Consider the following 47,627-nt stretch of genomic DNA (forward strand, 5'->3'; position numbering starts at 1 on the left):
CGTAGTGTTTCGGTGGTCATAGCGTGAGGGAAACGCCCGGTTACATTCCGAACCCGGAAGCTAAGCCTTACAGCGCCGATGGTACTGCAGGGGGGACCCTGTGGGAGAGTAGGACACCGCCGAACAAAAATTGAGGGAAACCCCCGTGTCTTTGGACACGGGGGTTTTCTGCGTTTGGGGCCCGACCCGGTCGGGCCCCTTTTCTTTTTAGAGTCGTCCCGCCGCCTTCAGCGCGAGATACGCGTCCGCCAGTGCCGGAGCCAGGTCGTCCGGTGTCGCGTCGACGACCGTCACTCCATGGCGGCGGAGCTGTTCCGCGGTGCGGTGCCGTTCGGTCTGGGCCTGAGCCGCGGCGGCGGCCTCGTAGACCGCATCGGCGTTGCCGCGAGCGGTCGCCATGCCGGCGATATGGGGATCGGACACCGAGGCCACCAGGACCGTGTGGCGCTGGGTGAGCTGCGCGAGCACCGGAAGGAGTCCCTCTTCGACCGGTGCGGCGTCGAGGGTGGTGAGGAGGACGATCAGGGATCGGCGCGGTGCCGTACGGAGCGCCATGGCGGTGAGGCCGCGCGCGTCCGTCTCGACGAGTTCGGGTTCCAGCGTGGCCATCGCGTTGACCAGGGACGGGAGGACATCACGTGCCGTGCTCCCCTGGACCAGGGCGCGCAGCCGGCGGTCGTAGGCGAGGAGGTCGACCCGGTCGCCCGCGCGGGACGCGAGCGCCGCGAGAAGCAGAGCCGCGTCCATGGAGGCGTCCAGGCGTGGGGCGTCACCGACCCGACCCGCCGAGGTACGGCCGGTGTCCAGGACCAGCAGGATGTGGCGGTCGCGTTCCGGGCGCCAGGTGCGTACGGCCACCGCGGTGTGGCGAGCTGTGGCCCGCCAGTCGATGGAGCGGGTGTCGTCGCCGGGGATGTATTCGCGCAGGCTGTCGAACTCTGTGCCCTCGCCACGGGTCAGGACGCTGGTGCGGCCGTCCAGCTCGCGCAGCCGGGCGAGCTTCGACGGGAGGTGCTTGCGGCTGGTGAAGGGCGGCAGGACCCGTACCGTCCAGGGAACCCGGTGGGCTCCTTGGCGGGAGAACAGGCCGAGGGGGCCGTAGGAGCGGATCGTCACGCGGTCGGTCCGGCGGTCACCGCGGCGGGTGGGCCGCAGCCGGGTCGTGACGCGGCGGCGCTCGCCCGGTGGCACGGTGAAGCGGTGGCGGGAGGCCTCGATCTCCGTGCCGGGCTGCCAACTGCTCGGCGGCCAGGCGTCCCGCAGGCGGGCCCGGAGCGGGCGGCGGGAGGGGTTGGTGACCGTCAGCGTCACGTCGGCGGTCTCGCCCAGGCGCGCGGACGTGTCGCCGGAACGGGTCAGGACCAGGCGCCGTACGGGCGCCGCGAGGGCGAAGTCGCAGGCGCAGGCCACGGCCAGCGGGCCGTTGACCGCGAGGATGCCCGTCCAGCCGGGATCCCAGATGCCGACGGGGACGGAGCCGAGGGCCGCCAGCAGGGCGGCGCGTCCGGTGAGCGGCATCAGCGGGGGACCGGGACGTGGGCGAGGATCGCGTTGATGACGGAGTCGGCCGTCACGCCCTCCATCTCGGCCTCGGGGCGCAGCTGCACGCGGTGCCGGAGGGTCGGCAGGGCCAGGGCCTTCACGTCGTCGGGGATGACGTAGTCGCGGCCAGTCAGCCAGGCCCAGGCGCGGGCGGTGGCGAGCAGGGCGGTGGCGCCGCGCGGGGACACGCCCAGGGCGAGGGACGGCGACTCGCGGGTGGCGCGGCAGATGTCCACGACGTAGGCGGTGATCTCGGGGGAGACGGTCGTCTTGGTGACCGCGGCGCGGGCGGCCTCGAGGTCGGCCGGACCCGCGACGGGGCGCACGCCGGCGGCGCGCAGGTCGCGCGGGTCGAAGCCAGCGGCGTGCCGGGTGAGGACGTCGATCTCGTCCTGCCGGGCGGGCAGCGGGACCGTCAGCTTGAGCAGGAAGCGGTCGAGCTGTGCTTCGGGGAGGGGGTAGGTGCCCTCGTACTCGACCGGGTTCTGGGTCGCGGCGACCAGGAACGGCTCGGGCAGTGGCCGGGGGGTGCCGTCGACGGTGACCTGGCGTTCCTCCATGGCCTCCAGCAGGGAGGACTGGGTCTTCGGCGGGGTGCGGTTGATCTCGTCGGCGAGCAGGAGGTTGGTGAAGACCGGGCCGGGCTGGAAGGAGAACTCGGTGGTGCGGGTGTCGTAGACGAGGGAGCCGGTGATGTCGCTCGGCATGAGGTCGGGGGTGAACTGGACGCGCTTGGTCTCCAGTTCGAGTGCGGACGCGAGGGCGCGGACCAGCAGTGTCTTGGCGACGCCGGGGACGCCTTCGAGCAGGACGTGTCCGCGGCACAGCAGGGCGACGACGAGGCCGGTCACGGCGGGGTCCTGGCCGACCACGGCTTTGGCGATCTCGGCACGCAGGGCCTCCAGGGAGGCGCGGGCGCTGCCCGGATCCCCGGCGTTCCCGGCGTTGTCAGTGGTCGGGTCCATCATGGACGGCGTACCTCTCTTTCGAGGGCGTCGAGTCGGTCGGTGAGTGCGATGAGTGCTGCGTCGTCGGCGGGCGGAGGCCCGAAGAGGAGGAAGTGCAGGACCTGTCCGTCGCCGTGGAGGTGGGCGGACAGGGCGGGGAGCAGGGCTTCGGGTGCGTGCGCCTGGGCGACGGGGACGCCTACGAGGGGAGCGAGGCGGGTGCGGGTGGTGGAGCGAAGAGCGGTGGCGGCGCGGTCCCGGGCGTCGGCCTTGCGGTAGAGGCGGGCGCGGCCTTCGACGGTCTCGGAGGCGCGGATCGCGACGGGGAGTCTTTCGGGCACGAGGGGGCCGAGCCGGCGTGCCCGCCAGAAGGCGGCGAGGAGCGCGGCGACGAACAGTTGCAGCGTGCCCCAGAGCCAGCCCGAGGGCAGCAGGTGGAGGAAGTCCTTCTGGTCGCCCGTGCCGGTGGCCGAGGCGTCGGAGAGCGAGGGGAGGTACCAGACCAGATGGGGACGGGAGCCGAGGAGCTGAAGGGCGAGCGAGGCGTTGCCCTGCTCGTCGAGGCGGTCGTTGTAGAGGATGTCGGGCGCACCGAGGACGACGGTGTCGCCGTTCCCGGAGATATCGGGGACGCGTACCAGCGTGGCCAGGCGTTGGCTGGGGTAGCACGAGTCGGCGTCGAGGTGGGTGGTGGTGTAGCGGATGCCGCCCGTGTCCGCCGCGCCCGCGCGTACGGCGGCGGGCAGGCTGCACTCGGGGGAGAGCGTCGACCCGAAGCTGGTGGCGGGGTCCGCGGTCACGCCGGGCGCGAGTCGTTCTACGGACGAGCTGCCGGCGGCGACGAGGAGGGTGCGCCCGCCGGACCGGGCGGTCGCGGAGTGCAGCGCGCTCTGCCGGCCGGGGGTGAGCAGGTCGGGTACGGCGACCAGGAGGGTGGTGTCCGGGCCGGCCGCGGCGCGGGCCTCGTCCAGGGTGGTGACCACGCGTGTGGACACGCCGCGGTCGGCGAGCAGTTCGGCGACCGCGCGGCTGCCGTAGGGGTCGGCGGAGCGGGGGTCGAGGGCGCCGTGCCGGGCGTCGGAGCGGATGACGGCGATCGCGACGGCTCCGGCGAGGAGCAGCAGGCACGCGAGCACGATGCCCCGCGCGCGGGTCCACACCTGGCGGGCGGTGAGCGAGGCCGAGGTGGACGGGAGGGTGGCCCCGGTGGTCATTCGGCGGCCCCCTGGCGGCTGGTGTGGGCCGTGCTGAGGCTGCCGGCGGCGAGGGCCGGTTTGCTGCGTTCCAGGTCGCGGTCGAGTTCGGCGAGCCGGTCGTACGCCTGCCGGCCGGCCTGGCGGCCGCCGTATGTCACGTCGTCGAACTCCCGGGCGGCGGCGCGCAGCCGGTCGGTGTGGGCGGGCAGGACACGGCCCGCTTCGGAGGCCGCCTCGTCGGCGGTGCGGCCGGGGCGGACGTCGAGCAGGGCGCGCTCTTCGAGGGAGCGGACGACGGCCCGCATCCGCTCCTGGACGGCCTGGTTCCAGTGGCCCTGGGCCGCGTGCGCTTCGGCGGCGGCGCGGTGTTCGGCGGCGCTGCGGGGGCGGTCGTCGAAGAGGACGGGGACGGCGACCGGACTGCGCCGCGGGGCGCCCAGGCGCCACCACAGGGCGGCCAGTACGGCGAGGACGGCCAGGACCACGACGACCAGGCCGAGCGTCCCCCCGGGGGTCGCCGAGGCCGCGGTGTCGAGGACTCTGCCGAGCCAGTCCCAGAAGGCGTTCATGGCCCGTTGGAGCAGGCTGGGGTCGTTCTCGTGGTACATCCGCTTGGCCAGCTCGCGCCGGGCGGCCTCCCGCGCGGGGTCGCGCGGGACGGTCACTGGCGGCTCGTCGCCCGAGCGCGCCAGCGACAGTACGGCCGTGTCGCCCGCTCGCAGCAGGCCCCGGACGGCCGAGCCGGCGGCGCGCGGCAGGACCGGCGCCGTGCTGAGCACTCCCCCCGCCGGGCTCACCGCGTCAGCTCCCCGGGGTGGCGCCGGGCACGGTCGCGCCGTAGCCCTGGACACCGGCGGCGCGGGCCAGTTCGAGGTCGAGGGCCTCACGGCGGATGCGCTGGTCGATGTAGAGGAGCACGCTGACGCCCGCGTTGATCGGGAAGGTGATCGTGGATCCGATCACCGAGCCGATGCCGCTGATGACGAGGAACGTCCAGCCGACGTCACCGGTGCCTTCGAGGAAGCCGGAGAAGCCGTCACCGCTGAGCGCGGCGGCGATCAGGGCGAAGGGGATGACGACGATCGACGCGACGATGTTCGCGATGATCGCGGCGAGCAGCTGGATGCCGAAGACCCGCCACCAGGAGCCGCGGACCAGCTTGGCGGAGCGGCCCATCGACTTCAGGATGCCCTGCCGTTCCAGCATCAGCGCGGGCGAGGCCAGCGAGTAGCGGACCATGAGCCACACCACGACGACGGTCGCCCCGAGCAGGCCGAGGACGAGGAGCGCGGCGGTGGCGCCGCCGTCTGCGCCGGCGACGGCCACGAGTATGCCGGGCAGCGCCCCGCAGAGCAGGATGCCGGCGGCGATGAGCGGCAGCAGGAAGACCAGGCCGAACAGCCTGGGGACCTGCGGGCGGGCGTCGCGCCAGGCCTCGCCGGTGGTGACGGCCCGGCCGAGCACGGCCCGGCTGGTCACGGTGGTCAGCAGGGCGGTGGCGAGGATGGTGCCGATGGAGGAGATCAGCAGGACGGCGACGGAGCCGAGCATCGCCTCGCCCATGGCGCGGGAGACCTCGCCGAGGGTGGCGCTCGGGTCGTTGAGGGCCTCGGTGCTCGCCGTGTCGTTGAGGACGAGGCCCTGGACGAGGATGACGACGATCTCGGTGACGACCGCGACGGTCAGGGAGATGCCCAGGACCGTGCGCCAGTAGGTGCGCATGGTGGAGACGGCGCCGTCGAGGATCTCGCCCACACCGAGCGGGCGGAGCGGGATCACGCCGGGCTTGGCCGCGGGCGGGGGGCCGCCCCAGCCGGCGCCCCAGGCTCCGTAGCCGCCGGGTCCCCCGTACCCGCCGCCCCCGTGGCCGCCGTACCCTCCCTGGCCTCCGTAGCCGCCGGGGCCGTTATGGCCTCCCTGGCCGCCCCAGCCCGGGCCTGGCGGTGGGGGCGGCGGAGCCTGGCCCGGGGCCGGGGTGCCCGTGGGCGCGGACCACTGGCCGGGTGGCGGCTGCTCCTTCGACCACTTCGCACCGGGATCCTGCGGGTCCGCGCCCGGCTGATCGACGGGCTGTGCGGGCCCCGGCCGACCGGCGGGGTCGGCAGGGCCGGACGCGCCGGGTTCCTGCCCGTCGGACGGGGCGGATCCGGGCGAGGCCCAGCCCGGAGTGTCGTTCATCGAAGCTCCTTCTCGGTGCCCGTCCGCGGGTGCGGCGGCAGGTTGGCAGCCATCGTGCCATGGGGTGGTGACCACGGGACCGGCCGCGGTAGGGGCTGTACGCCTTCAATTGTCCGTGGGGTACGGGGCAGACTGACCGCATGGCTGATCAGGACGCGCACACCGTCGAGGGCAGGCACGCGACCGAGCTACCGGCGATCCGCTGGGAGGAGCCGCCCGAAGGACCCGTACTGGTTCTTCTCGACCAGACCAGACTGCCGGCCGAGGAGGTCGAGCTGGTGTGCACGGACGCACCGGCCCTGGTCGAGGCGATCCGGTCGCTCGCCGTGCGCGGGGCGCCGCTGCTCGGGATCGCGGGGGCGTACGGCGTCGCGCTCGCCGCCGCTCGGGGCTTCGACGTGGACGAGGCCGCGGTCGCGCTCCAGGGCGCCCGGCCCACTGCGGTGAACCTGTCCGTCGGGGTGCGCAGGGCGCAGGCCGCTCACCGGGCCGTGCTCACCGAGGGCGGGGACCCGCAGCAGGCGGCTGCCGCCGCACTGGCCGCCGCGCTGGCGCTGCACCGGGAGGACGCCGAGGCCAGCGCACGGATGGCCGGACACGGGCTGGCGCTGCTGGACGAGCTGCTGCCCGGCGGCGGGCATCGGATCCTCACGCACTGCAACACCGGGTCACTGGTGTCGGGCGGGGAGGGCACCGCGTTCGCCGTGGCACTCGCCGCGCACCGGAAGGGGCAGTTGCGCCGGCTGTGGGTCGACGAGACGCGTCCGCTGTTGCAGGGGGCGCGGCTGACGGCGTACGAGGCGGCGCGCAGCGGCATGGCGTACACCTTGCTCACCGACAACGCGGCCGGATCGCTGTTCGCGGCGGGGGAGGTGGACGCGGTGCTGATCGGGGCGGACCGCATCGCGGCCGACGGGTCGGTGGCGAACAAGGTGGGCAGCTATCCGCTCGCCGTGCTCGCGCGGTACCACCATGTGCCGTTCATCGTGGTGGCGCCGGTGACGACGGTGGACCCGGACACTCCGGACGGGGCGTCCATCGAGGTCGAGCAACGGCCCGGCTTCGAGGTGACCGAGATCACAGCGGCGCGGGTGTCGATCGGGGGAGCGGGCGGCGGCGTGCCGGTGGCGCCGCTGGGGACGCAGGTGTACAACCCGGCGTTCGATGTGACGCCGCCGGAGCTGGTGACGGCGATCGTCACCGAGGCGGGCGTCGTCTCGCCGGTGACGGCCGCCGCGCTCGCCGACCTGCTCTCCGGCCAGGTTGCGCAGCCGCTGGAGGCGTGAGATCGGGGGCGGGCGCGCGCCCTGCGGCCGTCGGCGTGAGTGGCCTGGGCAGACAGTGACGGTTCAGTACGACTATCGTCACTGGCCGGTGACCTTGTTCACCTGCGCCGCCTTCGCCGTTATGAGAATGGGATGATGTCGTTTATGAAGGGACGAGTCCTTGTCGTCGACGACGACACCGCACTGGCCGAGATGCTCGGCATCGTGCTGCGTGGTGAAGGTTTTGAGCCGTCTTTCGTAGCCGACGGCGACAAGGCGCTCGCCGCTTTCCGTGAGACCAAGCCCGACCTGGTGCTGCTCGACCTGATGCTGCCCGGCCGGGACGGCATCGAGGTGTGCCGGCTGATCCGGGCGGAGTCCGGTGTGCCGATCGTGATGCTCACCGCGAAGAGCGACACCGTCGACGTGGTCGTGGGCCTGGAGTCGGGCGCCGACGACTACATCGTCAAGCCGTTCAAGCCGAAGGAACTGGTGGCCCGGATCCGGGCCCGGCTGCGCAGGTCGGAGGAGCCGGCGCCGGAGCAGCTCACCATCGGTGACCTCGTCATCGATGTGGCCGGGCACTCCGTGAAGCGGGACGGGCAGTCGATCGCGCTGACGCCGCTGGAGTTCGATCTGCTGGTCGCGCTGGCCCGCAAGCCGTGGCAGGTGTTCACCCGCGAGGTCCTGCTGGAGCAGGTCTGGGGTTACCGGCACGCGGCGGACACGCGGCTGGTGAACGTGCACGTACAGCGGCTGCGGTCCAAGGTCGAGAAGGATCCGGAGCGGCCGGAGATCGTGGTGACCGTCCGTGGTGTCGGTTACAAGGCCGGACCGAGCTGACGTGTCCGGGGACAGTGCCGCTCCGGCTCCCGGCCGGCCCGGGGACTGTCCGGGGCGGTCTGTCGGCCGGAAGACGGCAGGGTCGCGCTGGGGACGCCTCCTCGAGGGCGGGCTGTTGCAGGGCGGAGTGCAGGGCAGCCCGGTGCTGCGGCTGTTCATGCGCTGGGTGCGTCGGCCGCTGCTGCCGGTCATGCGGCTGTGGCGGCGCAACATCCAGCTCAAGGTCGTCGTCACGACGCTGCTGATGTCGCTGGGCGTCGTCCTGCTGCTCGGCTTCGTCGTCATCGGGCAGGTGCGCAACGGCCTCCTGGACGCCAAGGTGAAGGCGTCGCAGAGCCAGGCCACCGGTGGGTTCGCGGTGGCCAAGCAGAAGGCCGACGAGGCCGCCAGCAGCACCGGTGACGACGCCGCGGCGGACGGGCGGCAGTCGCAGAACGTCATCCAGTGGATGAGCGACCTCGTCGAGTCGCTCTCCAGCGGCGGACAGGGCGCCTTCGACGTGGTGACGCTCCCGGCGGGCGACGAGAGCGGCGGCGGACGCAGCCCGCGTGGCTCCGGGTACGTCGACCCGTCCGCCAGCGTGCCCGTGGACCTGCGCACGCGGGTCCACACGAGTACGACCGCGGCCCAGAGCTACACCCGCATCGTCTACAGCAACGGCAAGGACTCCCAGCCCGCGCTCGTCATCGGCAAGCAGGTCAACGACCCGAACGGGGACCCGTACGAGCTGTACTACCTCTTCCCGCTCACGCAGGAGGAGAAGTCGCTGAGCCTGGTCAAGGGCACGCTCGCGACCGCCGGGCTCTTCGTCGTCGTACTTCTCGGGGCCATCGCGTGGCTGGTGGTGCGGCAGGTCGTGACGCCTGTGCGGATGGCGGCCGGGATCGCCGAGCGGCTGTCGGCCGGGCGTCTTCAGGAGCGGATGAAGGTCACCGGCGAGGACGACATCGCGCGCCTCGGTGAAGCCTTCAACAAGATGGCGCAGAACCTGCAACTGAAGATCCAGCAACTGGAGGACCTGTCGCGGATGCAGCGGCGGTTCGTCTCCGACGTGTCGCACGAGCTGCGTACCCCGCTGACGACCGTACGCATGGCCGCCGACGTGATCCATGAGGCGCGGGAGGACTTCGACCCGGTGACCGCCCGGTCGGCGGAGCTGCTCGCCGACCAGCTGGACCGCTTCGAGTCGCTGCTCGCCGATCTGCTGGAGATCAGCCGCTTCGACGCGGGCGCGGCGGCGCTGGAGGCCGAGGCGATAGACCTGCGCGAGGTCGTGCGGCGGGTCGTCAGCGGGGCCGAGCCGCTCGCCGAGCGCAAGGGCAGCCGGATACGCGTCGTCGGCGACCAGCAGCCCGTCGTGGCGGAGGCGGACGCCCGGCGCGTGGAGCGGGTGCTGCGCAATCTCGTCGTCAACGCCGTGGAGCACGGCGAGGGCAAGGACGTCGTCGTCAAGCTGGCCACGGCCGGTGGTGCGGTCGCGGTCGCGGTGCGCGACTACGGTGTCGGGCTCAAGCCCGGTGAGGCGACCCGGGTCTTCAGCCGCTTCTGGCGGGCCGACCCGGCACGCGCGCGTACCACCGGCGGTACGGGACTGGGCCTGTCCATCGCCCTGGAGGACGCGCGGCTGCACGGAGGCTGGCTGCAGGCGTGGGGCGAGCCGGGCGGCGGTTCGCAGTTCCGGCTGACGCTGCCGCGGACCGCGGACGAGCCACTGCGGGGCTCGCCCATACCGCTGGAGCCGAAGGACTCGCGGCGCAACGCGGGACAGGGCGGGGCCGGTCCGTCGCACGGCGGCGAGGACAAGCGGGTCACGGTGCCGGCGCAGACCACGGGCGGCCAGGTGCCGCCGCTGCCGCCGCGCGCCCCGATCCCGCAGCGGCTGGCCGCCGCGGCACCGTCCGCGGATCCGACCGCGCTGCCCGGCAGCGGCGCGCGTGTCGTGTCCCGGCCCGGCGGGACCCTCCGGCACAAGGACGAGGCGCCGACTGCGGACGCGGAGCCGGAGACGGCCGCGGGGGACCCGGACACCTCATCAGGGGAGGCAATTCGTGGGCGCTGACCGCGTGGGGGGCGTCCGGCGTCGGCCGGGGCGCGCGGCGGCGTACGCCGTCTGCGGTGCCGTACTGCTGGCGGGATGCGCCTCGATGCCCGACAGCGGTGATCTGCGGGACGTCGAGTCGACGCCCCGGCAGGACACGCAGGTGCGCGTGTTCGCCATGCCGCCCCAGGAGAACGCCGCGCCGGGGGAGATCGTGCAGGGCTTCCTGGAGGCGCTGACCAGTGACGACCCGGGCTATGACACGGCCCGCAAGTATCTGACCTCGGCAGCCGCGCGGAAGTGGCGGCCCGAGCAGTCGACGACGGTGCTCGCCGACGCGCCGAGCACCGTCGCCGACCACGGCGCCGGCGGGCGGGAGGACCCCGGCAGCCTCACCTACACGCTGGCCGGGAGCAGGGTCGCCACCGTCGACGCGCAGCAGGCGTACGCGCCCTCCGAGGGGGCGTACACCAAGCGGCTGCACCTGACGCGGGACGCCAAGAGCGGGCAGTGGCGCATCGACGCGCTGCCGCAGGGCGTCGTGATGGGCAAGTCCGACTTCCAGCGGAATTACACCTCGGTCAACAAGTACTACTTCGCCTCGCACACCTCGGTCGGGGAGGACGGGCAGCCGGTGGCCGTCGCCGATCCGGTCTATCTGCGCAAGCGGGTGGATCCGATGACGCAGGTGGTCCGCTCGGTGCTGAACGGGCCCACGTCGTGGCTCGGACCCGTGGTCCGGTCGAGTTTCCCGAAGGGGACGGCGCTGCGGAAGGGCGTCGGCGCGCTGACGCCCGACGACCAGAACCGGCTGACGGTGCCGTTGAACGACAAGGCCGCCGGGGCCGGGGCGGCCCAGTGCGCGGAAATGGCGACCCAGCTGCTGTTCACGCTGCAGAACCTGACGCCCACCGTGGACACGGTCGAGTTGCAGGGGCCGGACGACCGGACGCTGTGCGACCTCACCGAGGACCGGGCCGAGACCGTCGCCTGGCACGGTGCGGTGAAGGGCCCCGACTATCTGTACTTCCTCGACGACAAACACCGGCTGGTCCGGATAGCGGGCACCAGCACGAGCACCACCGCCGTGCCGGTGCCGGGCCCTCTGGGCGACGGCAGCAAGGAGTTCGCGTCCGTCGCGGTCGCGCGCGACGAGCGCTCCGCGGCCGGGGTGAGCAGCGACGGGAAGTCGTTGTACGTCGCCTCGCTGATGTCGGACGGCTCGCTCGACGCCCCCCTGGTGACCAGCAAGGGCGCCGCCAAGGCCGACCGGCTGGCCACGCCGAGCTGGGACGCCCGCGGTGACCTGTGGGTGGTAGACCGTGATCCCGGTGATCCGCGGCTGCTTCTGCTGGAGCAGGGCACGGGGAAGGTGCAGACGGTGCGGACCCCGGGGCTGTCCGGTCATATCAAGGACGTCCGGGTGGCCGCCGACGGGGTGCGGATGGCGCTCGTCGTGGAGGAGGGCGGCCGGCAGTCACTGCTCGTCGGGCGGATCGAACGGGACGACAGGTCCGGGCAGGGGCCGGCGGTCCTGCAACTGCGTTCCGCGGCACCGGGGTTGGAAGAGGTTGCCGCCATGTCGTGGGCCGGGGACGGCCGGCTCGTGGTGGTCGGGCGCGAGCAGGGGGGCGTGCAGCAGATGCGGTACGTCCAGGTCGACGGCTCCGCGCCGGAGGGCGGGGCGCCCGCGGCCCTGACCGGGGTGAAGGCGATCACCGCGTCCGAGGACGACCGGGTGCCGCTGGTGGCGTACTCGGAGGACGACGGGATCGTGCGGCTGCCGTCCGGGGCGCAGTGGCAGAAGGTGGTCAAGGACGGGTCGGCGCCGATCTATCCGGGTTGAGATCTGTCGGGGCCGAGGTCTTTCCGGGCCTGGTCGGCTCGCTTTCGCTCGCCGCCCGGGCAGCTCTGGGCCTTCCCCGGATCGGCAGGGTGACCCCGTGTCCCCGGATCCGCAGGGCCGCCCCGCACCCGCCTGGGCGGCTCCGCCCTCGTGCGGGTGACGGCCGTCACGGCCTGCGCAGAGTTGTCCACAGGGAGTTGTCCACAGGGGTGGCCCGGCGGCCGGGGCGTTGGCACAGTGGTGCCCATGCGGGGGTGGTGGCAGGACCTCACCGACCTGGTGCTGCCGGCCGAGTGCTCAGGTTGCGGCAGGCCACGCACGGTGCTCTGCCCAAAGTGCCGTGCCGCCCTGACCGGGGCGGTGCCGAGCCGGGTGCGGCCGGTGCCGGAACCGCCCGGGCTGCCGATGGTGCACGCGGCGGCTCCGTACGCGGACCAGGTGCGGGCGACCCTCCTCGCCCACAAGGAACGCGGTGCGCTGACACTGGCGCGCCCCCTGGGCGCCGCTCTCGCCCGAGCGGTGCGCGCGGGGGCCGGGCGGCGGGAGGTGCCCTTGCTGCTCGTTCCGGTGCCGTCCGCGCGCGGTGCCGTGCGGGCGCGGGGTCACGATCCGGTGCGGCGGATCGCCCTCGCGGCGGCGGGTGAGCTGCGGCGGAGCGGACGGCGTGCGCGGGTGGTCGGCGTGCTGCGGCAGCGGCGGGCCGTGGCCGACCAGTCGGGGCTCAACTCCCGTCAGCGGCTCGGCAATGTCGCGGGCGCGCTGGAGGTGACGGCGGTCGGTGTTCCGCTGCTCGCCGGGGGTCACCTCGTTCTGGTCGACGATCTGATGACGACCGGCGCCTCCCTGGCGGAGGCGGCGCGGGCCGTCCGGGAGGCGGTGGGACATATCGGTGGGAGCAGGACTGTGTACGAGCGTGCAACTCGGGAAGGAAGGGAGGAACGGATCGGCGGATCACGGGAAGAGGGACGCAACGCGACATACGGAGTGCCGGGAAAGGCGTGTGCGAACGGCGCCGGGCGATTGGTTCGTGCGGCGGTGATCGCAGCCCCGCCGGATTCCTTCGAAATAAACTGGAACTGACCGCGAACTTGCGTCGTTGCAGGTAGTGAGAGGGGCTAATCACCTGAACGGAGGTACGCCGCAGTAGAGGGTGACGACATCCGTCCGGGCGAGATATGTTCGGTTGTGAGGGAAAGCCGCAGGCCATACCTCCGATATCCGAATGCCGTGCTGCGGTTGACTGTAATGATCCGCGCCGGCGCGGTGGAGATCTTGCCCATGGGGGAGGAGGTGGACGTCACCGAGTCCGGGGTTCCGGGGTTCACCGGGGCCTGGTGCAAAAGGGAGATGCTCCGCCGCTGGAGCGGAGCGATCCGGGAACGGAGTTCTGCGTGGACATCGTCGTCAAGGGCCGCAAGACCGAGGTGCCCGAGCGGTTCCGCAAGCACGTGGCCGAGAAGCTGAAGCTGGAGAAGATCCAGAAGCTCGACGGCAAGGTGATCAGCCTCGACGTCGAGGTGTCCAAGGAGCCCAACCCGCGACAGGCCGACCGTTGCGACCGAGTGGAGATCACGCTCCGCTCCCGCGGTCCGGTGATCCGGGCGGAGGCTGCGGCCAGCGACCCGTATGCGGCACTCGACCTGGCGGCGGAGAAGCTGGACGCCCGGCTGCGCAAGCAGCACGACAAGCGGTTCTCCCGTCGCGGCGCACGCCGGATTTCGGCCGCCGAGGTCCCCGACCACGTCCCGGGAGCGGCGACGCTCAACGGGAACGGCCACCCCGTCCAGGAGGAAGAGTCGGACGGCGTGCCCACGAAGAGGATCGGCTCTCTGGAAGTGAAGGGCGAAGGCCCCCTTGTCGTCCGCGAGAAGACTCACGTCGCTTCCCCGATGACCCTCGACCAGGCCCTCTACGAGATGGAACTGGTCGGCCACGACTTCTATCTGTTCGTCGACTCCGAGACCAAGGAACCGAGTGTCGTCTACCGGCGGCACGCCTACGACTACGGCGTCATCCACCTCAGCACGGACCCGATGGTGGCGCGGGCGGCATCTCCCGCGGCGGGGGGCACGCTGGGCGGCTGACGCACCCGGCCCACGGTTGAGAGGGTGCCCCTGGAGCGCGTGTGCGCCCCCAGGGGCACCGGTGTGCGACCACTTCGCGCCCCGCTCGTCACCGCGGTGTCGTCCAGGCATGAAATCATGACCGCAACGGCCCAACCGGTGGGCCGTTGCCTTGGGTTGGCGATGGCACATGACCACAGGCCGCAGCCTTCAGGGGGAGGAACGATGGCGGACAGCTTCGGACCGATGCGGGACGGGGATGCCGACGGCGTCGTCGGCATGGGCCCGGACGCGGGCTCTTCACGCGACGAGCCGATCAGAGTCCTGGTCGTCGACGACCACGCTCTCTTCCGCCGGGGTCTGGAGATCGTGCTCGCCGCCGAGGAGGACATCCAGGTCGTGGGGGAGGCGGGGGACGGCGCCGAGGCCGTCGACAAGGCCGCCGACCTGTTGCCCGACATCGTGCTGATGGATGTGCGGATGCCCAAGCGCGGCGGGATCGAGGCGTGCACCTCCATCAAGGAGGTGGCACCCAGCGCCAAGATCATCATGCTGACGATCAGCGACGAGGAGGCCGACCTCTACGACGCGATCAAGGCGGGCGCGACCGGATATCTGCTCAAGGAGATCTCCACGGACGAGGTGGCCACGGCCATCCGCGCCGTGGCGGACGGGCAGTCACAGATCAGCCCCTCCATGGCGTCGAAGCTCCTCACCGAGTTCAAGTCGATGATCCAGCGCACCGACGAGCGCCGGCTGGTGCCGGCGCCGCGGCTCACCGACCGCGAACTCGAAGTGCTCAAGCTCGTGGCCACGGGGATGAACAACCGTGATATCGCCAAGGAGTTGTTCATCTCCGAGAACACCGTGAAGAACCATGTGCGCAACATCCTGGAGAAGCTCCAGCTGCACTCCAGGATGGAGGCCGTGGTCTACGCGATGCGGGAGAAGATCCTGGAGATCCGCTGAGGCTCAGCCGAGCAGGCGGGCGAGTTCGCCGACGAGCGGCTCGCGCAGCTCGGGTGCGTCCACTCGTTCCACCCGTACGTCCGTGCAGTCCACCCAGCTCGCCGCCTCGACCAGGGCCTGGGCCACGCCCGGGACCGCCTTCGCGCCGTCCAGGGTGATCTGCCTGGCGACCAGGGTGCGGCCCTCGCGGGCCGGGTCGACCCGGCCGACGAGCCGGCCGCCGGCCAGCACCGGCATGGCGAAGTAGCCGTACACCCGCTTCGGTTTCGGGACGTAGGCCTCCAGCCGGTGGGTGAAGCCGAAGATCCGCTCCGTGCGGGCGCGCTCCCAGATCAGGGAGTCGAACGGGGACAGCAGCGTGGTGCGGTGACGGCCGCGCGGGGGCGTCTCCAGCGCCGCCGGGTCGGCCCAGGCCGGCTTGCCCCAGCCCGCCACCGTGACCGGGACCAGGCCCGAGTCCGCGATCACCGCGTCGACCTGTTCGCCCTTGAGCCGGTGGTAGTCGGCGATGTCCGCGCGCGTGCCGACGCCCAGGGACTGGCCCGCGAGGCGGACCAGGCGGCGCAGGCACTCGGCGTCGTCCAGTTCGTCGTGCAGCAGGGTGTCCGGGATCGCCCGCTCGGCCAGGTCGTACACCCGCTTCCAGCCGCGGCGCGCCACGCACACGACCTCCCCGTACATCAGCGCGCGTTCGACGGCGACCTTGGAGCCGGACCAGTCCCACCACTCGCTGGTGCGCTTCGCGCCGCCCAACTCCGTGGCCGTGAGCGGGCCTTCGGCACGGATCTGCTTGATGACCTGGTCGTAGGTCCCGTCGGGCAGTTCGTGGTTCCAGTGCGGGCGGTTGCGGTAGGCGCGGCGGCGGAAGGCGAAGTGCGGCCACTCCTCCACGGGGAGGATGCAGGCGGCGTGGGACCAGTACTCAAAGGCGTGCGTGTCGGTCCAGTAGGCGTTCTCCACGGCTTTGCGGCCCACCGCGCCGAGACGGGCGTACGGGATCAGCTCGTGCGAGCGGGCGAGGACCGAGATGGTGTCGAGCTGTACCGCGCCGAGGTGGCGGAGAACACCGCGGACCCCGGCCCGGCGGTCGGGAGTGCCGAGGAAGCCCTGGGCCCGCAGGGCGATCCGGCGGGCTTCGTCGGCCGAGAGGTCGGTGGTGGGGCGCGGAAGGGTCGTCATGGGGTCGCAGCGTATGGGGTGGGTCTGACAGTGGGCCCGGGACGTGGGAGAACGGCGTCGGCGGCGCCCAGGAGAGGCGGCCAGCAGGCCCGGGCGTGCGGGTGTCCGCTAGCGGGGCCGTTGTGGAGCGGGCAGGTACGGTGCCGCCGACGGCAGGCCCAGGTCGGAAGGGAGCAGTGAGCCCACCCAGCAGTCCCGGCGCACTCCCTTGTTGTTCGTCGCCGAGCGCAGCGTGCCCTCGATGGTGAAACCCGCCCGCTCGGCGACCGCGCGCGAGGCGTGGTTGCCGACCTCCGCACGCCACTCCAGGCGGTCGATGGCCAGGCGGGTGAAGGCCCAGCGGGCGACGGCGAGGGTGGCCTCGGTGACGTAGCCGTGGCCGCGGTGCTCCTTCGCGGCCCAGAATCCCGTCTCGGCGACGCCCAGGGCGCGCATCGTGAGCGCGAGCATGCCCGCCAGCTCGCCGCCGGGGAGGAAGAGGCCGAAGGTGAACATCGAGTCGTTCGCCCAGCCGTCGGGCACCGTCCGTTCGGTGAAGCAGCGGGCGTGCTCGGGCAGGTAGGGCGAGGGGAACTGGGAGATCCAGCGCTGCAGGTCGGGGTCCTGTGCTGCGGCGAGCACCGCGTCGGTGTCGGGCGGGCCGGGGGAGCGCAGGACGAGCCGGCCGGTGGTGAGGGTGACGGGGTCCATCGGCAGATTCTGCTCGGGCGCCCGGTCGGGCGCCATCCCCGTGGCCGTAGCGGTCGAGCCGTTCGCCGGGGGTGTCGCGGATGCCGTGCGTGAGCGGGTGATCACATTTCGCGCAGATCCTTGGCCGGATGCGGCACTATCCGTACATCCCGGCCGTTGTTCTCAGTGAAAAGAGCGTTTGAAAAACCGCGGCGAAACAGCGGCGGACGACCGTAGCCACGCCGGGCCTCCCGGCGTGGCCGGGTCCTCGCATACGATGGCCGTTGCTCAGTACGTCAAACGGAAACCGACCGTCCCAGGCCCGACCGGCAAGGAGACCAGCCCCCGTGTCCGTCCTCTCGAAGATCATGCGTGCAGGCGAAGGCAAGATCCTGCGCAAGCTGCACCGCATCGCGGACCAGGTCAACTCCATCGAAGAGGACTTCGTCGACCTCTCCGACGCCGAGCTGCGGGCCCTCACCGATGAATACAAGCAGCGGTACGCCGACGGGGAGCCCCTGGACGACCTGCTCCCCGAGGCGTTCGCCACGGTGCGCGAGGCCGCCAAGCGCGTCCTCGGCCAGCGGCACTACGACGTGCAGCTGATGGGCGGCGCCGCCCTGCATCTCGGTTACGTGGCCGAGATGAAGACCGGTGAGGGCAAGACGCTCGTCGGCACGCTGCCCGCGTACCTCAACGCCCTCTCCGGAGAAGGCGTCCACCTCATCACGGTCAACGACTACCTGGCCGAGCGCGACTCCGAGATGATGGGTCGCGTCCACAAGTTCCTGGGTCTGAACGTCGGCTGCATCCTGGCCAACATGACGCCGGCCCAGCGCCGCGAGCAGTACGCCTGCGACATCACGTACGGCACGAACAACGAGTTCGGCTTCGACTACCTGCGTGACAACATGGCGTGGGCCAAGGACGAGCTGGTCCAGCGCGGTCACAACTTCGCCATCGTCGACGAGGTCGACTCCATCCTCATCGACGAGGCCCGTACGCCGCTGATCATCTCCGGCCCCGCCGACCAGGCCACCAAGTGGTACGGCGACTTCGCCAAGCTGGTCACGCGCCTCAAGCGCGGCGAGGCGGGCAACCCCCTCAAGGGCGCCGAGGAGACGGGCGACTACGACGTCGACGAGAAGAAGCGCACGGTCGCCATCCACGAGTCCGGCGTCTCCAAGGTCGAGGACTGGCTGGGCATCGACAACCTCTACGAGTCGGTGAACACCCCGCTCGTCGGCTACCTGAACAACGCCATCAAGGCGAAGGAACTGTTCAAGAAGGACAAGGACTACGTCGTCATCGACGGCGAGGTCATGATCGTCGACGAGCACACCGGCCGTATCCTCGCCGGCCGCCGCTACAACGAGGGCATGCACCAGGCGATCGAGGCGAAGGAAGGGGTGGACATCAAGGACGAGAACCAGACGCTCGCCACGATCACCCTGCAGAACTTCTTCCGCCTCTACAAGAAGCTCTCCGGCATGACCGGTACGGCGATGACCGAGGCCGCCGAGTTCCACCAGATCTACAAGCTCGGCGTGGTCCCGATCCCGACCAACAAGCCGATGGTCCGCAAGGACCAGTCGGACCTGATCTACCGCACCGAGGTGGCCAAGTTCGAGGCGGTCGTGGACGACATCGCCGAGAAGCACGAGAAGGGCCAGCCGATCCTCGTCGGCACGACCTCCGTCGAGAAGTCGGAGTACCTCTCGCAGCAGCTCAGCAAGCGCGGCATCCAGCACGAGGTGCTCAACGCGAAGCAGCACGACCGTGAGGCCACCATCGTCGCCCAGGCCGGCCGCAAGGGCGCCGTCACCGTGGCCACGAACATGGCCGGTCGTGGTACGGACATCAAGCTCGGCGGCAACCCCGAGGACCTGGCCGAGGCGGAGCTGCGGCAGCGCGGTCTCGACCCCGAGGAGCACATCGAGGAGTGGGCCGCCGCGCTGCCCGCCGCGCTGAGCAAGGCCCAGCAGGCGGTCAAGGCCGAGAAGGAAGAGGTCGAGGAGAACGGCGGCCTCTATGTGCTGGGCACCGAGCGGCACGAGTCGCGCCGCATCGACAACCAGCTGCGCGGCCGTAGCGGACGTCAGGGCGACCCCGGCGAGTCCCGCTTCTACCTCTCCCTCGGTGACGATCTGATGCGCCTGTTCAAGGCCCAGATGGTCGAGCGCGTGATGTCGATGGCGAACGTGCCCGACGACGTGCCGATCGAGAACAAGATGGTCACGCGCGCGATCGCGTCCGCCCAGTCGCAGGTCGAGCAGCAGAACTTCGAGACCCGTAAGAACGTCCTGAAGTACGACGAGGTCCTCAACCGCCAGCGTGAGGTCATCTACGGCGAGCGGCGCCGCGTCCTGGAGGGCGAGGACCTGCGCGAGCAGGTGCAGCACTTCACGGACGACACGATCGACGCCTACGTCAGCGCGGAGACCGCCGAGGGCTTCCCCGAGGACTGGGACCTGGACCGGCTGTGGGGCGCCTTCAAGCAGCTCTACCCGGTGAAGGTCACCATCGACGAGCTGGAGGAGGCGGCCGGCGACCGGGCCGGGCTGACCGCCGAGTTCATCGCCGAGTCCATCAAGGACGACGTCCAGGAGCAGTACGAGGCGCGTGAGGCGCAGCTCGGCTCCGAGATCATGCGGGAGCTGGAGCGCCGGGTCGTGCTGTCGGTCCTCGACCGCAAGTGGCGCGAGCACCTCTACGAGATGGACTATCTCCAGGAGGGCATCGGCCTGCGCGCGATGGCGCAGAAGGACCCGCTGGTCGAGTACCAGCGCGAGGGCTTCGACATGTTCACCGCGATGATGGAGGGCATCAAGGAGGAGTCCGTCGGCTACCTGTTCAACCTGGAGGTCCAGGTCGAGCAGCAGGTCGAGGAGGTCCCGGTCGAGGAAGCCCAGCCGGTGGCCGAGGGCGTCCAGGACGCGGTACCGGCCCAGGCGGGCTCCCGCCCGGAGATCCGCGCCAAGGGGCTCGACGCGCCGCAGCGCCGGGGCCTGCACTTCTCCGCGGCGACCGTGGACGGCGAGGGCGGCATCGTCGAGGGCAACTTCACCTATGACGAGGACGAGCCGGTGCGCTCCGAGTCCGACGGTCTGACGCGCGCCGAGCGCCGTCGGCAGGCCAAGGGCGGCCGGCGCCGTAAGAAGTGACGGAGCCCGAGACGCCGTAGCGTCCCGCAGGGGCCGGTCCATCCTCGGATGGGTCGGCCCCTGCGGCGTTCTCTGCGGGAGGCGGCCGGTCGCCGGGCTCGCGGGGCCGCCACAGCCGTGGCCGCCGACGTGGCCGGGCCGCGACGGGCCGACGACATGGCGCGGCCCGTCCGGAGGAGTGCCTAGTCGTCGGTGCGCGGTGCGCGGGGGCCGCCCAGTTCCACCGCCGTGCAGCGCCAGCGCAGGTCCGGGCCCTGTTCCAGGCGGAACGCCATGGCGCGCAGCTGGTCGCCGGCGCCGATGCGCGCGAACGCCTCGATGGCGCCCCGGCGGGGGACGTAGTAGCCGATGTCCCGGACGACCGGGCGGACACCGCGGGCGCGCAGGGGGCCGCGCTCGGCGAGCCGGGCCAGCTCGTCGTAGGCGCGGCCTGCGGTGTGCCGGAGCATCCAGTGGACGGGGCGCTGACCGCTCAGCACGGCGAGCAGCCGGTCGGCGAAGAGATCCGTGGGACGTGGGGGCAGAGGCACGCCGGGTGCCGTACGGCCCGTGGGGGCGGTGTCGGCCGGGACCGGGGCCGGGGCGGGTGTCGCCGTGCGGGTCGCGGGGGTACGGGGCGCAGGCGTGCGGGGTGGGGTGGTGCCGGGGCGGCGGGGGTCGCGGCGGCCCGGCGGGCGGGTGCCCGGGCGGCGCTGGGCGGTCCTGGTCATGACCTTGTTCATGGGGGTCCCCGTTCGGCGGGCCCGATGGATACCGGGCGGTAACTTGCTGGTGGGGATCTTGTACGGGGCCGTGGGGGGACCGGGCAAGGAAGGGCGGGCCCCGCGTCGGGGGTGAGTGAAGTTCACCTATCCGAGTGAGCGATAGGGGCGAAATCCCCGCAAAGTCGGGACGGTGCCGGGTGAGTCGGTGGGTGCCGGGTGGACGTGTCCGCGGGGTCGGCCGGGGACTCGAAAGGGGACGCCCCCACGTATCCTGAAGGCCCTCCGGGAGACGCGGAACCGCCCTTCCCGGGTCCCAGCGGAGCCTTTGACCACGAAGAGAGCGGCCAGCCATGCGCGTCTACGTCCCCCTGACCCTCCCCGGTCTCGCCGAGGCGCACAGAACGGGCGAGCTGGGGACCGGACCGTTCGTCGCGTACGCCGTCACGCCCGCGCTGCGCGAGTGGTACCTCTCCGACGACATCGAGGAGCTGGAGTACGCGGCGCTGAACCGGGCCGCGCTGGCCTCGCTGCGGCAGCTGGCGGCGGACCCGGGCGCGCCGCGGCGCCGGGTCGTGGTCGCGGTCGACGTGCCCGACGGAGCGGCGATGCCCGATCCGGACCGCGGGCTCGATCCGGCCGCGCTGGGCGAGGTGCGGGTGACCGGGCCGGTGCCGCTGGCCAAGGCGGCGGCGGTGCACGCCGACGCGGACGACGCGGAGGAGGACGTCGCCGCGGCGGTCACGGCGGTCCCGGCGGCGGACGAGGGCGACGACGACGCGCAGTTCGTCGTGGACGGGGCCGAGGACCACGAGCTGCTCTGGTACGCGACGCAGGAGATCCCCGCGCTGGTGGGACTCGTCTAGCGGCCGTATCCGGCTCTGACCTCGCTGTTCTCCCGGTTGTCAGTGGGAGCGGGTACGTTCTTCGGCATGGGGATGCACGCAGGGGCACACATTGTCTGGGACTGGAACGGGACGCTGTTCCACGACAACGAGGCGATCATCGGGGCGACGAACGCCGCCGCTGCCGAGCTGGGGCTCGAACCGATCACGCTGGAGCAGTACCGGGCGATGTACTGCGTGCCGGTGCCGAGGTTCTACGAGCGGCTGATGGGGCGGCTGCCCACCGAGGCGGAGTGGGAGGTCATGGATGTGATCTTCCACCAGTACTACAGCGAGCACCGGGCCCGGTGCTCGCTCACCGAAGGGGCGGCCGGACTGCTGGCGGACTGGCGGTCGGCGGGCCGCAGCCAGTCGCTGCTGAGCATGTACGGACACAACGAACTGGTGCCGCTGGTACGCGGGTTCGGGATCGAGACGCACTTCATACGCGTCGAGGGGCGGACCGGTCCGTCCGGGGGCAGCAAGGCCGAGCACATGGTCCGGCACCTGGAGGCGCTGACCGGTGTGGACCCGGAGCGCACGGTGGTGATCGGGGACGCCGCCGACGACGCGGTGGCGGCGCGGCACGTGGGGGCGCGGGCCGTGCTGTACACCGGGGGCTCGCACAGCCGCGCCAGCCTGGAGGCCGTGGGCGTGCCCGTGGTGGACACGCTGGACCAGGCCGTGGCGGAGGCGGAGCGGCTGGCGGCCTGAGCCCTGCCCGCCCGCGGCCCGGGTCCCGGGTCCCGCGGCCGGATCTCAGGTCACCGGGGCCTTCGCACGCAGCACGGTCAGGAACTCGCGCATCCAGCGGGAGTGGTCCGGCCAGGCGCGGGCGGAGACCAGCGTGCCGTCCACGACCGTCTCGGCGTCCTGGAAGGTGGCCCCGGCCGCCTGCATGTCGAGTTCCAGTGCGGGGTAGGCGGTGACGCGCCGGCCGCGGAGGCTGTCGATCGCGGCGGTGAGCAGGGGGCCGTGGCAGATCTGGGCGACGGGCTTGTCGGCGTCGAAGAACGACTTGAGGATCTTGCGGAGTTCGGGGTCGTTGCGGAGGTACTCGGGCGCCCGGCCGCCGGGGATGACGAGGGCCGCGTACCGGCCGGGGTCGACCTCGGCGAAGGCCAGGTCGGCGGGCCAGGTGTAGCCGGGCTTCTCGGTGTAGGTGTCGAAGCCGGGTTCGAAGTCGTGGACGACGAACTGGAGCTTCTTGCGGCTGGGGGCGGCGATGTCGACGTCGTAGCCTTCCTCGCGGAGGCGCTGGTAGGGGTACATGACCTCCAGTGACTCCGCTGCGTCGCCGGTCACGATGAGGATCTTCGGGGGCATGGCGGACGGCTCCTCTCGGGCGTGCGCCGGTCCCGTGGGCGGTGCGCTCTCCGTGGGCGGCGGCGCGCTGTTCCTGGGCAACGTGCCTCCAGCCTGCCGCGCAGGCAAGGGGTTCCGCCAGTTCCGTGGGCGGCGTCGGCACCGCGGGGCGCTCGGGCTTGCGCCCGGACAGGGTGGCCGGAACTCGTCCCCCACGTCGATGCGGTGTCCCGCCGCGGGGCGCGTCGGCGGACTCTGACATGGCGCGGGTGCGGTCGGCTGTCGCCGGGTGGAGTGGGCCGCGGTTCCGCCGCGTTCCGCTGGGGCCGCCGGTGGCGTGGCCGGGTTGTGGGCGTGGGGCCCGCCTCAGCGGGCGGGATGCTTGGTCTGCCCGGACGTGGTGGCTGGAACTGGTTCCCCATGCCGGTGGGGTCCGCCTTTGCGGGGGTGTGTGCTGGGTGTGGGTGGCGTGTTCGGGGCTGTGCAGAACGTCAAAGTTCGACCCTCGGTTTTGTACACATACGGCTCATGACGAGCCCGGGGTGAGGAGCGATAGCCTTGTGGAGTGATCAGCGCGATAGCTCGCGGGGGCACAGTTGTCGCCCCTGCCCTGCGCCCGGAGAACACGGACCACATCCGTGACCGGGTGGCGGTCGCTGATCCTCACGGGCGGGAGCGGGGCGCAAGGACCCCCGAGGCCCCACGCACACCCCGGGTCACGGCGCGACAGAGAGCAGCGTCACACTCGTCGGACGCGTGGATATTGGCCGAATACCCCCCCTTCTTCGCACCTTGCGGCATAGCGTCGGAGAGAACCGGACACCCCGGGCCGTGGCGTTACGCCGAAGGGGAAGAGACCGTACTTCCTTCTACGTCACGCAACGGCGCGCGACAGGAGCCAGAGGACAATGCAGACCAAGCTGGACGAAGCCAAGGCCGAGCTGCTCGAACGGGCCGCCCGGGTAGCTGAGAACAGTCCGGTCGGGGGGCACCTACCGACTGGGACGACGGACGAGGGCACGGTGGACCACGAGTCCGTGCTCGCTTTCCTCCAGCGCTACTACCTGCACACCGCCCCGGAGGACCTCGGCGACCGGGACCCGGTCGATGTCTTCGGAGCCGCGGTCTCCCACTACCGGCTCGCCGAGACCCGCCCCCAGGGCACGGCCAACGTCCGGGTCCACACCCCGACCGTCGAGGAGAACGGGTGGACGTGCAGCCACACCGTCGTGGAGGTCGTCACCGACGACATGCCCTTCCTCGTCGACTCCGTCACCAATGAGCTGACCCGCCAGGGGCGCGGCATCCACGTCGTCATCCACCCGCAGTTCGTCGTCCGGCGTGACCTCACGGGCAAGCTCATCGAGATGCTGGCCGCCCCGCCCGCCGGCGAGCTTCCGCACGACGCGCACATCGAGTCCTGGATCCACGTCGAGATCGACCGGGAGACCGACCGGGCCGACCTGAAGCAGATCACCGCCGATCTGCTGCGCGTCCTGTCCGACGCCCGTGAGGCCGTCGAGGACTGGGAGAAGATGCGGGACGCGGCGCTGCGCATCGCCGAGGGCCTGGCCGAGGAGCCGGTACCCGCCGATCTGCCCGGGCCCGAGGTGCAGGAGGCCCGCGAGCTGCTGCGCTGGCTGGCCGCCGATCACTTCACCTTCCTCGGCTATCGCGAGTATCAGCTGCACGGGGACGACTCCCTGGCCGCCGTGCCCGGCACCGGCCTCGGCATCCTGCGCTCCGACCCGCACCACTCCGACGCGGAGACCCACCCGGTCAGCCCGTCCTTCGAGCGGCTCCCGGCCGACGCCCGGGCCAAGGCCCGCGAGCACAAGCTGCTGGTGCTGACCAAGGCCAACAGCCGGGCCACCGTGCACCGGCCGTCCTACCTCGACTACGTCGGCGTCAAGAAGTTCGACAAGGACGGCAACGTCGTCGGGGAGCGCCGCTTCCTGGGCCTGTTCTCCTCGGCCGCCTACACCGAGTCCGTGCGCCGTGTGCCCGTCATCCGGCGCAAGGTGGAGGAGGTGCTCGAGGGCGCCGGGTTCTCGCCCAACAGCCACGACGGCCGTGACCTGCTGCAGATCCTGGAGACCTACCCGCGCGACGAGCTGTTCCAGACGCCCGTCGACGAGCTGCGCTCCATCGCCACCTCCGTCCTGTATCTGCAGGAACGCCGGCGGCTGCGCCTCTACCTCCGCCAGGACGAGTACGGGCGCTACTACTCCGCGCTCGTCTACCTCCCCCGCGACCGCTACACCACCGGCGTCCGGCTGCGGATCATCGACATCCTCAAGGAGGAGCTGGGCGGCACCAGCGTCGACTTCACCGCCTGGAACACCGAATCGATTCTCTCCAGGCTGCACTTCGTCGTCCGGGTCCCGCCGGGCACCGAGCTGCCCGAGCTGTCGGACGCGGACCGGGAACGGATCGAGGCCCGGCTCGTCGCGGCCGCGCGCTCCTGGGCCGACGGGTTCGCCGAGGCGCTGAACGCCGAATGCGGCGAGGAACGCGCCGCCGAGCTGCTGCGCCGCTACAACAACGCCTTCCCCGAGGGCTACAAGGCCGACCACACCCCGCGCGCGGCGGTCGCCGACCTCGTCCACCTGGAGCGGCTCAGCGACGAGGCGGGCAACGACTTCTCGCTCAGCCTCTACGAGCCGGTGGGCGCAGCCCCCGACGAGCGCCGGTTCAAGATCTACCGCAAGGGCGCCGCGATCTCGCTGTCCGCGGTGCTGCCGGTCCTCAACCGGCTCGGCGTCGAGGTCATCGACGAGCGGCCGTACGAGCTGCGCTGCACGGACCGGAGCACCTCCTGGATCTACGACTTCGGCCTGCGCATCCCCAAGTCCCTGGGCGGCGTCAACGGCGACTACCTGGGCGACGACGGCCGCGAGCGCTTCCAGGACGCGTTCGCCGCGACCTGGACCGGCAAGGCGGAGAACGACGGCTTCAACGCCCTCGTCCTGGGCGCCGGGCTGACCTGGCGGCAGGCGACGGTGCTGCGCGCGTACGCCAAGTACCTGCGGCAGGCCGGTTCCACCTTCAGCCAGGACTACATGGAGGGCACCCTCCGCACGAACGTCCACACCACCCGGCTGCTCGTCTCGCTCTTCGAGGCCAGGATGGCGCCGGAGCGCCAGCGCGCCGGGCACGAACTCGTCGACGCCCTGCTCGAAGAGGTCGAGGCCGCCCTCGACCAGGTGGCGAGCCTCGACGAGGACCGCATCCTGCGCTCGTTCCTCACCGTCATCAAGGCCACGCTGCGCACGAACTTCTTCCAGGACGAGGCCCTGGACCGGCCGCACGACTACGTGTCCATGAAGTTCGACCCGCAGGCCATCCCGGACCTGCCGGCGCCGCGCCCGGCGTACGAGATCTGGGTGTACTCGCCGCGGGTCGAGGGCGTGCACCTGCGCTTCGGCAAGGTCGCGCGCGGCGGTCTGCGCTGGTCCGACCGGCGTGAGGACTTCCGCACCGAGATCCTCGGCCTGGTCAAGGCGCAGATGGTGAAGAACACCGTCATCGTGCCGGTGGGCGCCAAGGGCGGCTTCGTCGCCAAGCAACTGCCCGACCCGAGCGTGGACCGGGACGCGTGGCTGGCCGAGGGCGTCGCCAGCTACAAGACGTTCATCTCGGCGCTGCTCGACATCACCGACAACATGGTCGCGGGCGAGGTCGTGCCCCCGGCGGACGTGGTGCGGCACGACGAGGACGACACCTATCTGGTGGTCGCGGCCGACAAGGGCACGGCGACGTTCTCCGACATCGCCAACGAGGTCGCCCAGTCGTACAACTTCTGGCTCGGTGACGCCTTCGCCTCCGGCGGCAGCGCGGGCTACGACCACAAGGGCATGGGCATCACCGCCCGCGGCGCCTGGGAGTCGGTGAAACGGCACTTCCGCGAGCTCGGTGTGAACACGCAGGCGGAGGACTTCACGGTCGTCGGCATCGGCGACATGTCAGGCGACGTGTTCGGCAACGGCATGCTGCTGAGCGAGCACATCCGGCTGGTCGCCGCCTTCGACCACCGGCACATCTTCATCGACCCGGAGCCGGACGCGGCCGTCTCCTACGCCGAGCGCCGCCGGCTGTTCGAGCTGCCCCGCTCCAGCTGGGCCGACTACAACACCGAGCTGCTGTCGGCGGGCGGCGGGATCTTCCCCCGTACCGCCAAGTCGATCCCGGTCAACGCGCACATCCGCGAGGCCCTCGGCATCGAGCCCGGCGTCACCAAGCTGACCCCGGCCGACCTGATGAAGGCGGTCCTGAAGGCGCCGGTCGACCTGCTGTGGAACGGCGGCATCGGCACGTACGTCAAGTCGAGCGGCGAGTCCAACGGCGACGTCGGCGACAAGGCCAACGACGCCATCCGGGTGGACGGCCAGGACCTGCGGGTCAAGGTCGTCGGCGAGGGCGGCAACCTGGGCCTGACCCAGCTGGGCCGCATCGAGATCGCCCTGCACGGCGGCAAGATCAACACCGATGCGATCGACAACAGCGCCGGCGTGGACACCTCGGACCACGAGGTGAACATCAAGATCCTGCTCAACGGCCTGGTCACGGACGGCGACATGACCGTCAAGCAGCGCAACAAGCTGCTCGCCGAGATGACCGACGAGGTCGGCGCCCTGGTGCTGCGCAACAACTACGCGCAGAACACGGCGATCGCCAACGCGCTGGCCCAGTCCAAGGACATGCTCCACGCCCAGCAGCGGTTCATCCGCCATCTGGTGCGCGCGGGCCACCTCGACCGGGCACTGGAGTTCCTGCCGGCCGACCGGCAGATCCGCGAGCGGCTGGCCCAGGGGCAGGGCCTGACCGGTCCGGAGACGGCCGTCCTGCTGGCGTACACGAAGATCACCGTCGCCGAGGAACTGCTGGACACCTCGCTGCCGGACGACCCGTATCTGCGCAGCCTGCTGGACGCCTACTTCCCGAAGGCGCTGCGCGAGCGGTTCGCGGAGCGGATCGGCAGCCATCCGCTGCGCCGTGAGATCACCACGACCGTGCTGGTCAACGACACGGTCAACACGGGCGGTACGACCTATCTGCACCGGCTGCGGGAGGAGACCGGCGCCTCGCTCGAGGAGATCGTCCGGGCGCAGACCGCGGCCCGCGCGATCTTCCGTTCGGCGCCCGTGTGGGACGCGGTGGAGGACCTGGACAACAGGGTCGAGGCGGCCGTGCAGACCCGGATCCGGCTGCACTCGCGCCGTCTCGTCGAGCGCGGCACGCGCTGGCTGCTGAACAACCGGCCGCAGCCGCTCCAGCTCGAAGAGACCGTCGCCTTCTTCGCCGAGCGGGTCGAGCAGGTGTGGCAGCAGCTGCCGAAGCTGCTGCGCGGCGCGGACCTGGAGTGGTACCAGCACATCTACGACGAGCTGACCGGTGCCGGTGTCCCGGACGAGGTGGCGACCCGGGTGGCCGGGTTCTCCTCCGCGTTCCCGACGCTCGACATCGTCTCCGTGGCCGACCGCATGAGCCGCAAGCCGCTGGACGTCGCCGAGGTGTACTACGACCTCGCCGACCGCCTCGCCGTCACCCAGCTGATGGACCGGATCATCGAGCTGCCCCGCGCGGACCGCTGGCAGTCCATGGCCCGCGCCTCCATCCGCGAGGACCTGTACGCGGCGCATGCGGCGCTCACCGCGGACATCCTGGCCGTCGGCAACGGCGCCTCGACGCCCGAGCAGCGGTTCAAGGCCTGGGAGCAGAAGAACGCGGCGATCCTGAGCCGGGCCCGCACCACCCTGGAGGAGATCCGCAGCTCGGACTCCTTCGACCTCGCCAACCTGTCGGTGGCGATGCGGACGATGCGGACGCTGCTGCGCTCGCACTCGTAGCACGCGCCGCCGTACGGCGGCGAGGGCGCCCCGGGCCTCGGCCGGCCCGGGGCGCCCTGCTTTCGCGCCGACACCTGCTTCTGCGCCGGCGCTTCGTTTCTTGCCGACACCTAGCCAACACCTAGCCAAAATCGTGCGGTGAATTTACCGTTTCCTGCTCATCGAGATGGGTCGGATATGGTCTGTGGTGTGACAGCGAATCTCACCGGAGCCCGTCCGGGAACGGCCGTCGCCGCCGTTCCCACCCCCGCCCGGCCGGTCGCGCGTGTCGTGCTCGAAGTCGTGAAATTCGGGATCGTCGGCGGCAGCGGAGTCCTGGTCAATTTCCTGGTCTTCAATCTGCTGCTGCACGGCATGGGCCGGCCGGCGATGATCGCGACGGTGCTGGCCAGCTGTATCGCCATGGCCACGAATTACCTCGGCTTCCGCTATTTCGCCTACCGGGACCGGGCGCGGCGCACGCGTCGGCAAATCGCACTGTTCTTCGTTTTCAGCGGGCTCGGTGTGGTCATGGAAAGCGGCCTGTTCTGGATCGGATATCACGGCCTCGGGCTGCACGGGCCGCTCGCGTCGAATGCCGTGAAGGCGCTGTCGATCGTCCTCGCCTCCGCGTTCCGTTTCCTCGTCTACCGCACCTGGGTGTTCCAGCAGGATGCGCGTCGCGCGGCCTAGCGCCGGTACGGTGACGGCCGGCCGGGCCCTGCCGGGTGCCGCCGCCGCGCTCGTCCTCGTCCTGCTGCTCCTCGTGATCGTCCGGCTGCCCTGGGCGGGCGATCTCGGTATGCACGCGGCGACCGTGGAACGGCTCCGGCACAGTCTGCTGCACCCCGGCAATCCGCTGGTCGACGCGGACACACCGAGCCCCTACTACTCACCGTGGATGCTGGTGCTCGGCATCGTCGCCAAGGCCACCGGCCTGTCGGTGTTCGTGGTGCTGCGCATCGGTGCGCTCGCCGGACTGGCCCTGCTGGTCACGGGGGTGTGGCGGTACGTACGCACGCTGAGCGGCCATCCGGCGGCGCCCGCTCTCGCGGTGCTGTCCCTGCTGTTCCTGTGGGGGCCGCTGCCGCTCAACTGGAGCGGCTTCCTCGGGCTGAACTCCCTCGCGCTGACGGTGTCGTATCCGAGCGTGTTCGCGCTCGGGCTGTCCTTCCACCTCTGGGCGTGGCTGACGCGGGCGCTGCGCGCGGACGCCGGCTGGGGGGTGTGGCTGGGGCTCGGGGCGCTGTGGGCGGTGATCCTGCTGGTCCACCAGTTCTCCGGGGTCGTGGCGTCGCTCGGGGCGCTCGCCGCCGTCGTCGCCGCGCGGCCGGGGCGGGAGCCGCTGCCGCGGCTGGGCGCGGCGGTGCTGCTGGGGCTCGCGGTGCTGTGGGTGTGGCCGTACTACGACTTCTTCGCGCTGTTCTCGGCCGGTTCGGGTCTGGAGGCCGTCCACCGGCCGCTCTACCAGCATCTGCTGGGCCGGTTCGGGCTGGCGCTGCTCGGGGTGGTGGCGCTGGCGCTGCGCGGGCGGCGGGACCGCCGGGACCCCTTGGTGATCTTCTTCGTACTGGGGGCGGTGGTGTTCGCGGCGGGCGGCGCGAGCGGGCACTACGCGTGGGGCCGTGCGCTGCCGGCCGCGCTGATCCCGGCGCAGCTCGCGGCGGCCCTCGAAGCGGTCTCGGCCGGGCGGCGGGCGGTGCGGACGGCATGGGCGTGCGTGCTCGGTGCCGCGCTGCTCGTGGGGGCCTGGGCCCAGGTGGGGACCGTGGGGTACGTGGTGGGGCGGGCGGCGCTGCCCGGGGTGGTCGCGGCGAAGTACCGGGCGCCCTGGACGGGCTACCGGTGGATCACCCCGTGGGTGAAGTACGGGGACGTCGTCATGGCGCGCGGCGTCCCGGCGCGGCAGATCCCGGCGTACGGGGCGTACACGGTCGCGCCCGGGTATCCCGATGTGTTCCTGGCCGACGCCGGGCGGCGGGACGAGGCCGTGCGCCGCTACTTCGCCGCCGGGACCTCGGACGGCGTCCGGAGCGGGATCGTGCGGGAGTACGGGGTGCGGTGGGTGGTGGACCGGGCGGCCGGGGTGCGGGACCCGGGACTGCGGAGGGTGGCCGAGGGGCCGGGCGGACAGGTGCTGTACGCCGTGCGCTGAGCGGGTGTGCCGCGCGGGCACGCCGCCGGGTGGCGCCGGTGTCAGCTCAGCGCGCTCGCCAGCAGCCGGACCGCCCGGCGCAGCCTCGGCCGGTCCAACCGCCGTACCAGCGGCCGGGTCAGACGGTCCGTCACGCCCGCCGGGCGCCAGCGGATCTGCAGCCGCCCCGGGTTGCGGCCCTCCGGTTCGACGGTGAGGTCGTGCGGGGCAGCGCCGGAGCGGTAGCCGACGCGGGTGGTGAGGGCGGGGAAGGACAGCGGGGCCAGCAGGAGGGACGTATGGGCCAGGCCCTGGTGCTCGATGCGCAGCAACGGGTGGCGGACACCGGCGAATCCGTGCAGCGGGACGGGGGCCGTCGCCAGGTCCAGCCGGACCCGGCCCTCGAAGACGCCCGGGCGGACCGGGACGAGCCGGAACGGGGCCGTGAGGCGGCGCCGGCCGGGGGCCAGCAGCAGGGCCGCCCGCTGCGGGCCGACCGGAAGCCGCAGTCCGGGGTCGTAGGTGCGGATCCGCAGGCTCAGACCGGCACCCGGTTCGGGCGTCAGCTCCGTGATCTCGTGCCGGAACTGGGCGCTCGGGACCGGGCGGGTGTCCAACTCCAGGTCGGTGACGTCCAGTTCGCGCCGGGCCCAGGCGGTGGCCGGGATCCGGTCGCCCCAGTAGGTGCCGCCGCCCTCCGGGTCCACGGTCACCTGCCGCGGGGCCACTCCCTGTCCCAGGCCGCGTGCCGCGTGCCGCACCTCGGACAGCCGGCCCTCGCGGACCAGTTGGAGGACCACCCGTTCCGGGCGGGGCAGGCGGGCGAACGCGCCGGGGGCGAGCGCCGAGACGTACGGGACGGTGATCTCCGCGAAGGCCCGCAGCCACTCCTCGTCCCGGTACGGCAGATCACCGGCGTACATCCGGAAGTCGTGCTTGAGGAACTTGTGGTCCTTGTCCTCCCGCAGCGCCGCGTGGCCGCTGTCCGACAGGAAGGCGTCGATGAGGCGTTGCACATGGATGCGGTCGCGGACGTTGTCCAGCTTGTGCCGCTGGTTGGAGATGGACGCCGAGTCGGCCGCCGCGTAGGGCGCTATGTACCAGAGGTACACCGGCTCCGGAATGATCGTGAACGCCTTCGCCAGACAGTACGCCTGCGCCGAGAACAGCTGGTCCTCGTAGTGGATGCCCTCGGGGAAACGCAGGTCGTGCCGGTCCAGGAAGGCCCGGGCGTACATCTTGCTCGTCGACAGGTGCTCGAAGAACAGGCGCGGGTCGTCCCCGATGCCCGCGAGCGTGCGGCGTTCGGCCACCAGGTGCGGCATCCACGTCGAGCGGCGGCCGCCGTCCTCCCGTATCCGCTGCACCGCGCCCATCGTGAAGTCGACCTCGCGCTCGCGGTGCGCGGCGAGCAGCAACTCGACCGCGTCCGCCGGGAGTTCGTCGTCGCTGTCCAGGAACATCAGATACGGCGCCCGGGCGGCCGCCAGGGCCCGGTTGCGCGGGGCGCTGCAGCCGCCGCTGTTGCGGGCCAGCCGCAGGTAGCGGATGCGGTCGTCCTGCGCGGCGAGCGCGCGTGCCACGAAGGGGGTTTCGTCGGTGGAGTGGTCGTCGCTGATGACGATCTCGATATTGGCGTGGGTCTGCCGGCGCAGTGAGGCCACCGCTCGCGGGAGCCGTGCCGCGTCGTTGTAGACGATCACCGTGACCGTGACGTCGGGGGTCATGCCGTCGCCTCCTCGGGGGTCGGTGCGGGGGTGCGGTCCGCCACCGGGACCACCGGGGGCAGCGCCCGCTCGCTCTCGCCCAGGAACACCCGGCGGACGACCCGTTCGGCGGCGCGCCCGTCGTCGTACTCGCAGAAGCGGCGCCGGAAGGCGGCCCGCGCCTTCGCCGCGGCCTCGTCCCGCCACGCCCCCGAGGCGAACACCTCCGCCAGGTCCTCCTGGGTGCGGGCCACCTGGCCCGGCGCCTCGGCCGTCAGGTCGAAGTAGACCCCGCGGGTGGTCGCGTACGTCTCCCAGTCGTCGGCGTAGATCACGATCGGGCGGTCGAGGTTGGCGTAGTCGAACATGATCGACGAGTAGTCCGTGACGAGTGCGTCGGCGGCCAGGCACAGCTCCTCGACGGGGTCGTAGGCGGAGACGTCGATGATCCGGCCGGTGCGGCGCAGGCCGGTCAGGGCGGCGGGCGTGTCGTAGAAGTAGTGGGCGCGCACCAGCAGCACCGTGTCGTCGCCGAGCCGGTCGGCGAGGGCGGCGAGGTCGAGGCGGGGGGTCCAGCCGGCCTCGTAGTCGCGGTGGGTGGGGGCGTAGAGGACGGCGGTCCGGCCCGGGGCGATGCCCAGCCGGTCGCGGACCGCGCGGACGTCGGCGGCGCGGGCGCGGTAGTAGACGTCGTTGCGCGGATAGCCGTAGTCCAGGGAGGTGTAGCGGGACGGGTAGGCGCGCTGCCACATGCGGGTGGAGTGGCTGTTGGCCGAGACGCTGTAGTCCCACTTGTCGACGCGGGCCAGCAGAGCGGCGAAGTCCATGCCCTGGGCGGCGGTCGGGTGCCGCATCTGGTCCAGGCCCATCCGCTTGAGCGGGGTGCCGTGGTGGGTCTGGAGGTGGATCGCGTCCGGGCGTTTGACCACCGCGTTGGGGAAGTTGACGTTGCTGGTCAGATACTTGGCCGTGGCCAGCACCTCCCAGTAGCGGCGGGTGCCGGGGACCACGTGGTCGGTGCCGGGCGGCAGCAGCGGGGCGTTGTCCTTCGTCACCACCCACACCGGGTGGATCCACGGGGCGCGCCGGGCCAGCTCGGCGGCGATCGCGGCCGGGTTGCAGGCGACTCCGCGGTCCCAGTAGGCGGAGAACACCGCGAGGTCGGGGTCCACCCGGCGGCCGAGGGCCCGGCGGTACTGCTGGTCGCGGAGCTTCGCGCCCAGCCGGCGCTTGCGGGTGCGCACCGCTGCTCGGGCCGCCCGGCGGGTGCGGTTGGCGGCCTGGAAGGCCCGGTACTTGGTGTACGCGCCTTCTTCGAGGAGGCCGCGGCGCACGCCTTCGAGACCGCCCGGGCGATGGTGGCCCGGCGGGCGGTGGCGGACGGCCGCCAGGGCGGCCCGGCGGAAGAACTCCCGGGCCACCGGCTCCGGCATGTCCTCCCGGGCGAAGGTGCGCAGCAGATCGCGGACCATGACGTCGTAGAGGACCGTGCGGGCGGCGGCGCGATCCTGGGCGAGCGCGAGGAGCGCCTCGTAGCGGTCGACGAGGGCGTAGCGCTCCTCGGCGGTGACGGGCGGCAGGCTCTCGGGGCGCGGTACGCGGTGGTCGTACCCGACCTGGTTCAGGCAGGCGACGCGGCGCGCCGTCAGCAGGGCGGCGTACGCGGTGTACGCCTCGTCGTCGTCCGTGGTGAGCCGTTCCTCGTGGGCCCGCCAGAAGTCGGCGCGCAGGACGCGGGTGCCGAGCAGCGGGGTGAGCCGCAGCAGGTCCGCGGCGTCGTCGAGGGCCAGCTCGGCGCGGCCGGCCCGGGCCAGCAGCCGGCCGTCTGCCGGGCGGGTGCCGGCGGTCCGCCAGGTGCTGCGGACGTGGTCGAGGAGCAGCACGTCCACGGTGTCCGGGAGTTCCGCGGCGCGCTCGGCGACCGTGCGCACGGTGCCCGCGGGCAGGCCGTCCGCGGCGTGCACGAAGTGCAGCCAGCGGCCGGTCGCCCGTGTGGCCCCCGCCGCCCGGGCCGCCGCGTCGCCCGTGCCGTCCGGCAGGGGCAGCACCACCGTCTCCGGGGCGTGCCCCGCGGCCGTCTCCCGGGCCCAGTCGCCGACCGCGGCCACGATCACCTCGGCGTCCGGCAGGGGGCGTGCGGCCAGGGAGTCGAGCAGTTCGGCCAGGTGTCCCCGGGTGTCGGGGCCGTGGACGATGACGCTCAGCTCGGGCATCGGGTGGACTCCTTCGCCTCGTCGTCTCCAGGCCGCACCTTTCAGGTCATAGTGTCATCGATCGGAAGAAGGGGGCGTACGGGGTTGCGCCGGCCGTGGGTCAGGAGGGCAGGGCGACCTTCGTGTCCTGCGCCGGCACCGGCGCCTTCTGCTGCGGCTTCGGCGCGGCCTTGGCCGGCTTCTTGGGGGCCTTGTCGCCGGTGAACGCCTCGTACTCCTTCATGACCTCCTCGGTCGGCCCGTCCATCCGCAGCTCGCCGCGCTCCAGCCACAGGACCCGCTCGCAGGTGTCGCGGATCGACTTGTTGTTGTGGCTGACCAGGAACACCGTGCCCGCGTGCCGGCGCAGCTCGCGGATGCGCGCCTCGGAGCGCCGCTGGAAGGACCGGTCGCCGGTCGCCAGCGCCTCGTCGATCAGCAGGACGTCGTGGTCCTTGGCCGCGGCGATGGAGAAGCGCAGCCGGGCGGCCATGCCGGAGGAGTAGGTGCGCATCGGGAGGGTGATGAAGTCGCCCTTCTCGTTGATGCCGGAGAAGTCGACGATGTCCTGGTAGCGCTCCTTGATCTGCTCGCGCGGCATGCCCATGGCGAGGCCGCCGAGGAAGATGTTCCGCTCGCCCGTCAGGTCGTTCATCAGGGCCGCGTTGACGCCGAGCAGGGAGGGCTGGCCGTCGGTGTAGATATGGCCGTTCTCCACCGGGAGCAGGCCGGCGACGGCCTTCAGCAGGGTCGACTTGCCGGAGCCGTTGGTGCCGATCAGCCCGATGGCCTCGCCCCTGTACGCGACGAACGAGACGTTCCTGACCGCGTGCACCTTGCGCACACCGGCCGCCTTCTCGGCCTGTTTGCGGCGCAGGATGCGGTTGAGCGCGGCGGTCGCGGAGCCACGGCCGCCGCCGGTGCCGTTGACCCGGTAGACGATGTCGACGCCGTCCGCGACGACGGTGGGGATGCGGGAGTTCACGTTCTCAGCCACGGCCGTAGGTCTCCTCAGCCTTCCAGAAGTAGATGAAGCCGCCGACGCCGGCGAGCAGCGCCCAGCCGGTCGCCACCGCCCAGACGTGCGGGGGCAGCTGGCCCGCGCGGAAGCTGTCGATCAGCGCGAACCGCATGAGGTCGATGTAGATGGCGGCCGGGTTGGCCTCCAGCAGGACGGTCACCGCGCGCGGCAGGTCGTTCTTCGAGGCCAGCTGGTCGATGCTCCACATGACGCCGGAGACATACATCCAGGTCCGCAGCACGAACGGCATCAGCTGGGCGATGTCAGGGGTCTTCGCGCCCATCCGGGCCATGATCATCGACACGCCGGCGTTGAACGTGAACTGCAGTACCAGCGCGGGCACCGCGAGCACCCAGGAGACGGCGACCGGCACGCCGAAGCACAGCAGGATGACGACCAGCGCGGCCATCGAGAACAGCAGCTGCTGGAGCTGCTGGAGGCAGAAGGAGATCGGCAGCGCGGCCCGGGGGAAGTGCAGGGCGCGGACGAGGCCGAGGTTGCCGGAGATCGCCCGGGTGCCCGCCATGATCGAACTCTGTGTGAAGGTCCAGATGAACACGCCCGTGACCAGGAACGGGATGTAGTCCGGCACGCCGTGCTTGGTGCCGAGCAGCACACCGAAGATGAAGTAGTAGACCGCCGCGTTGAGCAGCGGGGTCATGACCTGCCAGAGCTGGCCGAGCTTCGCCTGGCTGTACTGTGCGGTGAGCTTGGCGGTGGCGAAGGCGGCGATGAAGTGGCGCCGGGCCCACAGTCGGCGGATGTACTCGCGCAGGGTGGGGCGGGCACCGCTGACCGAGAGTCCGTGCCGGGCGGCGAGCGCCGCCAGGTCGTCGTCGGCCTCGGCCGTCATCGGGGCCGTCGTCGGGGGCGGTGTGTGGAGGACCTGGCTCACATCCGCTGCTTTCGCTCGGGGGCGTGGGGGTGGTGCGTCCGGGCGGCGGTCCGGCCCTCCGTGTTTTCCTGCACTTCTCTTCACGTTCTCTTACGTCGGGACGGCACCGTATCGTCGCAACGCGAGCGTAGGACGAGTGAGCGTCGGAACGCAACCGTTTCGTCGTAACGCCCTATGCTGGTCGCCATGACGACGAATGCCGACGAGCCCGGCACGCGGCCCCGCCGGCGGACGCCTGCCGGGGCCGCCGTGCTGAGGGAGGACGTGACCGAGGCCATCCGCGGCGCCGTCTTCGAGGAGCTCGCGTCCGTCGGGTACGCCAGGATGTCCATCGAGGGCATCGCGCGCCGCGCGGGCGTGGGCAAGACCGCCGTCTACCGTCGCTGGCGGTCCAAGCTGCACCTGGTCCTCGACGTGGTCTCCGCGGTCGCGGTGATGGGCCTGCCGACCCCGGACACGGGCTCCCTGGAGGGCGACCTGCGCCTGCTCTACGAGGTGACGTCCCGCGCCCTGCGCCACCCCGTGGCCTCGCAGATCATCCCGGACCTCCAAGCCGAGGCCGCGCGCAACCCGGAGATCGCCGAGGCCATGCAGAAGGCGCTGCGGGACGGGCAGGAGGGCGTCGCCAGCAGCATCCTCTCGGCGGCGGAGCGGCGGGGTGAGATCCGGTCCGGCGTCGACCGCGAACTGGCCCTCGACCTGATCTCCGGCCCCCTGTACTGGCGCTCGGTGGTCATCCGCACCCCGAAGCTCCCCAAGGGCTACCTGACGTCCCTGACCCGAGCCACCACGGAGGCCCTCAGAGCTCTCTGATCCCCCGGGGCGCGGACTGCGGGCTTGTCGGTCGGGCTGCTGGTCGGGCGTCGATGTGTGCGTGCGTCCGGGGCGGGGAGGCGGCTGGCTGTGGTGCGCGGTGCCTCCTGCGCAGGAGGGGAAGGCAGCGACGGGGCTCGGGGTGTCGTCCGGGGGTGCCCACACCGGCTGGTCAGGTAGGTCGGGTGTGGGCGTCGCCCGCTTGTGTCGGTCGGGCCCGGTGGAGCAGGCGGTGCAGTCTTCCGTGGAGCACCGACAGGATTCCGCGTACGCCGGGTGCCACGCGCAGTGCGAGGGCGCCGGAGTGGGTGGCGTAGGGGTGGACGAGCAGCACGCCGTGCCGCGCGTTCGGCAGGGCGCGGCGGCGCAGCAGCCCGGCGCCCGTGACCGCGTGCGCGGTCGTGTCGCGGTGCGCGCCGTCGGCGAAGCGGACGCGCAGCCGCAGATCCCAGGTGCCCGCGCCGAGCCCGGCCGGGTCGACGGGCACGGTGGCCGACCAACTGCCGTCGGGCGCGGGCGCGAACGCGGCGGTGCGGCGCCGGGCCGGGCGCCCGTCCGCCCGGGACCGCCATTCCACCGCGACCTCCACGGGGCCCGCCCGCGCCACCCGCCCGTACAGCTCGTGCAGACGCAGCCGCAGCAGCGTGGCACGCGCGCGTGGCCGCAGTTCCGCGTCGACGGCGAGCGGGAGCAGGTGGACAGGCCGGGTCAGGAGCGGGGCCAGGGTGACCTCGGGCAGGTCGTCGGACCAGACGGGGGTGCTGTCCGGGGCGCGCGCGTACGGCGGGCACAACCGGGCCGGACGGGCCGCGAGTTCCTTGAGGCGGCCCAGGTCGCGCGGCTGCGGGGCCGCCAGGACGACCCGCGCGATCAGCCGGCCGGGCGCGGCCGGGGCGCGCTCCCAGTCGGCCGGGTCGTACCGCTCCAGGTGCGCCCGGGTGTGCGCCCACCACGCGCGCCGGTAGGACGGGTCACGCAGCTCCAGTTCGCGCGCGTACATGCGCAGTTCGTGGTCGAGGAACTTGGCCCGGGCCGCCCGTGCCAGCTCCTTCTGCCCGGCGCCCAGCAGGATGTCGTGGGCCAGTGCGCAGGCATGGGTGCGCGCCCGCCAGTTGCCGATGTCCGCCCGGTCGAGGGAGAGCGACAGCCGGTCGGCGGCGCGCCGTACCTGCCACACGTACACCGGGTCGGGCACCAGGACGATGCGCGGCGCGGCGGCCAGCACGCGCGCGCCGAACACGAAGTCCTCGTAGAGGAAGCGGCCTTCGGGGAACCGGATGCCGTGCGCACGCAGAAAACCGGTGCGGTAGAGCTTGTTGACGCAGAGCGTGTCGTGGACGAGACGCGGGCGCCGGGAGGGGTGCGGGACGACGACGTGCGCCGCGTACAGGGACGCCTGCCAGGGGTGTTCGCGTCCGGACGGCAGTTCGCGGCGCACGCACAGGCCGCCCGCCACCTCGGCGTCCGCCTCCGTCGCCGCCGCGAGCAGCGCGTCCACCGCGCCGGCGGGCAGCACGTCGTCGCTGTCCAGGAACATCACGTACGGCGATGTCACCGCGTCCAGGCCGTCGTTGCGGGGGCTGCCGCAGCCTCCGCTGTTGACCTCCCGGCGTACCACCGTCAGCCGGGGAGCACCGGCGGCCAGCCGGGCCAGCAACTCCCCGCTGCCGTCGGTGGAGCAGTCGTCCACGGCGACGACCTGCCGGACGGCGGGCCCCTGCGCGAGTGCCGACCGGACCGCGTCCGGCACCTGGGCGGCGTCGTTGTATCCGATGACGACGACGCTCGCCCCCGCGGGCTCCGGAGCCGAGGACATGTCCGTGATCTCTCCTCAGGGGGTGCTCAGTGCCCGGTGCGGAACACGGTCGGGGCCGGCCGGGGAGCCGATGGCGGGCACGGCCGCCGCCGGCAGCGGCCGGGTGGCGCGCCACAGTCGGACGAGGGAGAGCCCGGCGGCGGTCACCAGCAGACCGTTGCGCAGCAGCATCAGCAGGGAGCCGGTCCAGGTGCAGCGGATGACCTCGCCGTACAGCGTGGGGTACACGACGGCGCTGACCGCACTGGCCGCCACCACCAGCGCGGCGACCGGGCGCTGCGCGGTGTGCCGCGAGGTCAGGCAGACGGCGGCCAGGCCGAGCAGCCAGACCAGGTACTGCGGGCTGATGACCCGGCTGGTGACGGTGAACAGCAGCACGGCGCACAGGGCGGCGTCGAAGGGCGTCGCCTCGCTCCAGCGCCGGGCCCGCACCCGCCACAGCAGCAGGACGCAGAGGGCGGCGGCCGTGAGCGCGAGGGAGACCTCGGCGACCGCGGAGACGTACGGGCCGGTGAACTCCATGGCGCCGTACCGGTACCGGACCCGGCCGGACCAGCCGGCGTGCCGGGCCAGGCTGAGCGCCGTGCCGCCCAGGGACTCGATCTGCACGCCCCGGCCGCTCTGCTGCCGCAGGAAGGAGAGCGGATCGGTGAACACGAACACGAACAGCCCCAGGGTGACCGCGCCGGCCCCGGCCGCCCAGGTCCACGCGGACCGCGTCGGCCGTCCCCGGGGTGTGCCCAGCAGCACCAGCGCCGGCCACACCTTCACCAGGGCGCCGAGCGCCGCGAACACCCCGCACGCGCGTGTGGAGCGTGACAGCGTCAGCAGCGAGATGACGGCGAGGGCGGTGACCTGGATGTCGTAACGGGCCAGCGGGATGTGCAGCAGCAGCGGCAGGCCGCCGGTCCACAGCGCCGCCCCGAGCAGGCTGCGGCCTGCTCGCGTGCCCGCGCCGGCCAGCGCCAGCGCGATCACCGCGTCGGCGGCGAGGGTGAGGGCCACGAACGCCTGGAAGTACGTCAGTCCGGGCAGCAGGGCCGGGGACAGCAGCACCGCGCCCGCGCCCGGCGGGTACTGCCACAGCGTGTCGTGCGCAGGGAAGGCGCCGTGCGACAGGAGCCCGTACCAGTGGAAGTACAGCCGCCACACCTCGCGGGCCACCGCACCCCGGCCCAGCAGTGGCGCGCTGTCGTGCGCGAGCAGCCACAGCATCAGCGCGCGGGTGGTCAGCCAGAGAGCGGCGAGGGACGCGAGGGAGAGGTGACGGCGGTTCATCACCCTGGAGCGTAAGCCGCGAAGATGGTGTATTCATTCCGATACGCCGTCATTACCCGGCAAAGATTGGTTAATCGCAAAAGATCGGGATCATGGTGAACATCGGGCGCCTGCTGATCCGGCCGTCGAACCGGGTCCGTCGTACCGCGGTCGTGGCCACCCCCGCCGCTGTCATGCTCGTGCTCGGGCTGTGGGGGATCGACCGCGGCGGCATGTGGCGCGACGAGGCCGTCACCTTCCAGGTCGCGCGCCGCTCGGTCCCGGAGATCTGGCGGCTGCTGCACGACGTGGACGCGGTGCACGGCCTGTACTACCTGGTGATGCACGCCGTCCTCGCCCTCGGTCCCGGCGAGGTCCTGCTGCGGCTTCCCTCGGTGTGCGGCGCGGCGGCGGCCGCGGCCCTGGTCGCCGCGCTCGGCGCCCGGCTGGTCGGACCACGGGCCGGACTGTGGGCCGGGCTGCTGTACGCCATCACGCCGATGGTCGGCCACTACGCCCAGGAGGGCCGCTCGTACGCACTGGTCGCGGCCGGTGCCGCGGGCGCGACGCTGCTGCTCGTGCGGGCGGTCGACAGGACCCCCGGTTCGGGTGAACGCGCCGGCCGGGAACAGGCCGGGGCCGCCGGCCGGCGCGGGCGGGGCTGGTGGGCGTACGGCGCGGTCCTGGGCGTCACCTGTCTGTTGCACGAGTTCGCGGTCCTGCTCCTGCTCGCGCACGCCGTCACGCTGGCGCTGGCACGCGTGGCCCGCGGGGTGTGGTGCCGCTGGGCGTGCGCGGCCGGGGCCGTCGTCCTCGCGCTGCTGCCGATGGCGCTCGTCTCGCACGCGCAGTCGGCGCAGGTCTCCTGGTTGCGGGAGCCCGATCTGGACCGAGCGCAGGCCCTGCTGCGGGCGTTCGCCGGGCCGACGCCCGCGGTGTACTGGACCTGTCTGGCGCTTGCGGCACCGGCACTGACCCGGCTGGTCGGCCGGCGCGGCGAGATCACCTGCGCGGCGGTCGCGCTGCCGCTCGCGGTGGTGCCGCCGGTGACGCTCATGCTCGCCTCCCGGTTCTCCCCGCTCTACGTCGACCGCTATGTGCTGTACGCGCTGGCCGGGGTGCCGCTGCTGGTGGCCGCCGGTGCGGACCGGGTGGCCGGGTGGCCGGCGCGCTCGCGGAGCGGCTCCCCGCTGCTCACCCTGGCCGGCGTCCTCGCCGTCGCCGTCGCGCTCGCCCACCAGCTTCCGCTGCTGCGCGCGGACCGTTTCGCGGACCACCGACCCGACAACCTGGCCGCCGTCTCGCGCGTGGCGGCCCGTGAACTGCGCCCGGGCGACCCGGTGTTGTTCGTGCCGGGGCAGACGCGGGCCACCGCGCTGGCGTATCCGGCGGGGTTCCGCGGGATGCGGGACGTGGCGCTGGCGGCCGGGGCGTCCGCGTCGGGGACGCTGTACGGCACGGAGGTGGACGCGAAGATCCTGCGGCGCAGGCTCGCGGCGCTCGACCGGGTGTGGGTGGTCGCCGACCGGTACGCCGTGCAGCCGCCCCGCCGCCCGCGGAACCCCCTCGACCGGCTCAAACTCTCCGTCGTCACCGAGCAGTTCGTGCTGCGCGAGCAGTCGGCCCGGGACCGGGTGCTGCTCCGGCTGTACGTCCGCCGCACGCTCGCTACCGACGGTCCGGTGGCGCAGGCGGCTCCTCCAGCGCCGCGGCGTCCAGGGCACTGGTGAGCCGGTCCAGGCGCGCGCGCAGTTCGCCGATCTCGGCGGGGTCGAAGCCGGTCGCGGCGGCGATGCTGCGCGGCACCCGGAGCGCCTGCTCGCGCAGCGCGGCGCCCTGTCCGGTCAGCCGCACGTCCACCGACCGCTCGTCGCGCGCGCTGCGCTCCCGCCGTACGAGTCCGGCCGCCTCCAGCCGCTTGACCAGGGGGGACAGGGTGCCGGAGTCGAGCCGCAGCAGTTCGCCCAGCTTCTTGACGGGCAGGTCGCCCCGCTCCCACAGCACCAGCATCACCAGGTACTGCGGATAGGTCAGCCCGAGGTCCTTGAGGAGCACCCGGTAGAGGCCGTTGAAGGCGCGGGACGCGGCGTGCAGGGAGAAGCAGATCTGCTGGTCCAGGCGGAGCCAGTCCGCCTCGGCGGCGGGGGTCTCGGTGGCGGTCATGGCTCCAGGGTAGCCTCGATCCCGCAATTTGATTGTGCACAATTTAATTGTGTGCTCTACTTGTGGTCGTGAGGGCGGCAGGAACGGAGCCGCCGGAACGCGAACGTCTCTTCGAGAAGGATGGTCTTCCATGGACGCGCTCTACACCGCTGTCGCCACCGCCACCCACGGCCGCGAGGGCCGTGCCGTCTCCTCCGACGGCCGGATCGACCTCGCCCTGGCCCTGCCGGCGGAGATGGGCGGCACCGGCCAGGGCAGCAACCCGGAGCAGCTCTTCGCCGCCGGCTACGCGGCCTGCTTCGGCAGTGCCCTCGGCGTCGTAGGCCGCCAGGCCAAGGTGGACGTCAGCGACGCCGCGGTGACCGCCGAGGTCGGCATCGGCAAGCAGGGCGAGGGCTTCGCCCTGAAGGTGACCCTGCGGGTCGAGCTGCCCGACACCGTGGACGCGGAGACCGGCCGCAAGCTGGTCGAGCAGGCCCACCAGGTGTGCCCCTACTCCAACGCCACCCGCGGCAACGTCCCCGTCGAGCTCGTCATCGAGTGATCCGCGGGGACCGGACCGCCGCGCTGTCGGTCGGCGTCGGCTTCCTGCCCGTGTCGGACCGGGCCGCCCACCTCGGCAACGACGGGCCGCGCCGCCTCCCCCTGACCGACCCGCGCCAGTACCTCCCCGGTGCGCCGGCTCCAGGCCACCACCACCGCCTCCGCGGGCACCCGGTGCCGGGGCGTCAGCAGCAGCCAGCGCACCCGGTGGCGGCGGACGATCGCGGCGCGCTCGGCGCGGGTCGCCACCGGGGAGAGGTAGCCGTGGGCGTCGGCGAGGGCGGCCCCGTACCCCGGCAGCGAGCGGACCGCCCGGGGATCGTCCGCGAGGACCACGTCACCGGGCCCGAGGTAGCGCGCCGCCCAGTCGTACGACGGCCAGCGCGGCGGCTGCGCGAAGCCCACCGGATCCAGCGCCCGCGGCACCACCGCCCCGGCCTGCACGGTCAGCAGACCGAGACAGACCCCGCCCGCCGCCGTCCACCCCAGCACCCGCCGCCACACCGGCCACGGCCGTGCCGCCGCCAGCTCCACCGCGAGCGCGCACTGCGGCGCCACCAGGGCGAGCCCGAGCAGCCCGCCGAGCCGCCCGCACACCATCGCCGGCCACACCAGCGCGGCCAGCAGCACCAGCGGATCCCGCCAGGACCCGCGCCGGGCCCGCAGCCACAGCGCCGGCAGCCCGAGCAGCAGCGCCAGCCAGCAGCTCCCGGCGAGCCCGGCCGGCGGCGGCTGCGACCGCGCGGCCGCCGCCACCGCGTCCAGGACCGCCGAGGCCCGCGCCCCGGCCGCCGCCGCACCGCCCCCGGCCACCAGCGCCGCCGCGCCGGCCGTCACCACCCAGCGCAGCGCCACGGCGGCCCGCGGGCCGCGCTGCCATCCCGCCACGAAGGCCACCCCACCGACCGCCGCGCCCACCCCGATCACCGGATCGACCAGCGCGACCAGCCCGTACAGCGCCCCGAGCACCGCGTACCCCGACGGGCCGCGCAGCCCGCTCGGCCCGACGAACCGCACCGGCCGGGTGTCCCGCGCCCGTGCCCCCGTCAGCGCCCAGGCCCAGAACGCCAGGCCGATCGCGCAACTGGACGGGAAACCGAGGTTGCCGGTCATCGGCATCAGCGCGAGATAGCCACCGCCCCACACCCGCGTCGTGCCCCACAACACGCTCATCAGGGCCAGGGCGAGCACCGGCGCCCACACGCGAGGGGTGAGCACCCGGACGAACCGGGCCACGCCCGTCAGCAGCACCAGCAGGTTCAGCGGGCCGCAGATCCGCAGCACCGCCCAGCCCGACAGCCCCGTCAGCCGCGCCAGCGCCCCCTGCGCCAGGACGTACGGCGAGACGAGGTCCGGGTCCGGCAGGCCCGCCCGCAGCCGGGCCACCGCCGCCGCGTGCTGCCCGGCGTCGCAGCACGGCGGCACCCGCCAGTACGCCAGCGTCATCACCAGCCAGAACAGCAGCCCGAAGAGCTGGTACGGGCTCGGCCGCCGGACACGGCCGGCGCGCAGCGCGGTGGCCCCGCGCACGGGGCGCCGGGCCAGGACGCCGGTGGTCACCGAAGGTCCGGGACACGAACGAGGCGGGGCATTTGCCGAGTGTTCCCGCCCGGGTCAGCGGCTTTGCCGCCGCTCACCTCATCGAGTGAGTCGGTTGCCGGCCGAGCCCCTGCGCGGGCAGCGGCAGGGTCCGCCGGAGCACCGGCTCGAGGAGCAGCGGCACCCCGACCACCGGCAGCAGCCAGGCCAGCACGATCAGCCGCTCGCCCCAGATGTTGATGTCCGGATGGCCCGCGTGGGTGAGGAAGCCGGTGGCCGCCGCCGCCAGCAGGAAGCAGCCGAACGCGGGCCGCCGCAGCGCACCCCAGAGCCCGGCCGCGAGCGCCGCCACGAACAGCGGCTGCTGTGCCTGGCGTCGGGCCCACTCCAGCCAGAAGTTGGCCTGCAGATGCAGGAACTCCGGCCAGGGGCGGGTCCGGTCCGGCCGGCCGAAGTGGTCGGTGAGCAGGTCCTGCATGCTCTCGGACTCGGCCGGATAGTGCAGCAGCCGCGCCAGCAGCAGGGTGCCGAGGGCCGCACAGCACCCCACCGCGGTGATCGCCACGACCCCGCGCCCCGGCGCCCGCCCGCGCCGCCGGCGCGCCACGACGACCGCGGCCCCCGCCACGGCCAGGGCCAGCCCGAGGAACAGCGACTGGGAGTGCTTGACCGCGAACAGCGCGAGCAGACCGCCGCCGGCCAGGGCCGTGCCCGCCCGGGTCCGCCCGGTCAGCGCCAGCGCGCAGCCCCACACCGCGGCCAGGGTCAGTGCCAGCATCAGGCCCTCGGCCATCGGACGCATGGCCGTCGTGCCGCACGGCAGGATGTAGTACAGCGCCTGCCCGGTCAGCGCGAGCGGCACGGACACCGACAGGGTGCGCAGGATCAGGAAGACGAGGACGCCGCCGGCCACCGCGACGAGCACGCTCGCCGTCCACACACCCCAGGTCACGCCCAACGCCGTGACGAACGGCAGCAGGAACACCGGGTAGCCGGGCCGCACCTCGAAGATCTGCTTGAGCCGGGGCTTCATGAACGGCGGGATGTGCCCGTCCGTCTGCCCGGCCGCAAGCCGCCGCTCCACCCGTTCCAGCGCGTCGGCCCGGCACTCGGCGGCCACCCGGGAGGTGGGATCCGGCCGGTGGAACCGCACCACGTCCACGCTCTGGCCGCGCCGGGCGAGCGAGGCCCGACCCGCGCAGGTCCAGTCGATCGTGGCCGCCGCGGCCTCCCGCTTGTCCGCGCCGCCCAGAGCGAGCGCGTACGCCACATAGTTCTTCGAGTCGGGGGTGTCCCGGCCGGTGACGCTCGCGAGCTGGAGCAGAGCGAACACCGCGGCCAGGAGCAGCACCCAGGTACGGGGCCTCATGTCGACGCCAGCAGGTCATGGCCGGTGGCCGGGCCGGGCACCCGGACGGCATCGGGCGCCGGCATGGACCGGCCGAGCAGCAGCGTCCGCACCACCCGCTCGGCGGCCCGCCCGTCGTCGAACTCGCAGAATCGGGACCGGAACCGGGCCCGGAGCCGGGCCGACTCGGCGTCCCGCCAGCTCCCGGAGGCGAACAGGGCGGCCAACTCGTCGTAGGAGCGCGAGACATGGCCCGGCGCCACGGCCGTGATGTCGACGTAGGCGCCCCGGCTCGCCGTGTACGCCGCCCAGTCGTCCGCGTGGACGACGATCGGCCGGTCGAGGTTGGCGTAGTCGGCCATCAGGGCCGAGTAGTCGGTGACCAGTACGTCGGCGGCGAGCATCACCTCCTCGGCGTGCGGCTCGTCCGTGGCGTCCACGACCACCCCGCGCCGGTGCAGCTCCGCCAGGCCGAGCCCGCGCGCGGGGCCGGTCAGCAGGCAGGGGTGCAGCCGGACGACCAGCGTGTGCCCCTCGCCCAGGTCGGCGGCGAACCGGGCCAGGTCCAGCCGGTCCGCATGGCCGCCCCGGCGGTAGTCGCGGCGGGTCGGCGCGTACAGCACCACCCGGTGGTCCGCCGGGATGCCGTGCCGCGCGCGGAACGCGGCCCCCGCGCCGGAGCCGGGGCCGTCGAGCGCGGCCCGGACGAGCACGTCGTTGCGCGGGCTGCCGGTGCGTGCCGAGGCGAAGTGGCAGGGATAGGCCCGCTCCCACACCAGCTCGGAGTGGCGGTTGGCGACCAGGCTGTGGTCCCAGCGGTCCGCCCGGCGCAGCATCTGCGGCACGTCGAGGCCGAGCCGGGCGCCCGGCTTGCCCAGCAGATCGGCGCCCAGGTACGTGAGCGGAGTGCCCTGATGGGTCTGCACATGGACGCTGCCGGGCCGTTTGACGAGCGTGCCGGGCCAGTTGACGTCGTTGACGAAGAAGCGGGCCCGGGCGGCCAGCCGGTGGTAGGCGGGGGAGCCGAGCAGCACGTGCTCCACATCGTCCGGGACCAGCCGGGAGTCCGTGGCGTCCCGCACCACCCAGACGCCCCGCAGCTGCGGGGCGATCTCCCGCGCCTTGTAGTACACGGCGGCCGGGTCGCCGAGCACGCCCCGGTGCGAGGACGCCGCGTACAGCACCAGGTGCGGGTCCAGCGGGCGGCGGGCGGCCATCGCGAAGACGCCCCGCTTGGCGCGGCCGGCCGCGGCCCGCCGGACCTGGAGCCCGCGCCGGCCCAGCTCCCGGCCGGCCCGCTCCGCCTGCCGCCGCGCCAGATACGCCGCGTACGGGCCGGTCAGCACGGCGACCTCGCCGTCGATCCGGGCGCCCGCGGGCGTGTGCCGGCGGAACATCGCGGCGGTGCGCCGGAAGAACTCGGCCCGGTCGGACGGCGGCAGCCGGTCCCGCTTGGCGAGGATGTCGAGGCAGTGTTCGCCCATCTTGCGGTGCAGGTAGGGGCGCCAGGGGGCCAGTTCGGGGTGGTGGTCGACGTAGGCGAAGACGCGTTCGTACTGGTCGTGGATGTCGAAGTGTTTGCG

At 72.6% G+C, this 47,627-nt stretch carries 35 protein-coding genes and 1 rRNA gene; 17 read left to right on the top strand and 19 right to left on the bottom strand.

Going from position 1 to position 47,627, the window contains the following annotated elements:
* Window positions 1–8: 8 nt before the first annotated feature.
* A 5S ribosomal RNA gene (gene rrf, locus CTZ28_RS43630) occupies window positions 9–125 on the top strand.
* Between the two features lie 82 nt (window positions 126–207).
* Here rrf and CTZ28_RS43635 read toward each other — a convergent pair.
* From CTZ28_RS43635 to CTZ28_RS43655, 5 genes are read right to left on the bottom strand one after another with little or no spacing between them, the layout of a single operon-like run.
* A complete protein-coding gene (locus CTZ28_RS43635; protein ID WP_121895309.1) occupies window positions 208–1,518 on the bottom strand; it encodes a DUF58 domain-containing protein in 1,311 nt (436 codons plus the stop codon).
* Window positions 1,518–2,507, bottom strand: a complete 990-nt coding sequence (locus CTZ28_RS43640; RefSeq protein WP_121895310.1) for an AAA family ATPase — start codon at window positions 2,505–2,507, stop codon at window positions 1,518–1,520. Before CTZ28_RS43640 ends, CTZ28_RS43635 begins: the two co-directional genes overlap by 1 nt.
* Window positions 2,507–3,703, bottom strand: a complete 1,197-nt coding sequence (locus tag CTZ28_RS43645) for a DUF4350 domain-containing protein (protein WP_121895311.1) — start codon at window positions 3,701–3,703, stop codon at window positions 2,507–2,509. Before CTZ28_RS43645 ends, CTZ28_RS43640 begins: the two co-directional genes overlap by 1 nt.
* Complete coding sequence (locus tag CTZ28_RS43650; protein WP_121895312.1) at window positions 3,700–4,482, bottom strand: DUF4129 domain-containing protein; 783 nt, start codon at window positions 4,480–4,482, stop codon at window positions 3,700–3,702. The genes CTZ28_RS43645 and CTZ28_RS43650 overlap by 4 nt, the downstream gene beginning before the upstream one ends.
* Before the next feature lie 4 nt (window positions 4,483–4,486).
* Window positions 4,487–5,863 carry a hypothetical protein gene (locus CTZ28_RS43655; RefSeq protein ID WP_121895313.1) on the bottom strand — a complete coding sequence of 459 codons (1,377 nt, stop codon included), beginning with the start codon at window positions 5,861–5,863 and terminating at the stop codon, window positions 4,487–4,489.
* 140 nt (window positions 5,864–6,003) lie between these two features.
* On the opposite strand from CTZ28_RS43655, the gene mtnA reads away from it, so the two are divergent.
* The 7 genes from mtnA to CTZ28_RS43695 all read left to right on the top strand — a co-directional run bounded on the left by mtnA (window position 6,004) and on the right by CTZ28_RS43695 (window position 14,887).
* Window positions 6,004–7,149, top strand: a complete 1,146-nt coding sequence (gene mtnA / locus CTZ28_RS43660; protein ID WP_121895314.1) for an S-methyl-5-thioribose-1-phosphate isomerase — start codon at window positions 6,004–6,006, stop codon at window positions 7,147–7,149.
* Between the two features lie 132 nt (window positions 7,150–7,281).
* Window positions 7,282–7,971: a two-component system response regulator MtrA gene (mtrA, locus tag CTZ28_RS43665; RefSeq protein WP_191870552.1), complete on the top strand. Its 690-nt coding sequence runs from the start codon at window positions 7,282–7,284 to the stop codon at window positions 7,969–7,971.
* 1 nt (window position 7,972) lies between these two features.
* Window positions 7,973–10,030 (top strand): MtrAB system histidine kinase MtrB, encoded by a 2,058-nt coding sequence (gene mtrB / locus CTZ28_RS43670; RefSeq protein WP_121895315.1) that lies wholly within the window; start codon window positions 7,973–7,975, stop codon window positions 10,028–10,030.
* Window positions 10,020–11,855, top strand: a complete 1,836-nt coding sequence (locus tag CTZ28_RS43675; RefSeq protein WP_121895316.1) for an LpqB family beta-propeller domain-containing protein — start codon at window positions 10,020–10,022, stop codon at window positions 11,853–11,855. Before mtrB ends, CTZ28_RS43675 begins: the two co-directional genes overlap by 11 nt.
* Before the next feature lie 246 nt (window positions 11,856–12,101).
* Window positions 12,102–12,935: a ComF family protein gene (locus tag CTZ28_RS43680; RefSeq protein ID WP_121895317.1), complete on the top strand. Its 834-nt coding sequence runs from the start codon at window positions 12,102–12,104 to the stop codon at window positions 12,933–12,935.
* A 311-nt stretch (window positions 12,936–13,246) separates the two neighbouring features.
* A complete protein-coding gene (hpf, locus tag CTZ28_RS43690; RefSeq protein ID WP_398657948.1) occupies window positions 13,247–13,939 on the top strand; it encodes a ribosome hibernation-promoting factor, HPF/YfiA family in 693 nt (230 codons plus the stop codon).
* A 204-nt stretch (window positions 13,940–14,143) separates the two neighbouring features.
* On the top strand, window positions 14,144–14,887 hold the full coding sequence (locus CTZ28_RS43695) for a response regulator (RefSeq protein WP_121895319.1): 744 nt from the start codon (window positions 14,144–14,146) through the stop codon (window positions 14,885–14,887).
* 3 nt (window positions 14,888–14,890) lie between these two features.
* Here CTZ28_RS43695 and CTZ28_RS43700 read toward each other — a convergent pair whose 3' ends face one another.
* Window positions 14,891–16,066, bottom strand: a complete 1,176-nt coding sequence (locus CTZ28_RS43700; protein WP_121895320.1) for a winged helix-turn-helix domain-containing protein — start codon at window positions 16,064–16,066, stop codon at window positions 14,891–14,893.
* Window positions 16,067–16,174: 108 nt separating this feature from the next.
* The gene (locus tag CTZ28_RS43705; protein WP_121895339.1) at window positions 16,175–16,756 is read right to left on the bottom strand and encodes a GNAT family N-acetyltransferase; all 582 of its coding nucleotides are present in this window, start codon (window positions 16,754–16,756) and stop codon (window positions 16,175–16,177) included.
* A gap of 326 nt (window positions 16,757–17,082) precedes the next feature.
* Between CTZ28_RS43705 and secA the strand changes: the two genes are divergently transcribed.
* The gene (gene secA / locus CTZ28_RS43710) at window positions 17,083–19,899 is read left to right on the top strand and encodes a preprotein translocase subunit SecA (protein ID WP_121895321.1); all 2,817 of its coding nucleotides are present in this window, start codon (window positions 17,083–17,085) and stop codon (window positions 19,897–19,899) included.
* A 182-nt stretch (window positions 19,900–20,081) separates the two neighbouring features.
* On the opposite strand, the gene CTZ28_RS43715 is transcribed toward secA, so the two are convergent.
* Window positions 20,082–20,621: an Rv3235 family protein gene (locus CTZ28_RS43715; RefSeq protein ID WP_121895322.1), complete on the bottom strand. Its 540-nt coding sequence runs from the start codon at window positions 20,619–20,621 to the stop codon at window positions 20,082–20,084.
* Window positions 20,622–20,953: 332 nt separating this feature from the next.
* Here CTZ28_RS43715 and CTZ28_RS43720 point away from each other — a divergent pair, with 332 nt between their 5' ends.
* Both CTZ28_RS43720 and CTZ28_RS43725 read left to right on the top strand, forming a co-directional pair.
* Window positions 20,954–21,466: a DUF6912 family protein gene (locus tag CTZ28_RS43720; protein ID WP_121895323.1), complete on the top strand. Its 513-nt coding sequence runs from the start codon at window positions 20,954–20,956 to the stop codon at window positions 21,464–21,466.
* A 66-nt stretch (window positions 21,467–21,532) separates the two neighbouring features.
* Window positions 21,533–22,198: an HAD family hydrolase gene (locus CTZ28_RS43725; protein ID WP_121895324.1), complete on the top strand. Its 666-nt coding sequence runs from the start codon at window positions 21,533–21,535 to the stop codon at window positions 22,196–22,198.
* 45 nt (window positions 22,199–22,243) lie between these two features.
* Here CTZ28_RS43725 and CTZ28_RS43730 read toward each other — a convergent pair whose 3' ends face one another.
* Window positions 22,244–22,810 (bottom strand): DJ-1/PfpI family protein, encoded by a 567-nt coding sequence (locus CTZ28_RS43730; protein ID WP_121895325.1) that lies wholly within the window; start codon window positions 22,808–22,810, stop codon window positions 22,244–22,246.
* Between the two features lie 887 nt (window positions 22,811–23,697).
* Between CTZ28_RS43730 and CTZ28_RS43735 the strand changes: the two genes are divergently transcribed.
* The 3 genes from CTZ28_RS43735 to CTZ28_RS43745 all read left to right on the top strand — a co-directional run bounded on the left by CTZ28_RS43735 (window position 23,698) and on the right by CTZ28_RS43745 (window position 30,772).
* On the top strand, window positions 23,698–28,638 hold the full coding sequence (locus CTZ28_RS43735) for an NAD-glutamate dehydrogenase (protein WP_121895326.1): 4,941 nt from the start codon (window positions 23,698–23,700) through the stop codon (window positions 28,636–28,638).
* Between the two features lie 189 nt (window positions 28,639–28,827).
* A complete protein-coding gene (locus CTZ28_RS43740) occupies window positions 28,828–29,310 on the top strand; it encodes a GtrA family protein (RefSeq protein WP_259472087.1) in 483 nt (160 codons plus the stop codon).
* Entirely contained in the window at window positions 29,291–30,772 is a 1,482-nt protein-coding gene (locus tag CTZ28_RS43745) for a hypothetical protein (RefSeq protein WP_121895328.1), read from the top strand. The genes CTZ28_RS43740 and CTZ28_RS43745 overlap by 20 nt, the downstream gene beginning before the upstream one ends.
* Window positions 30,773–30,813: 41 nt before the next feature.
* Here CTZ28_RS43745 and CTZ28_RS43750 read toward each other — a convergent pair whose 3' ends face one another.
* From CTZ28_RS43750 to CTZ28_RS43765, 4 genes are all read right to left on the bottom strand, one after another.
* Entirely contained in the window at window positions 30,814–32,478 is a 1,665-nt protein-coding gene (locus CTZ28_RS43750; RefSeq protein ID WP_121895329.1) for a glycosyltransferase family 2 protein, read from the bottom strand.
* On the bottom strand, window positions 32,475–34,670 hold the full coding sequence (locus CTZ28_RS43755) for a CDP-glycerol glycerophosphotransferase family protein (protein WP_121895330.1): 2,196 nt from the start codon (window positions 34,668–34,670) through the stop codon (window positions 32,475–32,477). The genes CTZ28_RS43750 and CTZ28_RS43755 overlap by 4 nt, the downstream gene beginning before the upstream one ends.
* Window positions 34,671–34,770: 100 nt before the next feature.
* Window positions 34,771–35,646: an ABC transporter ATP-binding protein gene (locus CTZ28_RS43760; RefSeq protein WP_121895331.1), complete on the bottom strand. Its 876-nt coding sequence runs from the start codon at window positions 35,644–35,646 to the stop codon at window positions 34,771–34,773.
* Entirely contained in the window at window positions 35,639–36,565 is a 927-nt protein-coding gene (locus CTZ28_RS43765) for an ABC transporter permease (protein ID WP_121895332.1), read from the bottom strand. The genes CTZ28_RS43760 and CTZ28_RS43765 overlap by 8 nt, the downstream gene beginning before the upstream one ends.
* A gap of 174 nt (window positions 36,566–36,739) precedes the next feature.
* On the opposite strand from CTZ28_RS43765, the gene CTZ28_RS43770 reads away from it, so the two are divergent.
* Complete coding sequence (locus tag CTZ28_RS43770; RefSeq protein WP_183154879.1) at window positions 36,740–37,378, top strand: TetR/AcrR family transcriptional regulator; 639 nt, start codon at window positions 36,740–36,742, stop codon at window positions 37,376–37,378.
* A gap of 172 nt (window positions 37,379–37,550) precedes the next feature.
* On the opposite strand, the gene CTZ28_RS43775 is transcribed toward CTZ28_RS43770, so the two are convergent.
* Together CTZ28_RS43775 and CTZ28_RS43780 are read right to left on the bottom strand one after the other, a co-directional pair.
* Window positions 37,551–39,194: a glycosyltransferase family 2 protein gene (locus CTZ28_RS43775; RefSeq protein ID WP_121895333.1), complete on the bottom strand. Its 1,644-nt coding sequence runs from the start codon at window positions 39,192–39,194 to the stop codon at window positions 37,551–37,553.
* Window positions 39,195–39,209: 15 nt separating this feature from the next.
* Window positions 39,210–40,472: a glycosyltransferase family 87 protein gene (locus CTZ28_RS43780; RefSeq protein ID WP_183154880.1), complete on the bottom strand. Its 1,263-nt coding sequence runs from the start codon at window positions 40,470–40,472 to the stop codon at window positions 39,210–39,212.
* Between the two features lie 92 nt (window positions 40,473–40,564).
* On the opposite strand from CTZ28_RS43780, the gene CTZ28_RS43785 reads away from it, so the two are divergent.
* A complete protein-coding gene (locus CTZ28_RS43785) occupies window positions 40,565–42,181 on the top strand; it encodes a glycosyltransferase family 39 protein (protein ID WP_259472088.1) in 1,617 nt (538 codons plus the stop codon).
* Here the strand turns inward: CTZ28_RS43785 and CTZ28_RS43790 are convergent.
* Window positions 42,120–42,614, bottom strand: a complete 495-nt coding sequence (locus tag CTZ28_RS43790; protein WP_121895335.1) for a MarR family winged helix-turn-helix transcriptional regulator — start codon at window positions 42,612–42,614, stop codon at window positions 42,120–42,122. The genes CTZ28_RS43785 and CTZ28_RS43790 overlap by 62 nt on opposite strands.
* A gap of 130 nt (window positions 42,615–42,744) precedes the next feature.
* On the opposite strand from CTZ28_RS43790, the gene CTZ28_RS43795 reads away from it, so the two are divergent.
* Complete coding sequence (locus tag CTZ28_RS43795) at window positions 42,745–43,158, top strand: organic hydroperoxide resistance protein (RefSeq protein ID WP_121895336.1); 414 nt, start codon at window positions 42,745–42,747, stop codon at window positions 43,156–43,158.
* On the opposite strand, the gene CTZ28_RS43800 is transcribed toward CTZ28_RS43795, so the two are convergent.
* The 3 genes from CTZ28_RS43800 to CTZ28_RS43810 all read right to left on the bottom strand — a co-directional run.
* Window positions 43,107–44,717, bottom strand: a complete 1,611-nt coding sequence (locus tag CTZ28_RS43800) for a hypothetical protein (protein WP_259472089.1) — start codon at window positions 44,715–44,717, stop codon at window positions 43,107–43,109. The genes CTZ28_RS43795 and CTZ28_RS43800 overlap by 52 nt on opposite strands.
* A 73-nt stretch (window positions 44,718–44,790) precedes the next feature.
* On the bottom strand, window positions 44,791–46,065 hold the full coding sequence (locus CTZ28_RS43805; RefSeq protein ID WP_121895337.1) for a hypothetical protein: 1,275 nt from the start codon (window positions 46,063–46,065) through the stop codon (window positions 44,791–44,793).
* A partial coding sequence (locus tag CTZ28_RS43810; protein ID WP_147481288.1) for a CDP-glycerol glycerophosphotransferase family protein occupies window positions 46,062–47,627 on the bottom strand: 1,566 nt, incomplete at its 5' end. The genes CTZ28_RS43810 and CTZ28_RS43805, both read right to left, overlap by 4 nt.

This window comes from Streptomyces shenzhenensis (assembly GCF_003688995.1).
Classification (GTDB): domain Bacteria; phylum Actinomycetota; class Actinomycetes; order Streptomycetales; family Streptomycetaceae; genus Streptomyces; species Streptomyces shenzhenensis_A.

Excerpts from the sequence above, each read along its gene's own strand:
- CTZ28_RS43635 (WP_121895309.1), bottom strand. The coding sequence starts at position 1,518 with ATGCCGCTCACCGGACGCGCCGCCCTGCTGGCGGCCCTCGGCTCCGTC.
- CTZ28_RS43640 (WP_121895310.1), bottom strand. The coding sequence starts at position 2,507 with ATGGACCCGACCACTGACAACGCCGGGAACGCCGGGGATCCGGGCAGC.
- CTZ28_RS43645 (WP_121895311.1), bottom strand. The coding sequence starts at position 3,703 with ATGACCACCGGGGCCACCCTCCCGTCCACCTCGGCCTCGCTCACCGCC.
- CTZ28_RS43655 (WP_121895313.1), bottom strand. The coding sequence starts at position 5,863 with ATGAACGACACTCCGGGCTGGGCCTCGCCCGGATCCGCCCCGTCCGAC.
- mtnA (WP_121895314.1), top strand. The coding sequence starts at position 6,004 with ATGGCTGATCAGGACGCGCACACCGTCGAGGGCAGGCACGCGACCGAG.
- mtrA (WP_191870552.1), top strand. The coding sequence starts at position 7,282 with ATGATGTCGTTTATGAAGGGACGAGTCCTTGTCGTCGACGACGACACC.
- CTZ28_RS43680 (WP_121895317.1), top strand. The coding sequence starts at position 12,102 with ATGCGGGGGTGGTGGCAGGACCTCACCGACCTGGTGCTGCCGGCCGAG.
- CTZ28_RS43695 (WP_121895319.1), top strand. The coding sequence starts at position 14,144 with ATGGCGGACAGCTTCGGACCGATGCGGGACGGGGATGCCGACGGCGTC.
- CTZ28_RS43700 (WP_121895320.1), bottom strand. The coding sequence starts at position 16,066 with ATGACGACCCTTCCGCGCCCCACCACCGACCTCTCGGCCGACGAAGCC.
- CTZ28_RS43705 (WP_121895339.1), bottom strand. The coding sequence starts at position 16,756 with ATGGACCCCGTCACCCTCACCACCGGCCGGCTCGTCCTGCGCTCCCCC.
- CTZ28_RS43715 (WP_121895322.1), bottom strand. The coding sequence starts at position 20,621 with ATGAACAAGGTCATGACCAGGACCGCCCAGCGCCGCCCGGGCACCCGC.
- CTZ28_RS43720 (WP_121895323.1), top strand. The coding sequence starts at position 20,954 with ATGCGCGTCTACGTCCCCCTGACCCTCCCCGGTCTCGCCGAGGCGCAC.
- CTZ28_RS43725 (WP_121895324.1), top strand. The coding sequence starts at position 21,533 with ATGGGGATGCACGCAGGGGCACACATTGTCTGGGACTGGAACGGGACG.
- CTZ28_RS43730 (WP_121895325.1), bottom strand. The coding sequence starts at position 22,810 with ATGCCCCCGAAGATCCTCATCGTGACCGGCGACGCAGCGGAGTCACTG.
- CTZ28_RS43735 (WP_121895326.1), top strand. The coding sequence starts at position 23,698 with ATGCAGACCAAGCTGGACGAAGCCAAGGCCGAGCTGCTCGAACGGGCC.
- CTZ28_RS43745 (WP_121895328.1), top strand. The coding sequence starts at position 29,291 with ATGCGCGTCGCGCGGCCTAGCGCCGGTACGGTGACGGCCGGCCGGGCC.
- CTZ28_RS43750 (WP_121895329.1), bottom strand. The coding sequence starts at position 32,478 with ATGACCCCCGACGTCACGGTCACGGTGATCGTCTACAACGACGCGGCA.
- CTZ28_RS43755 (WP_121895330.1), bottom strand. The coding sequence starts at position 34,670 with ATGCCCGAGCTGAGCGTCATCGTCCACGGCCCCGACACCCGGGGACAC.
- CTZ28_RS43770 (WP_183154879.1), top strand. The coding sequence starts at position 36,740 with ATGCTGGTCGCCATGACGACGAATGCCGACGAGCCCGGCACGCGGCCC.
- CTZ28_RS43775 (WP_121895333.1), bottom strand. The coding sequence starts at position 39,194 with ATGTCCTCGGCTCCGGAGCCCGCGGGGGCGAGCGTCGTCGTCATCGGA.
- CTZ28_RS43780 (WP_183154880.1), bottom strand. The coding sequence starts at position 40,472 with ATGAACCGCCGTCACCTCTCCCTCGCGTCCCTCGCCGCTCTCTGGCTG.
- CTZ28_RS43785 (WP_259472088.1), top strand. The coding sequence starts at position 40,565 with ATGGTGAACATCGGGCGCCTGCTGATCCGGCCGTCGAACCGGGTCCGT.
- CTZ28_RS43790 (WP_121895335.1), bottom strand. The coding sequence starts at position 42,614 with ATGACCGCCACCGAGACCCCCGCCGCCGAGGCGGACTGGCTCCGCCTG.
- CTZ28_RS43795 (WP_121895336.1), top strand. The coding sequence starts at position 42,745 with ATGGACGCGCTCTACACCGCTGTCGCCACCGCCACCCACGGCCGCGAG.
- CTZ28_RS43805 (WP_121895337.1), bottom strand. The coding sequence starts at position 46,065 with ATGAGGCCCCGTACCTGGGTGCTGCTCCTGGCCGCGGTGTTCGCTCTG.